The organism is Mycobacteriales bacterium (genome assembly GCA_035995165.1).
Classification (GTDB): Bacteria; Actinomycetota; Actinomycetes; order Mycobacteriales; family CADCTP01; genus CADCTP01.
In genome coordinates this window covers 115,344-170,705 of the sequence record DASYKU010000096.1, presented here as the reverse complement: position 1 = coordinate 170,705, position 55,362 = coordinate 115,344, and the positions used below count along the sequence as shown (strand labels likewise).

Sequence of the window (55,362 nt, the reverse complement as noted above, 5' to 3'; positions counted from 1 at the left end):
GGAGGCCGGGGGCTCCGTTGGGCCAGAACGCTAGAGCCGCCGGGTACGGCGGTCAACGCGGCGCACCCACAGCCTGTGGACAACCCTGTGGACAGCCTGGGGACGACACGGGGTGTCGTTGTGGACCGGCGGGGGACACGGTGTGGACACACCTCGTACGAACGGTTCACCCAACCGGCTGAGCTGCGGCGATGATGTGCACACCTGTGGAGCAGAAAAATCACAGAGCGAAACTGTCACTCAGGCCCGCTACCGTTCAGGAGTGGCTCGTACGCTTGCCGTCGACCGGGCCGCGCCCGCCGTCGAGGTGCGGCGGAGCGCGCGCCGGCGTCGGACCGTGTCCGCATACCGGGACGGCGACACGACTGTGGTACTGATCCCGGCCCGCTTCAGCAAGGCCGAGGAGCGACGATGGGTGGCCGAGATGGTCGCCCGGCTGCATGCCCGTGACGCGCGGCGGCAACGCGGACCCCGCCGCAGCGACGAGGCACTGCTGGCCCGGGCCCGGCAGCTGTCCACGACCGTGCTCGACGGCGAGGCCCGGCCCAGCAGCGTGCGCTGGGTGTCGAACATGGCCTCCCGCTGGGGCTCCTGCACGCCGACCGACGGCACCATCCGGGTCTCCAGCCGGCTGCGGGACATGCCGAGCTGGGTCCTGGACTATGTGCTCGTGCACGAGCTGGCCCACCTGCTGGTCACCGGGCACGGCGCCGACTTCTGGGAGCTGGTCGGCCGCTACCCGCGCACCGAGCGCGCCCGCGGCTACCTGGAGGGCGTCGCCGCGGCGGCCCACCTGGACCGGTCGGAGGAGGACGAGACGCCCGCCGCCGAAGTCGACCCGGGGACCGAGGGATGATCCGCCGGGCCGCCGCGCTGCTGCTGGCCGGACCACCGGCCGCCCGTGCCTGCCCACCGGGGATCGCGCCGGACGCGTTCGCCCGGGCGCTGGCCGAGGACGTCGCCGACCTGCTCGCGGACCTGCCCGGGCTCGATCCGGTGGTGGCGGCGGCCCCGGACCGGGTCGCGGACGCCGAGGACGTCGTCTGGCCCGGTACACCGGTGCTGGAGACGCGGCTCGGCCGTCCGGTCGAGGTGCTCGCCCTGCTCGCCGCCCGCGGCTACGACGAGGCCGCGGTCTTCGTCCCGGACGCGCCGGACCTGCCCGGGCTGCTGGTCGCGAAGCCGTTCTCGGCGCTGTCGACCGCGCTGGTCGCGGCCGCACCGGCCGAGGGCGGCGGTCTGGTCGCGCTGGCCGCACGCCTGCCCGTCCCGGCCTGGGTGCCGCTCGACCTCGACCTCGACGAGCCGTACGCGGTGGAGCGGCTCACGGCGGCCGCGCCGGAACCGGGCGCGCTGACGATCACCCCGTCCTGGCGTCGGCTCCGCGGTCGCGAGGACCTGGCCGGGCTCGACCTCGACCTGGAGGGCTGGGAAGCGACCCGCGCCCTCCTGACCGGCTGAGGCTCGGGCCCGGCCGAGGTCAGGAGGGGCGGGAAAGCAGCTCAGGCCTGGTTCGGGTCCAGGTCGTCGGTCTCGCCGCTGCGGCGGACGAACCCCTCGGGGTCGTCCAGGTCGTCCGCGGCCGGCAGCAGGTCCGGGTGCCGCCAGAGCTCGTCCCGGCCCTCCGGACCCTCCTGCTCGCGCAGGGTCCGCCAGAGCGTCGCGGCCTCGCGCAGCCGTCGCGGCCGCAGCTCCAGCCCGACCAGCGTGGCGAAGGTCTGCTCGGCCGGGCCGCCGGTCGCGCGGCGCCGGCGCAGGGTCTCCCGCAGCGCCTCCGCCTTGGGCAGCCGGTCGGCCGCAGCCGCGCCGACGACGTCGTCGACCCAGCCCTCGACGAGCGCGAGCAGGGTCTCCAGCCGAGCCAGCGCGGTCTGCTGCTCCGGCGTCACCGACGGCTCGAACATGCCGCCCTCCAGCGCCTTCTGCATGCTCTCCGGGTCCTGCGGATCGATCTCGGACATCGCGCGCTCGATCGCCTCGCGGTCGACCGTGATGCCCCGCGCGTACGCGTCGACGGCGTCGAACAGGCGCTGCCGCAGCCAGGGCACGTGCTTGAACAGCCGGTGGTACGCGGCCTCGCGCAGCGCCAGGAACAGCCGGACCTCGTCCGCGGGCAGCTCCAGCCCCTGCCCGAACGCGGCCACGTTGTCCGGCAGCAGCGCCGCGACCCCGGCCGGTCCCAACGGCAGCCCGACGTCGGTGCTGGCCAGGACTTCGCCGGCCAGCTTGGCCAGCGCCTGCCCGACCTGGGCGCCGAACATCAGGCCGCCCATCTGGCCGACCATGCCCAGCAGCGGGCCGGCCTCGGCCGCGGCCTCCTCGGGCACGATCGAGCCCATCGCGCCGACCACCCGGGACGCGACCGGGTCACACAGCTGGGCCCAGGCCGGCAGGGTCTTCTCGACCCACTCGACCCGGGACCAGGACTCGATCGCGGTCACCCCGGAGGGCAGCTGCGTGACCGGGTCCAGCCAGTGGTCGGCCAGCCGGATCGCCTCGGCGATCTGGGAGCGCTCGACCGGCGAGGGCGAGCGGTGCCCGGTGGCCAGCGCGGAGACGGCCATCTGCTTGGCCAGCTCCCAGTTCACCGGCCCGCTCTGGGCGGACAACATCTGCTGCAGCGCGGCGAACAGCGGGGCCTTTCCGGCCAGGTCGTCAGGGATGCCACCGGCTCCGGGCAGGCCGAAGCCCGCCCCGAAGGGCAGATCACCCGACCCGGAACCGGACCCGGACGAGCCGGACCCCGAGTCGTCTCGGTTCGGCCCGAAGCCGAACCCGAACGGGACGTCGGTCACCAGCGGCCTCCTCGCGCTGCCATGCTCCTCACGGTAGTCCTGACGAGCGAGGGGAGGGCGACGTGCCCGGGTCCGTACGCCCTCGGCGAACTGATCCCGTCGTGGCCGTCACCGGAGCCGGCTCCGGAGCCGGCGCGGCCGTCCTCGCCCACCTCACCGGCTCGGACCGGATCGGTACGGCGATCGGCATCGACGGCTGCCCGCAGCCGGCCGGGACCACCGCGGGCTGGCGCGAGGTCGACGTGCTCGACCCGGCCCTGACCGGCGCGTTCGCCGGGGTGACCGCGGTCGCCCATCTCGCCGTCGACCTCACCCCGGACGCGGACCGCGACGGCCAGCGGCTGCGCAACACCCGGGCCGCGCAGACGGTCATCACCGCCGCGTTCGCCGCCGGCGTGCGCCGGGTGGTGGTCGTCGGGAGCGCCCTGGTCTACGGCGCGTACGCGGACAACCCGGTGCCGTTGCCGGACGACGCGCCGCTGCGGGCGGTGCCGGAGGCCAGCGCGGTCGGCGACCTGCTGGAGATCGAGCGGATCGCGGCGGTGTCCCGGCGCACTCACCGCGGGCTGGCGGTGACCGTGCTGCGGCCGGCTGTGGTGCTCGGCGCCGGCGACCGGGAGCCGATGGCCGCGTTGCTCGGCGCACCCCGGCTGCTGCGGATCCGCGGCGCCGACACCCGCTGGCAGTTCTGCCACGTCTCCGACCTCGCCGCCGCGGTCGAGCTGGCCGCGCTGGCCCCGGCCGGGGTGCTGGACGGACCGGCCAACGTCGCCTGCGAGGGCTGGCTCGACCACGACGAGCTGGAACGGATCAGCGGCCGGCGCAGCCTCGAGCTGCCGGAGCGGGCCGCGGTCGGGATGGCCGAGCGGCTGCACCGGCTCGGGATCACGCCGGCGCCGCCGAGCGAGCTGGCCTATCTCATGCACCCCTGGGTGATCGACTGCGCGCGGTTGCGGGAGGTCGGCTGGCGACCGTCCCACAGCAACGCCGAGGCGGTGGCCGACCACCTGGGCGAGCGGTCCGAACGCCGGCGCGGGCCGGCCGTCGTCGGCGGGGCCGCGGCCGGTGCCGCCGTCGCCCTCGTCGGTACGGCGGCGTTGGTACGGCGCGCCCGCCGCCGCCGGTCCGGCTGACCCACGATCGCCTGTCCGTCCACTTCGGACGGTCACGACGCCGTCGCCCACGACACGCCGCGACACGGGCCGAATGGGGGGTCGGCGGCGTACCGTGAGGGTGTGTCCCCGTTGGTCTGGCTGCTGATCCCGCTGGTGGCGCTCGTCGCCGCCGTCGCGTGGGCGAGCTGGGCCGCCCGGCCACGCGGGCCGGCCGATCCGGTCGACAGCGTCGCCGCCCACCACCGTTTCGTCGAAGCGCTCGAGCGCAGCCGGCAGGACCAGCCGGACGAGCCGCGCTGACCTACCGCACGCGGGTCTTACAGCACACCTGCCTAAGCTGCGGGGCATGAGCCGACGGGTCCTCACGCTGATCACCGGCGCGGTGCTGCTGCTCGCGTTGCTGGTCGGCGGCTCCCAGCTCCCGGTGCCGTACGCGGAGCTGGGTCCGGGACCGACCCTGGACACCCTCGGCGTCGACCAGTCCGGCAACCAGATCATCCAGCTCACCGGCAGGACACCGGAGAAGACCAGCGGGCACCTCAACCTGACCACGGTCTCGGTCCGGGACCGGCTCGACCTGCTGGGGGCGCTGCGCGGCTGGCTCGACCCGGAGCGCGCGGTGGTGCCGCGGGAGGAGATCTTCCCGCCCGGCCAGACCCAGCAGCAGACCGACCAGAAGAACACCCAGGACTTCGTCACCTCGCAGAACTCGGCCGAGCTGGCCGTGCTGGCATACCTGAAGATGGCCAGGGTGATCGTGTCCGCGGTGGAGGACGACTCGCCCTCGCACGGCAAGCTCGCCGCCAAGGACGTCATCACGGCGGTGCAGGGAACGAAGGTCGCCAACATCGCGCAGCTCGGCTCGGTGCTGACGGCGACGAAGCCGGGGACCACGGTCACCGTCGCGTACGAGCGGGGCACCAGGCCCGGCACCGCCCAGATCACCACCACCTCGGGTACCGACGACAGCGGCAAGACCCGGGCGGTGCTCGGCGTCGGCGTGACGCTGCAGAGCACGGCCCCGTTCTCCGTCAAGATCGGGCTGGACGATCGCATCGGCGGGCCGTCGGCCGGGCTGATGTTCGCGCTCGGGATCCTGGAGAAGCTCGGCGCCGACGACCTCACCGGCGGCAAGTTCATCGCCGGCACCGGCACGATCAGCCTGGACGGCTCGGTCGGCCCGATCGGCGGCATCCCGCTGAAGCTGATCGCGGCCAAGGACAAGGGCGCGACGGACTTCCTGGTGCCGGCCGGCAACTGCGCCGAGGCCAGCCGGAAGCCGCCGTCGGGGCTGACACTGATCAAGGTCGACTCGCTGTCCGGCGCGATCAAGGCGCTGGACGCGCTGCGGGCAGGGCAGCCGACCCCGTCCTGCTGAGCTCAGTCCAGGGTCGCGGCCAGCGCGTCGGCCAGCGCCGGCGCCAGGTCGGGCCCGACCAGCAGCTCGTCCTCGTCCTCGCCGCGCATCCGGACGGTGCAGGCGCGGCTGCCGTTCCGCAGCACCGCCACCGCCAGCCGGGCCTCCCGCCGGGCCGGGTGCTCGGTCGCCCAGTCGAGGACGTCGGCGTGCCGCGGCATGCCCTCCTCGACCTCCGGCGGCAGCATCACGACCTCCTGGACCAGCGCGCAGCCGGCGACCTCACGGGGCCAGCCGACCTGAGCCAGCGACTCGTCCAGCGGACCGTCCGGCAGCGGGTCCTGCTCGACCGGGGTCAGCGCCTCGGCCGGCATGCGCTCCGGGTCCAGTCCCAGCTGGGCGGCGAACTCCGGCTCCCGTACGACCAGGTCAGCGGTGCGCGCGAGCGCGAACAGCTGCGGCCGCTGGTTCCATCCGGAGCCGGCGACGTGCCGCTCGATCTCGACCAGGGTCTCCTGCAGCAGCTCCGACACGGCCTCATCCTTACAGTTGTGCACCGACCCGCACGCCGGGGCGGGAACCACAGCGGTCCCCGGTAAGTTCCTCAGGCGTCCAGATCGCCCTCTCGTGGGGAGCACACCACCGTGGCCATGCGGCCGTCGCTACCGGTGCCGTCCTTGTCCCGGCGCGCCAAGATCATCATTGGCGTCGTCGTATTGCTGGTGCTCGTCCTGTCCGTGCTCGGGTCCCTGGTCCGGATGTACGTGGACTGGCTCTGGTTCGGCGAGGTCGGCTTCCGTCAGGTCTTCACCACCGGCCTGCGCATCCGAATCCTGCTCTTCTTCCTCTTCGGCGTGCTGATGGCTCTGGTCATCGCCGTCAACCTCTTCCTGGCGTACCGGTTCCGGCCGCCGTTCCGGCCCATGTCGCTGGAGCAGCAGAACCTGGAGCGCTACCGGTCCGCGCTCGAGCCGCGCCGCCGCCTGATCGTCATCGGCATCTCGGCGGTGCTGGGCCTGTTCACCGGCATCACCGCCCAGGCGCAGTGGCAGACCTGGCTGCAATGGCGCAACGGGACGCAGTTCGGGATCAAGGACCCGCAGTTCGGGATCGACCTCTCGTACTACACGTTCACGTACCCGTTCCAGCGGTTCATCCTCGGCCTGCTGTTCACCGCGATCGTGCTGTCGCTGCTGGCGGCGGTGGCGGTGCACTACCTCTTCGGCGGGGTGCGGCTGCAGACGCCGGGGGAGAAGGTCACCCCGGCCGCCCGCGTGCACCTGTCCGTGCTGCTCGGCATCTTCGTGCTGCTGAAGGCCGCGGCCTACTATCTCGACCGGTACGGGTTGCTCTTCAACGAGCGCGACGGCCGGACCGGTGCGTCGTACACGGACGTCAACGCGGTGCTGCCGGCCAAGACGATCCTCATGTTCGTCGCGCTGATCTGCGCGGTCGCGATCCTGGCGAACATCTTCCTGCGCTGGGTGCAGCTGCCGGCCATCGCGATCGTGCTGCTGCTGCTGACCTCGATCGTGGCCAGCGGGATCTACCCGGCGATCGTGCAGCAGTTCAGCGTCCGGCCGAACGCCAACGAGAAGGAAGCGCAGTACATCCAGCGCAACATCCAGGCCACGCGGGCGGCGTACGGGATCACGTCGACCAGCGAGGGCGGGAAGGTCAACCAGCAGCAGTACAACGCGAACACGGACGTCGCGTCCGCGCGCAACGCGCTCACCTCGGACAAGTCGACGATCCCGAACGCGCGGCTGCTGGACCCGAACATCCTCAGCCCGACCTTCCGGCAGTTCCAGCAGATCCGGAACGTGTACGACTTCCCGGAGAAGCTGGACATCGACCGCTACACGATCAACGACAAGGAATCCGACTACGTCGTCGCGGTCCGGGAGCTGAGCTCGGACAACCTGACCGGCAACCAGACCAACTGGATCAACCGGCACACGTTCTACACGCACGGCAACGGCTTCGTCGCCGCGGCCGCGAACGAGAACCTCACCTCGCAGGCCGACTTCACCGAGGGCGGGCTGCCGGCGACCGGGCCGATCAAGGTCAACCAGCCGCGGATCTACTACGGCGAGCTGATCTCGGACTACTCGATCGTCGACACCAACTCCCGCGGCGAGTTCGACCGGCCCAACAACAGCGGCGACGACCAGCTGTTCCGGTACAACGGCAGCGGCGGGGTGAGCCTCGGCAGCTTCTTCAACCGGCTGGCCTTCGCGGTCAACTACCGCGAGCGCAACATCCTGCTCTCCAGCGCGATCAACGGGAACTCCAAGATCCTGTTCGTCCGCGACCCGGCCGACCGGGTGGAGAAGGTGGCGCCGTTCCTCAAGGTCGACGGCGACCCGTACCCGGCTGTCATCAACGGGCAGGTCGAGTGGATCGTGGACGGCTACACCACGATCAACAACTACCCGTACTCGGAACGCCAGACGCTGGGCGAGGTCGCGGCCGACTCCCGGACCGGGCAGGGCACCCGGGCGCTGCCCCGGCAGGACGTCAACTACATCCGCAACTCGGTGAAGGCGACGGTCAACGCGTACACCGGCAAGGTCACGCTGTACGAGTTCGACGAGAACGACCCGGTGCTCAAGACCTGGATGAAGGCGTACCCGGGGATCATCCAGCCCAAGAGCCAGATCAGCGACGAGCTGGCCGAGCACCTGCGCTACCCCGAGGACCTGTTCAAGGTCCAGCGCGAGCTGCTCACGCGGTATCACGTGACCGACCCGCGGCAGTTCTTCAACACCCAGGACTTCTGGCGGGTGCCGGCCGACCCGACGACGGGGCAGGGCGCCGCCCAGCCGCCGTACTACATCGTGGCCCAGGCGCCCGGCCAGAAGGCCCCGGTCTTCCAGCTGACCAGCGCGCTGAACGCGCTGTCCCGGGACAACCTGGCCGCGTACGTCACGGTCTCCAGCGACCCGGCCGACTACGGCCAGATGCAGGTCCTGGAGTTACCCGGCAGCCAGGCCGTCCTCGGTCCTGGCCAGGTGCAGGGCCGCTTCGGGTCCCAACCCGAGATCGCCCAGACGATCACGCTGCTGAACTCACAAGGGTCCCAGGTCCGCTACGGCAACTTGTTAACCCTGCCCGTCGGCGGCGGGCTGCTGTACATCGAACCTCTGTACGTCGAGGCGGCTGGACTGCCGTACCCGATCCTGCAGCGTGTGCTGGTCGCCTTCGGTGACCGGGTGGCGTTCGCGTCGTCCCTGACCGGTGCGCTCGACACGCTGTTCGGAGCGGGCGCCGGTCAGCAGGCGCCGGATGCCAGCGGTGGGACCGGTACGTCGCCGAGCCCGAGCCCGTCCGCCTCCACCTCGACATCACCGACGCCGGCGCCTCCGAGCGGCACCGGTGGGGGAACGGTGTCACCGCAGCTGCAGGCCGCGCTGACCCAGTTGGGCACGGCGTACACGAACCTGCAGACGGCGTACCGCAGTGGGGACGTCACCCGCATCGGCCAGGCGCAGACCGCGCTGAACCAGGCCGCGGCGGCCGTGGCGACGGCCCGCGGCGGAGGCTAGGAACTGGACCGGACGCAGCCGGCGGGCGGATTTGCACCCGACCCGCCGGCTGCGTAAGGTAGATCAAGGCGACGCGGGGTGGAGCAGCTCGGTAGCTCGCTGGGCTCATAACCCAGAGGTCGTAGGTTCAAATCCTACCCCCGCTACCACTCTGACCAGGGCGTTCGATCTCCGGATCGAGCGCCCTGGTCGCATTTCCGGGCTCGTTGCTCACGGACCCGTGGGCCGAGCATGAGATCGGGACCTTCTTCGCCGCATCCTCGTCGCCGCTCGGGAGTACGTGCGAGTACGGCTGGAGCGTGAACGCGACCGAGGCGTGCCGGTCCGCACCCGGCCGGTCAGCGCCGCGGCGGAGGCGCGGCCAGAATCCACCCGGGCGAACAGGTTCAGTGGTCGCGGCGTTCACCCGCCGGCGGTGGCGGCCCGGCCGAAGATGGCCAGGACCCGGTCCTGCGCGTCCGGGGTGGCAAGGACGAGGACCCTGTCGCCGGCGCGCAGCCGCGTGTCGTCGCGGACGGGCAGCGGCCGGTCGTCACGGACGACGAGGCTGATCCAGCTGTCCTCGGGCAGCTCGTGCAGTTCGTCGATCCGGCGGCCGTCAGCAGGGGCGCCGGCGGCGACGGTGATCTGCTGCGCGCCGTCGGGTTCGCTGCGCAGGCGCAGGCCGAGCGCCCAGGGTTCCGGCTGGACCGCACGCATGGGTACGTGCAGGACCCGGGCGAGAGTGGGCACGAGGGTGCCCTGCACGGCGACCGAGAAGATCACCACCACGACGACGATCCCGTACAGGCGCTGGGCGTCGGGCAGCGCGGCGTCGAGGATGGAGCCGCCGAGCAGGATCGGGACCGCGCCCTTGAGCCCGGCCAGGAGCATGAACGCGTTCTCGCCGCGGCTGAGCCCCCACGGCGCCAGGCAGATGCCGACGAGGACCGGCCGGATCACGACCGCCAGCAGGAGGCCCAGCAGCAGGCCGGGAACCCACACGTCGGCACGGGCCAGCGTGCCGAGGTCGATGGTCAGGCCGAGGACGCCGAAGGCGACGACCTCGCCCAGACTGGCCAGCGCGGACTGGAACCGTTCGATCTCCCGCTTGTACGGCGCCCGCGCGTCGCCGAGCAGGATCCCGGCCACGAACACGGCCAGGAACCCGGAGCCGTGCAGCAGGGTCGCGGCTGCGAAGACGAGGAACGCGCTGACCGCCGTACGCAGCGGGTAGAGCGACTCGCTCGGCAGCGGCACCGCCCGCATGAACCACAGCAGGGCCCGGCCGCCGATGAGGCCGACGGCACCGCCGACCACCATCTGCAGCCCGAACTCCCCGGCCACCCGCCCGAACGGGCCCACGCCGACGCCGTGGGCGGCGATCAGGCCGGCCATGAGCGCGATCCCGACCGGGTCGTTGGCGCCGGATTCGCCCTCCAGGATCGTGCCGCTGCGCCCGGAGATCTCCCGCTGCCCCAGCACCGAGAACACCACCGCCGGGTCGGTCGGGCTCACCGCGGTCGCGACCAGCAGGGCGACGTACCAGTCGAGGCCGACGGCGGCGTGCAGGAAGACGGCCGCGCCGGCCGCGGTCAGGAAGGTCCCTGCGACGCCGACGACGGCGATCGGCTTGGCCGCCGCCCGGAACCGGCTCCAGCCGATGTGCATGCCGCCGTCGAACAGGATCAGGACGAGCGCGACCGTCACCAGCTGCTCCACGATCCGCTCCGGCGGCGCGTGCAGATCGGGTACGGCCTTGACCACGACGGCCGCGGCGACGAGCACGATCAGCGGGGCCGGGATCCTGGTCCGCTCGGTGAGCCGGTTGGACAGCAGGGCGAGCAGCCCGGCGGCCGACACCAGCAGCACGTCGACGGCGAAGGAGTAGGTCTCGGACAACGGCTTCCCGTCTGCTGGGCGGATCCGGTCGGTGCCGGGGTCAGGATGGCGCCGCTTCCGGCGGCGGCCGGTTCCCGCGCCGGGCGGCGATGGTGCCGGCGGTCGGCGATCCGCCGCACCTCATGCTGCGAGCCACGGCCGGACGGAACCTGCGAAGGACGGCGCACACGGTCTCCCGAGGGGTCGGTCAGCTCACTCTGCCGACCAGACTTCCCGGCGCACCGCAGGCGACGATACCGGACGGTCGACCGTCTGGCCTGGGGATTCGGACCGTCCGCCGGCCCCCTGGGACGCTGCCAGCCAGGCGAGCAGGCGGCCTTGGGGCCAGCAGCGGCCACGAGCCTCGGCGTGCAGGACAGCCAGGCCGGCGCGCAGCGCCTCGGCGACTCGCTCAGGGCGACCGCGACCCGCTCGTACAGTGGCGAGGTCCCGGCGGCGTCGACTTCACCGAAGCGCCGGTACACCTGTGCGAGAGTGCGGGCCCTACCCACGGCGGTCGGCGCCGGGCATCCGGGCATTCGCACGATCGGTACGGGGAAAGCAGGTCGGCGAGGGATGACGAGCCTGACGCAGCGGGGTTGGGATCGGTACCGATCCCAGGCGTACGAGGATGCGCTCGCTGACTTCACCCGTGCGCTGGCCGAGGACCCGGAGGACTACGGCGCCGTGCTCGGGGTCGGTCGTTGTCATCGGCTCCTGGGTCGGCTCGACGACGCTGTCGCCGCGTTCGGCCGGGCTCACGATCTTCGGCCGGGGGAGGCCCGGCCGCTGTGTGAGCGCGGGGCGATCCGGATCCTGCAGCACCGGTGGGCCGAATCGCTGGCCGACTACGAGGCCGCGGCTGCGCTGGATCCTGCGTATCCCGGGCTGCGTTCCTACTTCGCGGAGCTCTACCTGTTCACCGGCCGGGCCGCGGAGGCGCTGGAGATCAGCCGGCAGGCCGTTGCCGACGAACCGGACAACCTGATGAACCGCATCAACATCGGCCATGCCCACCTGCTGCTCGGCCAGCTCGACGAGGCGCGCCGCGACTACCGCGCGGTCGCGGAGGAGGTGCATCCGCTGAAACGGCGTACCGGGGCAGAGCTCGTCCGCGAGGACTGGCGACTGATGCGCGCGGCCGGAATCGACGTCCCCGCACTCTGATCAGTCGGTGTTGAGGACGAGACAGAACGGGTGGCCGGCCGGGTCGGTGAGGACGCGGACGTTGTCCTGCGGCTGGAACTCGGACAGCACGGCTCCCAGCGCCACCGCGTCGGCGACGGCCGTGTCGAGATCGCCGACCTGGAAGTCGAAGTGCATCATCGGGCGCTGCCGGCCGGCGGCGGGCGGCCAGACCGGCGGCTGATAACCGGTCGCCTGCTGGAACACCACGAAGATCGATCCCTCGACGGCGGACAGGACCACCGTCCCCGGCGACTCCTCCACCTGCGGCCACCCGAGCAGCCGGGAGTAGAAATGGGCCAGGGCGACGGGATCCGGGGCCTCGATGGTGGTTCCCCACCACATGCCCGGCACCCGGGAGCGCAGGGCCGGCGCGGTCACGTCGTTGCTCGTCATGCCGCGACACAGTATTCGACGGACCGGCTCAGCAGCAGGTGCAGGCCGCTGCCGGCGTCGGACAACAGACACGGCCCCGCCACGCGTTCCGGCCCTCGGAGTCGAGCCCGAACCCGATCAGCGCCGTCGTCGAGGCCCGCGTCCCGGCGCCGAGCGCGACGACCGCCTCCACGACGTTGTAGGTGATCGCGGCCGCCACGAGCAGCCGGATCCGGTGCGCCAGCGCGGCGCGTCCCGGGTCGAGCGTGGTCATCGGCAGCAGCCGCAGCGGCCGGGCGGCCGGTCCGGAACGTGATTCAGCGGGCAGGACTCGTTGCCGGCGCAGGTGGCCAGGTCGTCGCAGCCGGCGGCGACCGCGGCCCGCAGGGCGTCCCGGATGCCGTCCAGATCGGCGATCCTGGCCTCGATCTCGGCCAGCTTCGCGACGGTGCGTTCGCGCAGACCCAGTCCCTGATCCCGCTGGGGGCGCCGTCCGACCTCGATCAGGTCGGCGACGTCGTCCAGGGAGAAACCCAGCCGTTGCGCGGTTTTGATCGTTCGCAGCGTGATCACCGTCTCCGGCGGGTAGAGCCGGTGACCGCCGAGGGTCCGGGCCGGCTCGTCGAGCAGCCCGCGCCGTTCGTAGTACCGCAGCGTCTGGACGTTCACGCCGGCCGCCTCGGCGACCTGGCCGGTCCGCAGGTCGCCGGTCACGGCCTGGATCCGGCGCGCTCGGCCAGGGCGTCGAGGACGTCCACGTACGCGGGCGGCACCGCGATGTCCAGCAGCAGCGGATCCCCGTCGGTCAGCCGGAAGGTGAAGAACGAGCAGCAGGCGGTCTCCCGACGGGCCAGGTCCCGTACGCGGCCGGGGTCCGCCGCCAGCGTCAGCGTCAGCTGGGTCGGGCTGCGCCGGTCGACACCGCGGACCGCGGTCGCGAACAGGTCGTCGAACTCGGCCAGCCGTACGGGACGTTCCGCGGTGGGCAGCGTGCACGCCGCGGGTGCCCACCCGTCCGAGCTCTGCGGTGCCGTCATGACCCGACGGTAAACCTGTACCCGGGTACCGGATGCAACCTCAGTCGTGACACCGGCGCGGCCAGGCTGGTGACGTCCAGCTCCGCGGGCACGAATGCGAACATGTAGGTGGCGTCTGCGGGTGGAGGACCAGGTGGCGGAGCAGGTCGGTCACGGGCGTGAGCACGGGCACAGCCACGGGCTCGGGGCGCGGGCGCGGCACGCGGTGTCGGAGACGTTCGGCGGTCACTCCCACGACGCGGCCGACTCGATCGACGACGCGCTGGAGGCCGACAAGGCCGGCCGGCGGGCGCTGCTGACCAGCCTGGCCGTGCTCGGGGTGACCGCGGTCCTGCAGGCGATCGTGGTCGTGTTCACCGGGTCCATCGCGCTGCTCGGCGAAACGCTGCACAACGCCGCTGACGCGCTGACCGCCGTGCCGTTGCTGGTGGCGTTCGCGCTGGCGCGGCGGGCGGCGACGAAGCGGTTCACCTACGGGTACGGCCGGGCCGAGGACCTCGCCGGCCTGTTCGTCGTCGCCATGATCGCGCTGTCGTCGGTGCTCGCCGCGTACGAGGCGATCCGGCGGCTGATCGACCCGCAGGGCGTGGAGCGGGTGTGGGCGGTCGCGCTGGCCGGGCTGATCGGGTTCGTGGGCAACGAGTGGGTCGCGCGCTACCGGATCCGGGTCGGCCGGCAGATCGGGTCGGCCGCGCTGGTCGCCGACGGCCTGCACGCCCGGACCGACGGGTTCACCAGCCTCGCGGTCCTGCTCAGCGCCGGGGGCGTCGCCGTGGGTTGGCAGTGGGCCGATCCGGTGGTGGGTCTGCTGATCACCGTCGCGATCCTCGGCGTGCTGCGCTCGGCCGTCGTGCAGGTCGGCGCCCGGCTGATGGACGCCGTCGACCCGGCGCTCGTCGACTCGGCCACGAGGGCGGTCGCCGGTGTCGAGGGCGTCCGCGGCGTACGGGACCTGCGGGTCCGCTGGATCGGCCACACGCTCCGGGCCGAGGCCGACATCACCGTGGACGACAGCCTGACCCTGGCGCAGGCGCACGACCTCGCCCACCACGCCGAACGGCACCTGCTGGCCGACGTCCGCCGGCTCAACGCGGCCACCATCCACGTGAGCCCGGCCGGCGCCCATCCCTGAGCGCCGGTCCTAGAAGGCGGTGGCGTTGTCGGTCACCCAGTCGCGGAAGGAGCGGGCGGGTACGCCGAGGAGGTCGGCGATCGTGGTGGTGACGTAGGCCGGCGTCCCGATCGTGGCGGCCCAGGCGGTCAGGAGCATGTCCACGACCGGGGGTGGCCAGCTGCCCTGCGTCTCGCGCCGGAACTCGTCGGGGGACAGCTCCTGGAAGGTGACCGGGCGGCCGAGGACCTCGCCGATGATGCGGACCTGCTCGGCCTGGCTCAGGGCTTCGGGGCCGGTGAGGACGTGGTCGCCGGCGGACCCGTCGTGGGACAGGGCCCGGGCGGCGACGGCGGCGACGTCGCGCTCGTCGACGGGGGCCGTCTCGGCGCTGCCGTACGGCCAGCGGACGACGCCGTCGGCGCGGATCGCCGGACCCCACCAGACCGCGGTGTTCGAGGCGAACATCCCCGGCCGGAGGATCGTCGACTCGACGCCGGTGGCGGCGATGCGGCGCTCGATGTCGGCGTGCAGATCGGCCATCGGGTTCGGTTGCCGGAAGAACGGGTGCGGGGTCTGGTGCGGCGAGGAGAGGAAGACGACCCGCCGCGCGTGCCGGCCGAGACGCTCGACGACGGCCGGAACGGTGGCCGGCGGGGCGGTCCAGACGAGGAAGACCGCGCCGACCCCGTCCAGGGCCGCGTCGAGCGACCCGGGCTCGGTGAGGTCGCCGGTGACGACCTCGACGTCCGCCGGCAGCGGCGTCCCGGAACGGCGTGTGAGGGCGCGGACCGGCACGCCCGCGTCGACCAGGAGGTCGACGACGAGGCTCCCGACCCGTCCGGTCGCTCCGGTGACGAGCACCGGCGCGGTCATGGGGCGTTCCGGGGCTGGCGCACGGACCAGATCATGTCAGGACTGGCGGGCCGGCCGAACCCGCGGCGATGGTCGGTAGTTTGGGGAGGTGGTCGACGAGGGCGGGCGGGTCCGGGAGCTGCTGGCGGCTCAGGCCGATGCCGAGCGGTTGTTCGAGGAGGTCCGGAACGCAGGGCTGATCGCGGCGGGCGAGGGGGAGCAGGCGGTCAGCGACCGGATCCGGGACCTCGCGCACGAGATGTTCGGCGTGGACCGGTGGTGGCACAAGCGGATCGTGCGGTCGGGGCCGAACACGCTGCAGCCGTACCAGGAGAACCCGCCGGACCGGGTCATCGGAGCCGACGACATCGTGTTCTGCGACTTCGGGCCGATCTTCGCCGAGTGGGAGGCCGACTTCGGCCGGACGTACGTGCTGGGCGACGACCCGGTGAAGCACCGGCTGGCGGGCGACCTCCCGCGGGTGTTCGAGGCCGGCCGCCGGTACTTCGCCGGGGATCCCGGTGTCACCGGCGAGCAGCTCTTCGGCCGGGTCAGGGAGCTGGCCCGGGAGGCGGGCTGGGAGCATGGCGGCCAGCACGCCGGGCACCTGATCGGCGAGTTCCCGCACGAGCGGATCGCCGGCGACCAGATCGAGAACTACATCGCCACCGGCAGCACCCAGCCGATGCGCCGCCCGGACCGGACCGGCCGGCAGTGCCACTGGATCCTCGAGGTCCACCTCGTCGACCGGGCCCGCGGCTTCGGCGGCTTCTACGAACAACTGCTCGACCTGTAACGGTGACCCGGCCCGGAACGACGCGCAGCCGCGACGTCGCGTCGTTCCGGGCGGTGTAGGGATGCCGTTCCTGGTCGCGATCGTGGTGCTGGGTGCGAACCTGGCCGCGAACCGGCTCGCCCCGGGCGCGCATCTGCTCATCGGGATCGCGGTCGTGCCGGGACTGGCGCTGATCGCGCGCGCCGCCGGGCTGACCCGCGCCGAGCTCGGGCTCGGGCGGTGGCGGGACGGCCTGCGCTGGGGCGGGATCCCGGCCCTCGCGCTCGCCGCCGGGTACGGGCTGCTGCTGGTCGTCCCGCCCGCCCGGGACGTCCTCGAACGCGCCGACGGTCAGAGCTGGCCCGCGGTCGTGCTCGCGGTGCTGCTGGTGATCCCGGTCGGCACCGTGCTGGCCGAGGAGCTCGCCTTCCGCGGCGTGCTCTGGGCGCTGGTCCGCCGCCGGGCCGGAACGGCTGCGGCGACGGCGATCTCGTCCGTCCTGTTCGGACTGTGGCACGTGCTGCCGGCGCTGGGTGCCGGCCCGGCCAACGAGATCGTCGGCGGCGCGACCGCGGTCCGGGTGGCCGCCACGGTCGTGGTCACCGGGATCGCGGGCGTCGGCTTCTGCTGGCTGCGGGTCCGCAGCGGGAGCTTGCTCGCGCCCGCCCTGCTGCACTGGGCGGTCAACGGCCTGGGGCTGCTGGCCGTCCAGGTCGCGTGAGCGGTCAGGGCGAGCGGTAGTTGCGGGCGACCGACTGCTGGATCCGGCTGTAGTCCGCGGTCGGGTCGAGCCCGAGCACGCCGGCCCAGGCCGGCACCAGCTCGTCCTGGTAGCTGTGCCCGTGCCCGGCCGGCGTCGAGCCGGCCACCATCATGTCCGTGGTCAGCTGCCAGAAGGTCGCGAACGACGTCCAGTTCATCACGGTCACGTCCGAGCCGACGCCCTCGTGCATCCAGTCCGGCTGCTCGATGAGCAGGTTCGGCGACCAGCGCGCGATCGGGTCGGAGGCGTGCTGGACGTACGCGACCCGCGGCGCCTCCCAGGCCCCGTACGAGCGGCCGTAGAGGTCGCGGGTGAGCTCGGCCGGACGGCTGGCGAACCGGATGTGGGTGCCGTCGCCGACGACCGGGACGACCTCGGGGGAGCCGCCCTGCCGGTCGTCGGTGAGCGTGCGCAGCAGCGGCGTGAAGTTCGGCGTCCCGACCCAGACAGCGCCGTCGATGCGGGCGAGCATGTCGTCCCCGTCCCGGAACGGGGCCTGGCCGCCGTACGCGCCGAGCGACTCGCCGCCGAGCAGCAGCAGCGGCCGGGACGCGGCCGGCCGGGTGGCCAGCTCGGCCTCGACCCGGCCCAGCAACGCGCGCCCGGCCGTCGCCGGGGTCCTGCGGTCCGACAGCAGCGCGACCGGGCTCGGCAGGTACGAGTACTGCATTCCGGCGATCGCGCTGTCCCCGCCGGTGAGGTACTCGATCGAGGACGCGGTCCACTCGTCGACCCAGCCCCGGCCGGTCGTCGTCATCAGGGCGAGCACGGACCGGTCGAACCCGCCGGTGCGGCGCAGCTCGGCCACGACCGCGTCGGCGACCTGGTCGACCGTACGGCCGCCGGTCAGCCCGGCGTAGACGCGGATCGGCTCGATCGCGGGGGCGCCGGTGGCGGCGGTGATCGCGGCCGGGGACGAGCCGTCGGAGACGAACGCCTGGCCGTTGCGGCCGAGCGAGGACCAGGGCACCGGTGAGCCCGGGCCGCCGGTGCGCAGCGGCGAGGTCGGCGCGAGCCGGCCGTCCGGCGTACGGGAGTTGACGACGGCGGCCTGCTTGCCCGCGTAGTCCATCGCCCGGCGGTAGATCACCGAGTTCGTCAGCACCAGCAGCAGCCCGCCGACCAGCAGCACGGCCAGGGTGGTCGCGACCCAGGGCCGGAAGAAGCGCTGGCCGACCTTCGAGGAGCGCCGGGTCAGCCAGCGCAGGCCGCGCCCGGCCAGGATCACCAGCACGAAGACCAGGACCGTGGCGGCCAGGCTCAGCACCAGCGTGATCGGCCCCGGCACGGCCTTGCCGACCAGCCGGGCGGTGTCCCGCTGCCAGTGCAGGCTCCAGAGCCAGACCAGCGTCACGATCACCGCGAGCGCGATCCAGCCGGTCCGGCGCAGCCGCCGGGCCCACACCGGCGCCATCGTGATCCGCAGCTGCAGGCGGTTGCGGACCCGCCGCCAGCACCAGGAGATGACGAGCCCGAGGCCGTACCCGTACGCGGTGCTGAGGCCGGCCGCGATGCCCTGCATGTACCAGCTGCGCGGGATGAGGCTCGGGGTGATCGAGGCGAGGAAGAACCACGCCCCGACCAGGATCGCCGCCGTACGGCCGGGATGCGCGCGCTCGACCCGCTCCGGCACGGCGGGTGCGGCGGTGCTGTCCTCGACCACAGCGCTCATGCGGACACGCTCGCAGCGTGGGGCCCACCGGGTAAGGCGGCGAACCGGTCCAGCGGGGGGCGGGTTTCTGGTCGAGACGGCTCAGAGCGGGGTGCCGGGGAACTCGGCCCGCACGCAGGTTCCGCCGCCGACCGGCGTCCAGACCCGCAGTCGCCCGTCCAGCGCCTCGACCCGGTCGGCCAGCCCACGCAGCCCGGTCCCGCGGGCCAGGTCCGCGCCGCCGACGCCGTTGTCGCTGACCTGGACGACCAGCAGCCCGGCCGCCATCCGGACGTCGACCGCGGCCGCGCTGGCGCCCGCGTGCTTGGCCGTGTTGGCCAGGCTCTCGCAGACCACGTAGTACGCCGCGACCTCGATGTTCTCCGGCAGCCGCGGCACGTCGGCCATCTGCAGGTCCAGCGGCATCGCGGTGCGGCCCGCGACCGACTCCAGCGCCACGGCCAGACCGTGCCCGCTGACCACGGCCGGATGGATGCCCCGGGCGATGTCCCGCAGCTCCCGCAGGGAGACCGCGACTTCCTGCCGGGCCCGGCCGAGCCGCTCCCGGGTCTCCCGGTCGCCGTTCAGGGTGCCCTCCAGCAGCCCGAGCTCCAGCGACAGCGCGATCAGCCGCTGCTGGGCGCCGTCGTGCAGGTCGCGCTCCAGCCGGCGGCGCTCGTCCTGGGCCGCGTCGATCAGCCGGGACCGGGAGCCGTGCAGATCCTGCAGCCGGGCCCGCAGCTCGACCTGCAGCCGGTCGTTCTCCAGCGCGATCGCCGCGGCGGCGCTGACCGCGGCGACGAGCTCGGGTTCCTCCAGCAGCGACGGGTGGTGCAGCAGCGCCGCCAGCGGCTCGCCGCGCTGCTCGACCACCGTCACCGCCCGGTACGCGCCGGCGCCCGGCAGCGTCGCCGGCCGGCCGTGCCCGTCGGCCCAGTCGCCGTACTCGGGCAGCCAGTAGACGACGGTCAGCGAGTCGTCCCGCAGCGCCCGGGCGATCAGGTCGCGCAGGTCCGCCGGCGGTCCCGCGTTCAGGCGGACGACGAGCTCGCCCACGCCCGAGCGGGCCAGCCGCTGGTCGAGCAGCCCGAGCAGGAACGCCGGCGGTGCCAGCCCGACCACCGCGAACGTGACCAGCCGCAGGATCTCGAACCCGGGCAGCTGGAAGGTGCCGGCCGCCAGCAGCGCCGCGACCATCACCAGCCCGGCGCCGAAGGCGTCGACCAGCAGCGCGACCGGCCGCCGCAGCACCGGCCCGGTGGCCCGCTGCCGCTGCCAGAGCGCGACCGCGCCGATCAGCGACAACGACATCAGCGCCAGCAGCTGGACGTTCTGCACGGTCTCGGCGATGTCCGGGCGGACCGCGATCGCGAGCAGGTGCCGGTCGTCGAAGCCGCCCAGAACGAGCACGACGAGCTGCAGGAGGAGCGCCACGGCGTACCCGGCGGCGACGACGACCCGGCGGGCGCGGCCGGTGACCCGGCCGGTCGGGTAGGCCAGGAACACGTGCAGCCAGAGCGCCGGCAGCAGCAGGTCACAGAGCTGGCCGACGGTGTTGAGCACGGCCGTGTCCGACCACTGCAGCGTGCTCACCGGGGTGACCAGACCGGCCGCGATGAGCAGCGGGCCGAACCGGCTGTCCGGCCGGCGCCGCCAGGCGATCAGCCCGGCTCCGATGAACGGCAGCGTCGTCCAGGCCAGCAGCGCGACCCGCAGCCGCGGCTGGAACAGTTCGGTGTTGCCGGAGGCGAGCAAGACGGCCATGGTGCTCGCGCCCGCGGTGGCGAGCAGGACCGTCCACAGCACGACCGGCCCGGGCGGCGTACCGGTCGCGGGCGGGGCAGCGGCATGCGGTTGGAGGGCCATGCGGCCCCTCCCTGTACGGCTGGGAGCCGATGCCGTGGACGGTACGCGGCGGCGCCCGTCCCGGACACCGCCGCAGCGCCGCACCCCTGGATTCACCGCCGCGGCGGTGAGCTGAATTCCTATACCTGCCTCCGCCGGGTCGCCAGGGGGAGCGCCACCAGCAGCAGGCCGCCGAGCAGCAGCACTCCGCCGGCGACGAACAGGGCGACCGTGGCCCAGCGCAGACCCGGCACGGTGCCGCCGAGGTCGAGGTCGGCGTCCACGCCGGCCGAGCCGTCGGCGTTCATCACCACGACCGTCCAGTTGCCGGTGGCCAGCGTCCAGTCCAGCGTCCGGGTGCCGGTGCCGGAGTCGCTGCGGTCCCAGAACGTCTGGTCGCCGGGCGCGGACCCGGGAGGCCCACCGTCATGGGCCTCGTACTGGACCTCGACCGGGTCGACGTCGATGTCGCTGATGTCGTCGTGGCCGACGCCGTCGAGGTAGCGGGCGACCTCGGCGGTCGGCGCGATCCCGATGAACACGGCCTGGGCGGGGTCCTCCGCGGTCGCCCGGATGCGGACGTCGCCCAGCAGCGACCGCGCGTACGCCTTGTCCGGACCGTTGACGTCCACGCCGAGGCCCGGCACGGAGACCGCGTACGACCGGGTCGCGACCGAGGCCGGCCCGCTGGTGAGGAACCCGTCGTCGCCGCGGGAATGGCCGGCGGCGGCGACCGCGATGCCGCCGGCGACCAGGCTGAGGCCGACCAGCGCGACGACGCTGCCGATGACGATCATCGCGATCTGGCCGCCGCCGAGCGGCCGGCGACGACGTGCGGGCCGGGGGCCGGGAGTGCGGACCGGTGTCGTGCTCACGCGGATCAGCTCCTGTCCGAGAGGGGGGTCAGGCCCGTCGCAGCGCGGCCGCGGACCAGGCCGAGTTGAGCCCGCTCTGCATGTAGCCGATCAGCACGGGGGTGAGGAACACGCCGAGGACGAGGCCGAGCCAGCCGTCGATCGGCAGCCGGTGGTACAGCCGCTGCGCGGCCTGGATGCGCTGGAACGTCGTCACCGACGTCCAGACGGCCGGGACGACGACCAGCCCGCCGGGGAAGTAGGCCAGGGTCGAGGCGGCCGGGTCGGTGCCCAGGTCGTCCCGGCCCAGGGCCCGGCCGTGGTCGGCCAGCTCCCGGTTGACCAGGTACCACCAGACGATCGTGTGGATCCCGAGGGTGATGACGGTGAGGACACCGACCACGATCGGGTTGCGGTACCTCACCGTCGAGCCGGGCAGCAGCTGGTACTCGCCGCGCGGCGGCAGGCCGAGCTCCAGCGGCAGACCGGGTGCCTGCGACCGCTCGTCGTACCGGGGCGGCAGCCGTTCGTCGCCGGCCGGCAGTGGGATGGGGGGGTGGGTTTCGGGGGGCGCGGGTTCGGACATGGCCCCACCGTCGCAGCGACCGGTACGGCCGGACAGGCGGCTGACCCGTCGCCCCGGGGCCGGTTTTCTGGTGTCCGGGGCCGGTCCGGCGCGGTAGCGTCGGGTTTCGCCCGTCCTCGCTCGCAGCGACCGCGCCCGGTCCGTACGGCGGCGTGGTCGGGAACAGAGGCCCCGTTGGTCCACCGAACCCGGCGCCCGCCCGGCGCGGCGGTGCCCCGATGCGGGTAGCGATCGCGGAGGACAGCCTGCTGCTGCGGGAAGGTCTGGTCCGGCTGCTGGCCGGCGCCGACCTGGAGGTCTCGGCCGCCTGCGCCACCGCGGAGGAGCTGCTGGTCCGGGTGCGCGGCGACCCGCCCGACGTGGTGATCGTCGACATCCGGCTGCCGCCCACGCACACCGACGAGGGCATGCAGGCGGCGCTGCACATCCGCCGGCACCACCCCGGGGTCGGCGTGCTGGTGCTCTCCCAGTACCTGGAACTGGGGCTGGCGACCCAGCTGCTGGGCGACTCCGCCGACGGCGCCGGCTACCTGCTCAAGGACCGGATCAGCGACGTCGACGACTTCGTGGCCGCGGTCCGGCGGGTGGCCGCCGGCGGCTCGGCGATCGACCCGCAGATCGTCTCGACCCTGCTGCGCCGGCAGCGCCGGGACGACCCGCTGCAGCGGCTGACCCCGCGGGAGCGGGAGGTGCTGGCGCTGATGGCCTCCGGCAGCTCCAACCAGGGCATCGCCGACGCGCTGGTGATCACCCTGCGGGCGGTGGAGAAGTACGTCTCCAGCATCTTCGACAAGCTCGGCCTGCCGGCCACGCCGGCCGACTCCCGGCGGGTGCTGGCGGTCCTGCACGTGCTGCGGTCCTAGGCGAGCTCCGCGCGCAGTCGCGGTCCGGACAGGTCGGCCTTGTCGATGAAGCCGCGGGCGCCGCTGCGCTCGACCAGGCCGCCGTACTCGGCGCGGGACCGGCTGGAGACCATGACGACGATCGGCGCCGGCCGGGTGCCGGCCAGCGCTTGGGCGACCGCGAAGCCGTCCGCGTCCGGGAGCTGGACGTCCAGCAGCACCACGTCCGGGCACAGTTCGGCCGCCAGCCGCAGCGCCCCGGCGCCGTCGACCGCGTCGCTGACGACCTCGAAGCCGGAGGCGACCAGCACCCGCCGGGCCGCGTCCCGGAACAGGGCGTGGTCGTCCACGATCAGCACCCGCAGCGGCACCGGACCTACCTCCCGCCGGGCCCTGCCGGGACCGGTCCTGCCGAGGTCGTGCCGGCCCGGGGCTGGACCGGTCGGTTGGTTCATCTGCCCGCCGCGATGCGGATCAAGCGCTCGAGGTCGCGGCGGGACAGGCCGACGGCGGCGCCGGCCGGGGACACGCCGGGCGCGGAGGCGGGCAGCCGGACCCGCAGCGCGCCCGGCCGCGAGGTGAACCGCAGCGGCGGCGCCATCCGGACCGCCTCGCCGTCCAGGCCCAGCGCGACCAGCGGCTGGGCCGAGTCGATCACGAACTCCGTCGCCGACCACTGCCGGACCGGCCGCAACCGCCGGGCCAGCGGCAGCCGCCCCAGCCCGGTCGCGGTGGCCGAGAGGATGCCGAGCCGGCCGGCGTCCAGCCGCGGGCGGGTGCCGGCCACCCGCAGCCGCCGCAGCTCGTACGGGTTGTTGGAGACCAGGACCAGCGCCGCGCCCGGCGCCGGCGAGCCGTCCGGGGCGTCGTAGCGCAGGTCGGCCGGGGCCGCGTCCGGGCCGACCAGGTCCGGCAGCAGCCGCTGCCAGGTCCCGAGCTTCGCGTTCCGGTACGCCGCGGACTGGACCACGCTCGCGTACAGGCCCAGGGAGGCGTTGTTGACGAAGACCCGGCCGTTGACCGCGGCCAGGTCGATCCACCGCTCCACCCCGGCGGTGAACGCGTCCAGCGCGCCGACCGGGTCGTCCCGGTCGAGTCCGAGGTCGAGCGCGAAGTGGTTGCGGGTGCCGGAGGGGATGCAGACGTGGGCGACGCCGCGCTCGCTGGCGACGGCCGCGACGATGCCCTGGGAGCCGTCCCCGCCGGCCATCCCGACCACGTCGGCGCCGGCGTCGATCGCCTGCTCGACCACCGCCCGCAGGTCGTCGCCCGGGGCCAGGACCACGGTGGTGATGCCGCGCCGGGTCGCCTCCTCGACCAGCCCGACCCGGTCGGCCTTGCCGTCGCCGGAGCGCGGGTTGACGAACAGCACCGCCCGCTGCGCCGGCGGCACCGGCCGGACCCCGGTCGCCGTACGGCTGGTCCGGACCGCGGCCCGGGCGGCCAGCCCGAACAGCACCAGGCAGCCCGCGAACGCCACCAGCTCGACCCGGTGCCCGTACGCGGTCCAGCCCAGGCCGGTCAGCGCCAGCAGCACCACCGGCACCGCCAGCCAGCGGGCCCGGCGGCGCCGCGTGACGACCAGCCAGACGCCGTACGCGGCCACGGCGGCGCAGGCCAGCACGCCGATCGCAGCCGGGATGTTCACCGCCAGCACCAGGAACGGGACCACGGCCAGGACGAGCAGGACCAGCGCGGCCAGCGCCGCGAGCCGGGCCAGCAGGCGCCGGTGACCGACCTTCGCGGGCTCTTCCTGCACGTCGTCCACCCTGACAGCTGCGGGCCGTTCGAGGAGGGGGACCAGCCCCCGAGCCGCAGGGGCGGGTTTCTGGCGTGTTCACGCGGCTCACAGCTGGGGGTGAGGCGGGCGACCTACGCTGGCGCGAGCGGCCGGGACCCAACCCGGCCGGGTCGGGCGACGCGGGTCGGAGGCGGGGGAGTCATGTCGTTCATCTGGGCGATCATCGCGGGACTCATCATCGGGTTGATCGCGCAGGCGGTCACGCCGGGCAAGCAGAACCTCCCGATCTGGCTGACGATCATCATCGGGGTCGTCGGGGCGATCATCGGCAACATCCTGGCCAGCGCGATCGGCGTACGGCACACGGGCGGGATCGACTGGATCCGGCACCTCCTGCAGATCGTCGCCGCCGTCGGGCTCATCGCCGTGGTCGAGCCGGCCTGGTCCCGCCGCCGCCTCGGCAGCCGCTAGACGGCGATCGGGGCGCGTCCCGCAGGACGCGCCCCGAATCGGGACCGCATGGCGATCAGTCGTCGGCGCCGTGCCCGCCGGACCCGTGGTCGTCGCCCGGCTCCGCGGTCCGGCTGGTGCCGGTCCGGTCGTCGACGCCGGTGTGCCGGGTGCCGGTCCGGTCGTCGGTGCCGGTGTGCCGGGCGTGCGTCTCGCCCTCGGCCACCCGGCCGCGGGCCTCGTTCTCGTGCGACTGCGAGTGGGTCTGGGACGTGCTCGTCGTCGCGGGGGCCGGCGAGGACGAGCCCGCCGCCTGCGCCACGCCCACGCCGAGCCCGCCGAGAACCACCGCTGCGCCGAGGGCCACCGCCGACGTCTTCGCGAACCGCATCATCTGTCTGTCCTCCATCGTGTTCCTGCATCGTGTGCCGTGCTGACAGGGACCACTCTCGCTCCGGGCCCGACAACGCCGCCCCAGCCCGACCTCAAGGAACCGATAAACATGGACGACGGCCTCGCGGCCCGGCTGCTGACCGCCGCGGGCCCGCCGCCGGGCCCGTTCCGCACGACCCCCGTGTCCGGTCCGGACTCCGTGAACCGGTCCTGGGCCGTCCGGACCGGTGACGGCCGGTACGCCCTGCGCGAGTACCGCTGGCCCTACGCCGGGGCCGACGACCTGGACCGCCCGCTCAAGGAGGAGTGGCTGTCCGCGCCGGCTGCGGCCCGCCGTCCGCAGCACGCCCGCGCCGACCTGTGCGCGGGCCCGGGCGTACCTGGGCGAGGCGGACGCCGTGCTGGTCCGGCCGGAGCGGGAGGTCCGGTAAGTATGCTCGGGATATGGATCTTGGGTTGGTGGACAAGGTCGCGGTGGTGACCGGGGGGAGCAAGGGGATCGGGCTGGCGATCGCGCGGCAGCTGGCCGCCGAGGGCGCCCGGGTCGTGCTCGTCTCCCGGACCGAGGCGGACCTGGCCGCGGCCGCGGCGTCGATCGAGGCGGACACCGGCCGCCGTCCGGCGATCGCCACCGCGGACGTGGGCGACGACGCCTCGGTCACCGCGCTGGCCGAGCGGGTCGCCGCCGAGGTCGGCCCGGTGCAGGTCCTGGTCAACGCCGCCGCCACGCCCAACACGGCCGGCGGGTTCCCGGAGGACCAGCTCGAGGACCACATCAACGTCAAGGTCCGCGGCGCGCTGCGCACCGCCCGGGCGTTCGCGCCGGGCATGATCGCGGCCGGCTGGGGCCGGATCGTCAACATCAGCGGGCTCGCGGCCCGCCAGTCCGGCAGCGTCGTCGGGTCGGTCCGGAACGTCGCGGTCGTCGCGATGAGCAAGACCCTCGCCGACGAGCTCGGCCCGCAGGGCGTCAACGTGACCGTCGTGCATCCCGGCGCGACCGCGACCGAGCGGACCCCGGCGCTGGTGGCCCGCACGGCCGAGCGGCAGGGCACCGACGCCGCCACGGCGGAGAGGTCGATGGCCCGCGGCGTCACGATCGGCCGGCTGGTCACCGCGGCCGAGGTCGCCGACGTGGTGACGTTCCTGGCCAGCCCGCGCAGCGTCGCGATCAACGGCGACGTGATCGCGGCCGGCGGCGGCGTCACGGGCTCCGTCTACTACTGACGGTCCACAAAGCACCGTCCACAGTGTCCCGTCCCGACGGCGTGATGGGCTGACCCGTCGAGGAGGTCGGCCGTGTCCGACGCACCCACCGTCCGCAGGATGGACGAGGAGGACTGGCCCGCGGTGGCCGCGATCTACGGCGAGGGCATCGCCACCGGCAACGCGACGTACGAGACCGAGGTGCCGTCCTGGGCACAGTGGGACGCCAGGCACCTGCCCGGGCACCGGCTGGTGGCCGAGCTCGACGGCGTGCTGGCCGGCTGGGCCGCGGTCGGCCCGGTCTCGGGCCGGCCCGCGTACGCCGGGGTGGTCGAGCACTCCGTCTACGTCGCCGCGGCCGCCCGCGGGCGGGGCGTGGGCCGGGTCCTGCTGGCCGAGCTGGTCGGGTCGACCGAGCGGGCCGGCATCTGGACCGTCCAGAGTGGGATCTTCCCGGAGAACGAGGCCAGCCTGGCGCTGCACCGGGGCGCCGGGTTCCGGGTCGTCGGGGTCCGCGACCGCCCCGGCCGGCTGCGCGGCCGCTGGCGCGACGTCGTCATCGTGGAACGCCGCAGCAAGGTCGCCGGGACCGGGTGACCAGGCCACGGACCGAGTTGGTCCGTACCGGACTAATGTGGTCCGGGTGCGGCCGACCAAGCAGGAGATCGACGACGAGATCGTCGAGCGGGCCGCCGCGCTCTTCGCCCGGTACGGCTTCGAGCAGACCTCGGTCCAGCGCATCGCCGACGCCGTCGGCTACTCCAAGACCGGACTGCTGCACCGCTTCCCGACCAAGGAGGCGCTGCAGGACGCGGTGATCGACCGCTGGGCCGGCAAGGTCCGGGCCATCGCGGCCGGCGTCTCGGACCTGCCGCCGGGGCCGGAGCGGGACCTGGCCGTGATCACCGGCGTCGTCGACCTGGCGCTGCGCGGGCCGGGCGTCGTCTCGCTGCTGCTGGGCGCGCTCAGCTCGTTCGAGACGGGGGAGACCGCGATCCGGCTCAAGACCGTCGGCGCGGGGCTGTTCGACGCGTTCGCCGCCGACAAGGACGGTGACCCCGAGCGGGCGGTCCGGATCGGCGCCGCGCTCGGCGGGCTCGCCGTCATCTCGCTCGCCACCCGGGACGCCGCGCCACCGGGCATCCGTACGCACCTGATCGCCGCCGGCTACGACGCCCTGGGGCACCACCGCCCCGGGGCGCAGTGAGGACTTGCGATGGCCACGTTCCTGTACCGCCTCGGGCACGGCTCGTACCGGCACCGCGGCGCCGTCGCCGGTGTCTGGCTGCTGCTGCTCCTGCTGACCGGCGTCGGCGCGGCGACCCTGTCCGGCAAGACGGTGAACACGTTCCAGATCCCGGGGCAGGAGTCGACGACCGCGCTCACGCTGATCGGGCAGCGGTTCGGCGCCGGCGCCGACGGCGCCACCGCGCAGGTCGTGCTGGCGGCGCCGGCCGGCGCGACGATCACCACCGGCGCGGCCGCGACCGAGGTGGCCGGCACGGTCGCCGCGCTGCGGAAGCTGCCCGGCGTGGTCGGCGCGACCGACCCGCTGGACCCGAAGGCGCCCGCGGTGTCGCAGGACAAGCGGGCGGCGTACAGCACGGTGACGTACGGGGTGCAGGCGCCGGACATCACCGACGCCCAGCGGGAGGCGCTGCTGGCGGCCGTGCAGGGCGCCCGCGACTCCGGGCTGACCGCGGAGGTGACCGGGCAGGCGTCCCAGCCGACCTCCGGCGTCGGCGGCCTCGCCGAGCTGATCGGCGTGGTCGCGGCGCTGGTGGTGCTGGCCCTGACGTACGGGTCGCTGGTGGCGGCCGGGATGAACCTGCTGACCGCGATCGTCGGCGTCGGCATCGGCGCGCTCGGCATCACCACGCTGACCGGCTTCGTCGACCTGAACTCGACCACGCCGATCCTCGCGCTGATGCTCGGCCTCGCCGTCGGGATCGACTACGCGTTGTTCATCTTCACCCGGTTCCGGCAGGAGCTGGCCCGGGGCCGGGACGTCGGGGACGCGATCGCGACGGCGACCGCGACGGCCGGCTCGGCCGTGGTCACCGCCGGCATCACCGTGGTCATCGCGCTGGCCGGGCTGGTGGTCGCGGGCATCCCGTTCCTCACCGAGATGGGGCTGGCCGCGGCCGGCACGGTGGTGGTCTCGGTGCTGCTGGCGGTGACGCTGGTGCCGGCCGTGCTCGGGTTCCTCGGGGCCCGGGTCAGGCGGCGCAAGCCCCGCCGGGACCGGGGTTTCTGGACCGGCTGGGCCTCGACCGTGACCCGGCGGCGCGGGCTCAGCCTGGCCGCGGCCGTGGTCGCGCTCGCGGTGATCGCGATCCCGGTGGCCTCGATGCGCACGACGCTGGTGCAGCCGGACGTGCCCGGTACGACCCAGGCCCGGGCCACCCAGATCCTGTCCGACCGGTTCGGGCCGGGCGTGACCGGTCCGCTGATCGTCCTGGTCGACGGGCCCGGGGCGGCGGCCCGGGCGGCCGCGGTCAGCCAGCAGGCCGCGACGCTGCCGGGCGTGGCCCTGGCGACCCCGCCGCAGCCGAACCAGGACGGGTCCGCGGCGCTGGTCACGGTCGTCCCGTCCTCGGCCCCGGACAGCGAGGCGACCGTCAGCCTCGTGCACGCGCTGCGGGACCGGGTCGGCGGCGACACCGCCCCGCGCGCGTACGTCACCGGCAACACCGCGGTCAGCGTCGACGTCTCCCAGCAGCTCGGCCACGCGCTGCCGATCTACCTCCTGCTCGTGGTGGGGCTGGCGCTCGTGCTGCTGATCCTGGTCTTCCGGTCGATCCTGGTGCCGGTCGTCGGCGTGCTGGGCTTCCTGCTCACGATCGGGTCGGCGCTCGGCGCGACCGTCGCGGTCTTCCAGTGGGGCTGGCTCAAGCAGGTGTTCGGGGCCGACTCGACCGGGCCGCTGCTCTCGCTGACCCCGATCCTGGTCATCGGCGTGCTGTTCGGGCTGGCCATGGACTACCAGGTCTTCCTGGTCTCGCGCATCCACGAGGCGCACGCGCACGGGACCCCGCCGCGGGAGGCGATCCGGACCGGGTTCCGGCAGGCGGCGCCGGTGGTCGTCGCGGCCGCGGCGATCATGTTCTCGGTGTTCGCCGGGTTCGTCGGGCCCGGCGACGCGACGATCAAGCCGATCGCGTCGGCACTCGCGCTCGGCATCGTGTTCGACGCGATCGTGGTCCGGATGATCCTGATGCCGTCGGCGATGGCGCTGCTCGGCGCGAAGGCCTGGTGGGTGCCGCGCTGGCTGAACTGGCTGCCCCGCCTCGACATCGAGGGCCTCGCCCTGCAGCAGGCCCCGCCCGAGGAGCGCACCAGGGAGCCGGTCGCCGGCTGAGTCAGGGGCCGGCGCGCCCGTCCCGGGGACCGAAGGCGAGGTGGTCGCGCAGCGGGCCGGTCAGCTGCGCCGCGGCCCAGGGCACGACCGGGTCCGGCGGGTCCGGGGTCGCCTCGACCAGCTCCCGATCGCCGTTGCCGCGGACCCAGACCACCCGCTCGCCGAGACCGAGCAGCCGCTCCAGGACCGGCACCGGCAGGGGCCCGGCGGCGACGTCGCCGGTGACCACGATCCGGTCGACCGCGCACCCCGCGACCTCGGTGAGGACCGCCTCCAGGGCGGGCAGGTGGCCGTGGACGTCGGAGAGCACCGCGACTCTCATAACCTTCATCCTTGACCAGGTAAAACCCCGCCGATTAGGCGTGTTCGCGCTCGGCGCAGGATGCAGACTGGTCACGTGACTGACTTGGGTTGGCCGGAACTGCTCATCGTGTGCGTGATCGCCATGATGCTGTTCGGCACGAAGAAGATGCCGGAGATCGCCCGCTCGATGGGCCGGTCGATGCGGATCGTGAAATCGGAGCTGCGCGGTTTGCGCGAGGACGACATCGCGGCCCCCGCCCCCGCGCCCGCACCGGCTCCGGCCCCGGCCGCCGCGGTGCAGCCGATCGTGATCGAGCCGGTCGCGCCGGCCGGCCCGATCGCCGCGCCCTCCTCGGTCCGGGACGACACCCCCACGCGCTGACCCGGGTCCCGTACGGGCCGGCTGGGTCCGATGGGACCGGCTCAGGCCCGGCGGGTGGCGTCGGTGACCTCGCCGACCAGCTCCTCCAGCGCGTCCTCGAGCATGACCACGCCGGTCAGCCGGCCCGCGCCGTCCACTACCTGGGTCAGGTGGGCCCCGGTCGTCTGCATCTGCCGCAGCGCCGCCCGCAGCGGTGAGCCCGCCCCGACCTGGGGCAGCGACCGGATCACCGTGGCCGGGATCGGCGACTCCCGGCCGGGCGCGTCGAGCAGGTCCTTGACGTGGACGTACCCGCGCAGCAGCGGGCCGTCGGCGATCGGGAAGCGGGAGTAGCCGGTCGCCGCGACCAGCTCCTCGACCTCGGCCGGCGTCACCGTCGCCGGCACCGTGACCAGCGACGAGACCCCCACGACGATCGCGGCCACGGTGCGTTCCTCGAACGCCAGCGCCTCGGCCAGCAGCCGCTCCCGGCGCGGCTCCAGCAGCCCCTCCCGGCGGGACTCGGCCAGCAGCCCGGCCACCTCCTCCCGGGTGAACGCGCTGGTCACCTCGCCCTTGGGCTCGACCCGCAGGATCCGCAGGCCCAGGTTGGCCAGCGCGTTGAGGACCACGATCACCGGCCGGAGCACGAGCACCAGCCCGGCCAGCGGCGGCCCGAGCAGCAGCGCGGCCCGGTCCGGCCCGGCCAGCGTGAGGTTCTTCGGCACCATCTCGCCGATCACCACGTGCAGGAACACCACCACGGCCAGCGCGACCGCGAACGCCACCGGGTGCCGCAGCGACCCGGGTAGCCGCAGCCAGCCGAAGACCGGCGCCAGCAGGTGCGCGACGGCCGGCTCCCCGAGCGCGCCGAGGCCGAGCGAGCAGACCGTGATGCCGAGCTGGGCGCCGGCCATCATCAGCGAGACCCGCTCCACCGCGTGCAGCGTGATCCGCCCGGCCCGGGTGCCGGCCCGCTGCTCCAGCGCCGACCGGCGGGCCGAGATCAGCGCGAACTCGGCCCCGACGAAGAACGCGTTCGCCGCCAGCAGCAGGATCGCGACCAGGATCGCGGTGCCGTCGCTCACGCCGACACCTGCACCTGGTCGACCCGGAAGCCGTCCATCGCCAGCACGCTCAGCCGGACGCCGGGCAGCTCCAGCAGGTCGCCCGCGGCCGGGATCCGGTCCAGGTGCGTGGTGACCAGGCCGCCGAGCGTCTCGTACCGGCGGACGTCGCGGGGCAGCTCGATCCCGGTCAGCTCGGCCACCTCGTCCGGGCGCAGCAGGCCGGAGAGCACCCACTCGCCGCCGGGCAGCTGCCGGGCCGGCCGCTCGGCCGGGTCGTGCTCGTCCTGGACCGGGCCGACGAGCTCCTCGACCAGGTCCTCCAGGGTGACCACGCCGGCCGTCCCGCCGTACTCGTCGACGACGACCGCGAGCTGCAGCCCGCGCCGGCGCAGCTGGGTCAGCAGCGCGTCCAGCTCCAGCGTCTCCGGGACGAACAGCGGCGGCTGCATCACCGCCCGGACCGGGGTCTGCGCCCGCAGCGGGAACGGGACCAGCGGAACGTGCTTGGCGTGCACGACGCCGACCACGTCGTCCAGGCCGTCCTCGCCGAGCACCGGGAACCGGGACCGGCCGGTGTCCCGGGACGCCGCCACGACCGCGGTCAGCGGGTCGTCCGCCTGGACCGTGGCCAGCCGGAACCGCGGGGTCAGCACGTCCCGGGCCCGCTTGTCCGGGAACGACGCCGAGCGCAGGAACAGCGTCGCGGTGTCCTGGCCGAGCGTCCCCCGGTCGGCCGAGCGGCGGACCAGCGAGACCAGCTCCTCCGGCGACCGGGCAGAGGCCAGTTCCTCGGCCGGCTCCACCCCGACCGCCCGGACCAGCCGGTTCGCAGTCCCGTTGAGGACGGTGATCACCGGCTTGAACGCGGCCGTGAACGCGCGCATGAAGCGCTGCACGGCCCGCGCGGTCGGGATCGGCCGGGCGATGGCGACGTTCTTCGGGATCAGCTCGCCGACCACCATCGTGGCCGCGGTCGCCAGCACCAGCGACACCGTCACCGCGACACCCCCGGCGGCGCCCGCGGAGATCCCGAGCGCGGTCACCGGCCCCTGCAGCAGGGACGCGACGGCCGGCTCGGCCAGGAAGCCGACCAGCAGGTTGGTGATCGTGATGCCGAGCTGGGCCCCGGACAGCTGGGTCGACAGCCGGTGCAGCGCGGTGAGCACGCCTTCGGCGCCCCGGTCGCCCTGCTCGGCGGCCCGCTCGATCGACGCCCGGTCGACGGTCACGAACGCGAACTCGGCCGCGACGAACACCCCGCAGGCGACGATCAGCCCGATGCTGAGCAGGACCAGCAGCCACTCGATCAGCACGGGGCGCCGCTGTGGCAGGGGTCGTCGGTCACCCCGCGGAGTTTAGCGAGTGGTCGTCATGACGCTCCGTCACTACGCCGGGGGCGGTGTCAGCTCGGTCAGCCGCCAGTGGTTGCCGAACGGGTCCCGGAAGCCGGCGTCGATGCCGTAGAAGCGGTCCTCCGGCTCGTCGACGAACTCGACCCCCAGGGCCTTGAGCTCGGCGGTGGTCCCGCGGCAGTCGCGGGTGACCAGGCTGCCGGGGCCGAGGAAGCCCTTGGCCACCAGGTTGCGGAGCTCGTCCGCGGTGGCCTGGTCCATCGCCGGCGGCCCCGGTACGGCCAGCATCAGCGGCACCTCCGGCTGCAGCGGCGCGGTCACCAGCACGAACCGGACGCCGTCCTCCCGCACGTCGGTCTGCAGCGCGAAGCCGAGCTTGCCGACGTAGAAGTCCAGGGCCTCGTCCTGGTCGTAGACCCAGATGCAGACCAGCCCGATGCGGTCGATCATCGTGTTCTCCTCCGGTGGGGTGCCCAGAACCTAGGGCGCGGCCGGTGCGGGTGGCTTCTCCGTTCGCGCTCGGACGGCGGCGTCGAGGGCCTGCCGCATCGCCTCCACCGGAGCTGTCCGGCCGGTCATCAGGTCGACCTGGGCCGCGGCCTGGTGCAGCAGCATGGTCAGCCCGCTCACCACCGTGGCGCCGCCGGCCGCGGCGGTGGCGGCGAACCGGGTCGGCCAGGGCGCGTAGACCACGTCCAGCACGACTCCTCCGACCGGCACCAGCTCGTCGGCGGCGCCGGCCGGCAGCGTGGAGATCACCAGGTCCACGGCGGGAACGGGGCCGGGCAGTCCGGCCCGCAGGTCGAGCTCGGCGCCGAGGCGGTCCGCGGTCGCCCGCAGCTCGCCGGTCCGGCCCACGTCCCGGACCAGCACGACCGGGTTCGTGATCCCCAGCGTGACCAGGGCGGCCAGCGCCGCCTGGGCGGTCCCGCCGGCGCCGAGCAGCACGGCCGAGCGCGGCGACTGCGTGCCCGCCTCCCGCAGCGCGGCCGCGATCCCGGCCACGTCGGTGTTGTACGCCGTCCGCCGCTCCCCGAGCAGCAGCGTGTTCGCCGCCCCGACCGCGTCCGCGAGCGGGTCGACCTCGTCCGCGGCGGCCAGCCCGACGCGCTTGAGCGGCATGGTCAGCGACAGCCCGGCCCACTCCGGCCCGAGCCCGGCCAGGAACCCGGCCAGCTCGTCCTCGCCGCAGTCGACGGCCGTGTACGCCCAGTCCGCCAGCCCCAGCGCCGCGTACGCCGCCGAGTGCAGCACGGGCGAGAGCGAGTGGCCGACCGGCCGGCCCAGCACCGCCGCGCGCATCAGCTGTAGTCGAAGAAGCCGCGGCCGCTCTTGCGTCCGAGCCGGCCGGCCTCGACCATCCGGCGCAGCAGCGGCGGGGCCGCGTACAGCGGCTCCTTGAACTCCTCGTACATCGAGACCGCGACGGCGGCGGTGGTGTCCAGGCCGATCAGGTCGGTGAGCGCGAGCGGTCCCATCGGGTGGTTGGCGCCGCCGACCATCGCCGCGTCCACGTCCTCGGCGGTGGCGACCCCGGCCTCGACCATCCGGATCGCGGCGAGCAGGTAGGGCACCAGCAGCGCGTTGACCACGAACCCGGCCCGGTCCTGACAGAGCACGGTCCGCTTGCCCAGCCGGTCCTCCGCGAAGGCCCGGGCGGTGTCCACACTCGACTGTCCGGTGAGGAGGGAGGGGACCAGCTCGACCAGCGGCAGCACCGGCACCGGGTTGAAGAAGTGCATGCCCAGCACCCGCTCCGGGTGCTCGGACGCGGCCGCCAGCCGGGAGATCGGGATCGAGGAGGTGTTGCTGGCCAGCAGGCAGTCCGGCCGGACCAGTCCGGACAGCTCGCGGTAGAGCGCGGTCTTGGTCGGCTCGTCCTCGACGATCGCCTCGATCACCAGGTCCCGGTCGGCGAGATCCGGGAGCGAGGTGGTGGTCCGGACCCGGGCCAGCGTCGCGTCCCGATCGGCCTCGGACAGCGTGCCGCGGGACACCGCGCGCTCCAGCGAGGCCGCGATGCGGGAGCGGCCCTTCTCGGCCAGCTCCGCGGTCACCTCCCGGATCAGCACGTCGCAGCCGCTGCGGGCGGCCACCTCCGCGATGCCCGCACCCATGATCCCGGACCCGACGACCCCGACCGCCTCCATGGCCGACAGTCTGCCGCAGCCGTCACCGGCCGCCGGCTCGGGTACACCGCCTTGGGTACGCTGCCGCCGCGTGAGCACTGTGTTCGTCCTCAACGGCCCGAACCTCAACCTGCTCGGCGCGCGGAGCCCGCTCATCTACGGCAGCTCCACCCTCGCCGACGTCGAGCGGCTGTGCCGGGAGACCGCGGCCGGGCTCGGCCTGGACGTCGACTTCCGGCAGACCAACCGGGAGGGCGAGCTGGTCGACTGGCTGCAGGAGGCCGGGGCCGCGGTGGCCGCGGGCAGCGCCATCGGCGCGGTGCTCAACCCGGCCGCGTACAGCCACACGTCGATCGCATTGCCGGACGCCATCGAGGGGGCGAGCCTGCCGCTGATCGAGGTGCACATCTCCAACGTGCACCAGCGGGAGTCCTTCCGGCACCACTCGTACGTGTCCCCGGTGGCGGCCGGGGTGATCGTCGGGATGGGCGTGACCGGCTACCAGCTCGCCATCCGCGGACTGCACGCGCTGCACGGCTAGACCATGATCCCCGATACCGCCGTCGGCCTGCTGCTGCTCGTGGTGGCGGTGCTGCCCGGGCTCACCTACACGCTGGCCTTCGAGCGCCAGGCCGGGTCGTACGGGGTGACGCTGGCGGACCGGACCCTGCGCTTCATCGCGGTCTCGGCGGTCTTCCACCTGATCGCGGCCTGGCCCGAGTACTGGGTCTGGCGGATGACGCTGGGGGAGGACCACAAGATCCTCTCCGGCGAGTTCGCCGTCCTCTGGGTCGCCGCGGTGCTGCTGCTGGTGGTGCCCGCGGTCACCGGCAGCCTGGTCGGGCTGGTCTACGTGCACCGCGACGAGCGGCCGCGCTGGCAGCAGGAGGTGCTGCGCTGGACGATCGGCCCGGAGCTGGCCCCGCGGGCCTGGGACGACTTCTTCTCCGAGCGGCCGGCCACCTACCTGCGGGTCCGGACCGTCGACGGCACCACCCACGCGGGCCTGTTCGCCTCCCAGTCGTACGCGGCCGGCTTCCCGCAGGCGCCCGATCTGCTGCTGGAGGAGGCCTGGAGCCTGGACGCCGAGAGCGGGGAGCTGCTGGACTCGCTCGGGTATCCTCTGTACATAGCGCCGGGTCAGATCGCCTGGATGGAGATCGTCCCTCCGCAGCGCTCAGGGAGTGACCATGGCTCGTCGGAGGCCGTACGCGGCGAACCCCGAGAAGGATCCGGGGCTGAGTGACAAGCGCGGTGGCTACACCGGGGGAGCCGAGGCCCGGGACGTGCCGCCGCCGGCGAAGGTCCCCTCGGCGTACCAGCCGGTCGTGAAGGACACCGACCGCTAGTCGCCATCCGCCTGACGGCGGGACGCATGCCCTCCACCCGACCGGGTACGGCATTGCCCATCCCGACGACAGGAGCGGCGATGGACAGCACCCGCTACAGCGGTGCAGGACTTGGCAAGACGCTGGGCTGGGCGAGCTTCGCACTCGGAGCCCCCTTGCTGGCGGTCCCGGGCGGGGTGGCCCGGGCGATCGGCCTGGACGACACGCCCGGCACCCGGGCACTGGCCCGGGGCGTCGGCGCCCGCGAGCTCGCGGCCGGCGCGGGCATCCTCGCGCAGTCGCGCCCGGTGCCGGGGCTCTGGGCACGGGTCGCCGGCGACGGGATGGACTTGGCCCTGCTGGTCAGTGGCCTGCGCTCGGCGCGCGACCGGCGCCGGCTCGGCGTCGCGCTGGGCGCGGTGGCCGGCATCGCGGCGCTGGACGTGCTGGCCGCGACGAAGCTGAGCCGCCGGACGCACCCGAGCCGGACCAGCGACGGCGGCGAGTTCACGGTGCGGGCCGGGGTGACGGTCAACCACCCGGCCGAGGAGGCGTACGCGCTGTGGCGTGATTTCGCCCGGCTGCCCGAGTTCATGACCCATCTGCGCTCGGTCTCCGCCGACGGCACCCACTGGGTGGCCGAGGCGCCGGTCAAGGACGCGGTCGAGTGGGACGCGACGATCACCGCCGACGAGCCCGGCCGGCTGCTGGCCTGGCGCTCGGCGCCGGGCGCGGACGTGCCCAACTCCGGGTCGGTCCGGTTCGCCCCGGCCCCCGGCGGCCGCGGCACCGAGGTCCGGGTCGAGCTGACCTACGAGCCACCGGCGGGCCGGGTCGGCAACGCGGTCGCCCGGCTGCTGGGCCAGGAGCCCCGTCAGCAGGTGACCGACGACCTGCGCCGCTTCAAACAGATCCTGGAGACCGGTGAGGTGGTCCGGTCCGACGCTAGCCCGCAGGGCGCGAAGGCCGGCCGGCTGGCGAAGCAGCGGCCCGGACAGCCGGTCGGCGAGGGGAGCAGGGCATGAGGGCGAACTGCTGGATGGGCCGCAACAAGCTCGAGGTCCGTACGGTCCCGGACCCGGAGATCGTCAACGCCAGGGATGCGATCGTGAAGATCACCTCCACCGCGATCTGCGGCTCCGACCTGCACCTCTACGACGGCTACATCCCGACCATGCGCAAGGGTGACGTGCTCGGGCACGAGTTCATGGGCGAGGTCGTCGAGCTCGGCTCCGGCGTCGCGAACCTGGCCGTCGGCGACCGGGTGGTCGTGCCGTTCCCGATCGCCTGCGGGTCCTGTTACAACTGCGAGCGCGAGCTCTACTCGGTCTGCGAGAACTCCAACCCCAACGCGGCGATCGCCGAGAAGCTGATGGGGCACTCGCCGGCCGGGATCTACGGCTACTCGCACATGCTCGGCGGCTACGCCGGCGGCCAGGCCGAGTACGCGCGGGTCCCGTTCGCCGACGTCGGCCCGATCAAGATCGAGTCGAACCTGACCGACGAGCAGGTGCTGTTCCTGTCCGACATCTTCCCGACCGCGTACATGGGCGCGGACATGGCGGTCAGCCCGGGTGACGTGGTCGCGGTCTGGGGCGCCGGGCCGGTCGGGATGTTCGCGGCGGCCAGCGCGAGGCTGCTCGGGGCCGAGCGGGTCATCGTCATCGACCGGTTCGACTACCGGCTGGACCGGGTGGCCAAGAACACCGGCGCGGAGACGATCAACTACGCCGACGTCGCCGTGCTGGACGCGCTGAACGAGCTGACGGCCGGCCGGGGTCCGGACGCCTGCATCGAGGCGGTCGGGCTGGAGGCGCACGTCGGCAACCCGTTCGTGCACGCCTACGACCGGGTCAAGCAGGCCGCCCGGCAGCAGACCGAGCGGCCGGAGGCGGTGCGGGAGGCGATCCTGGCCTGCCGGACCGGCGGCACCGTCTCGATCATGGGCGCGTACGGCGGCTTCGCCGACAAGTTCCCGCTCGGGCAGCTGATGAACAAGTCGCTCACCATCCGGACCGGGCAGTGCCACGTGCAGCGCTACCTGCGCCCGCTGCTGACCCGGATCGAGGCCGGCGAGATCGACCCGAGCTTCGTGGTCAGCCACCGGATGTCGCTGGAGCAGGCGCCGGAGGCGTACGAGATGTTCAAGAACAAGACGGATGACTGCACCAAGGTCGTGCTGGCTCCGTAGGCCGGCTGGCCGGACCGCCGGAAACCCCCCGGCGGTCCGGCCAGCTCCCACCCTGACGCGTCCTCGTACACCGTGAGGTGTACGTTCGCTCCCGTGACCCGGACGAACATCGACATCAACGACGATCTGGTCGCTCGGGTGATGCGCCGGTTCAATCTCCCCTCGAAGCGCGCGGCGGTCGACCTGGCCCTGCGCCGGCTGCTCGGCGAGCCGATGACCCGCGACGAGATCCTCGCCCTGCAGGGCGTCGGCTGGAGCGGTGACTCCGAGGCGGTCCGGCGGGCCGAGGCGGACGAGCTCGGGTGATCCTCGTCGACACGTCCGCGTGGACGGAGTACCTGCGCGGCACCGGGTCCGGGGCGCACTTCCGGCTGCGGGAGCTGCTCGCCGCGGACGCCGTCCTCGGCACCACCGACGTGATCCACATGGAGCTGCTGGCCGGCTCCCGGACCGAGACCGACGACCTGCAGCTGCGCCGGATGCTGGCCGCGATGGACCACGTCCCGGTCGACCCGGTGGACTGGGAGACCGCGGCCCGGCTGCACCGGACCTGCCAGCGCAACGGCGAGGCCGTGTGGGCGCTGACCGACTGCCTGGTCGCCGCGGTGGCGATCCGGATCGGCGCGCCGGTGCTCGCGCACGATCGCGACTTCGTGCTCCTCGCCCGCTACACCGATCTCGAGCTCGCCTGACGGTCAGGAACCGGAGAGGATCCGCAGGATCGTCCCGTGCAGGGCGCCGTTGCTGGCCAGGGCCGACCCGCCGGCCGGCCCGCGCCGCCCGCGCAGGTCGGTGAACGCCCCGCCCGCCTCCTCGACCAGCACGGCCAGCGCGGCGAGGTCCCAGAGCGACACCTCCGGCTCGGCCGCGGCGTCGACCACCCCCTCGGCGACCATCGCGTGCTGCCAGAAGTCGCCGTACCCGCGGCTGCGCCAGACCTGGCTGTCCAGCGCCAGCAGCCCGGCCTCGCCGCCGGGCCCGTGCGCGTCCCAGCCGTGCAGCGAGGAGTACGCGAAGCTGGCGTCGGCCAGCTCGGCCACGCCGGAGACGTGCAGGTGCCGGGGCTCGCCGCCGAACACCGACAGCCAGGCGCCCTGCCCGCGCGAGGCCCACCAGCGGCGGCCGAGCGCGGGCGCGCTGACCACGCCGACGTACACCTCGTCCGCCTCCATCAGCGCGATCAGCGTCGCCCAGACCGGGACGCCGCGGACGAAGTTCTTGGTGCCGTCGATCGGGTCCACGATCCAGCGCCGGGCCCCGCCGCCGCTCTCGCCGTACTCCTCGCCGACGATCGAGTCGCCGGGCCGGCGTTCCTGGAGCTCCGCCCGGATCGCCCGCTCGACCGCGCGGTCGGCATCGGTCACCGGCGTCCGGTCCGGTTTGGTCTCCACGTGCAGGTCGAGCGCGCCGAACCGGCTCGTGCTGAGCGCGTCGGCGGCGTCGGCCAGGGCCAGCGCGAGGGTGAGATCGTCGTCCGGGGCCGGGAAGTCCTGGGACTCGGTCACGGGCGGCAGGTTACCGTCGCGCCCGTGAGCAGCTCGTCCAGTGGTGTCGTCGGCCTCCTCGCCGAGCCGGAGCGGTTGCGGGTGGTCTCCGCGCTGGCCCTCGGGGCGACGACCATCCCCGAAGTCGCCGCCGCGAGCGGCCTGGATCCCCGCGCGGTCGTCCGCGCGTTGCGCCGGCTGGAGCGCGGCGGCCTGGTGAGCCGGGAGAAGGACCAGCTCACCCTGCACGCCGACCGGTTCAGGGAATCGGCCCGGGAGGCCGCCCCGGCCGAGCCCGGACCGCCGCTGTCGGACGACCCCGCCACCGACGCGGTGCTGCGGGCATTCACCCGGGACGGGCAGATCACCTCGTTCCCGGGGCAGCGGACCCGGCGCCGGCTGCTGCTGGAGCACGTCGCCGCGATCTTCGAGCCGGGCGTGCGCTACCCCGAGAAGGACGTCAACGCGATCCTGCGGTCCTGGTACGGGGACTACGCCGCGCTGCGCCGCTACCTCGTCGACGAGCTGCTGCTGGACCGGGCCGACGGGCTCTACTGGCGCATCGGCGGCCCGGTCGCGGTCGACCCGCCGGCCCCGGACCTGGCCGGCGAGCCGGTCGAGCGGTTCCAGCGCATCGCGGCGTACGCGCTGCTGCGGGACGAGGACCGGGTGCTGCTGACCCGGCTGTCCCGCAACGCGTACAAGGGCCGGTGGACACTGCCCGGCGGCGGCCTCGACTTCGGCGAGCGGCCCACCGAGGCCGTCCTCCGGGAGGTGTACGAGGAGACCGGGCTGACCGTCCGGGTCGAGGAGCTGCTCGACGCCGACGCCGAGCGCTTCCGCCAGATCGGCCGGGTCGGCCTGTACGAGGCCCACGCCGTGCGCTTCCTCTACCGGGCCACGGTCCTCGGCGGCACGCTGCGGGTGGTCGAGGTCGGCGGCACCACCGACGACGCCCGCTGGTGGCCGCTGTCGCAGCTGCCGGAGCTGACCCCGTTCGTGCACCGGGTGCTGACCACCGGCCGGCTCAACCCGTAGCGCTCTTCGCGTCCAGGAGGCGGCGGAAGGACTCCAGCCGGCCCAGGGTCGAGTTGCCCTCGGCGACGTACTGGTCGAGATGGCAGCCCTCGGCGGCGGAGCGGTGGGCGCAGTTGGGCGGGCACTCCTCGGCCCCCTCGGCCAGGTCCGGGAACGCGGCCAGCAGATCGGCCGCGGTGATGTGACCGAGCCCGAACGAGCGGATGCCGGGGGTGTCGATCACCCAGCCGCCCTGCGGCAGCGGCAGCGCGACCACCGAGGACGAGGTGTGCCGGCCGCGGCCGATCGCGCTGACCACGCCGGTGGCCCGCTGCGCGTCCGGGATCAGCGCGTTGATCAGCGTCGACTTGCCCACCCCGGAGTGCCCGACCAGCACGCTGGTCCGGCCGACCAGCCGGTCCCGCAGCTCGGCCAGGTCGCCGCTGCGCTCGGTCGCGACCGCCGGCGTGCCCAGGTCCGCGTACGCGGCCAGCAGCTCGTCCGGGGAGGCCAGGTCGGCCTTGGTCAGGCAGAGCAGCGGGTCGAGCCCGCCGACGTACGCGGCGACCAGGAAGCGGTCGATCAGGCCCACCCGCGGCGGCGGGTCGGCCAGTGCGGTGACGACGACGAGCTGGTCGGCGTTGGCGACCACGATCCGCTCGTACGGGTCGGTGTCGTCGGCGCTGCGGCGCAGGACGGTCCGCCGCTCCTCGACCCGCACGATGCGGGCCAGCGAGTCCGGGCCGCCGGACAGGTCGCCGACCACCGCGACCCGGTCGCCGACGACGACCGAGCCCCGGCCGAGCTCGCGGGCCTGGATCGCGGTCAGCCGGGTGTCGCCGACGATCACGGTGTAGCGGCCGCGGTCGACCGCGACGACCAGCCCGGGCTGGGCGTCCTCGTGCTTGGGCCGGGTCCGGGTCCGCGGCCGGGACCCGCGGCCGGGGCGGACCCGGACGTCGTCCTCGTCCAGCCGGCTGGAGTCCGTATGCCGGTACGCGCGCTCCCAGCCCGGTGCCGCCGGGCCCGGCCGCCGCCGCCGACTCAGTGCGGCGCCCCGGCCGGGGCGGTGCCGAGCATGCCGGTCCACCGGTCCACGAAGTCGGGCACGGTCTTGCCGGTGGTCGCGACGTTCTCGACCAGCACGCCGTCGACGGCCAGCCCGAGCACGGCCGCGAACATCGCCATCCGGTGGTCCTCGTACGTGTGGACGAGGCCGCCGTGCAGCGGCCTCGGCACGACCCGCAGCCCGTCCGGGGTCTCGTGGCACTCGCCGCCGAGCCGGGTCAGCTCGGCCGAGAGCGCCCGCAGCCGGTCGGTCTCCTGCCCCCGCATGTGCGCGATCCCGTAGAAGGTCGACTCGGTGCCGGCCAGCGCGGCCAGCGCGGCCAGCGCCGGCACCAGCTCGGTGCAGTCGGCCAGGTCGGCGTCCAGCCCGAGCAGCGCGGTCCCGGCGGTGGTGGTCAGGCCGTCGTCGTCCACCACGCAGGACGCACCCATCGCCCGCAGCAGCTCCGGCAGCCGGCCGCCGGGCTGGTCCGAGCGGCGGGGCCAGCCCGGGATCCGCACCCGCCCGCCGGTCGCGACCGCGGCCACCACGAACGGCGCCGCGCTGGACAGGTCCGGCGGCACCACGAGCTCGCCGCCGCGCAGCGGTCCCGGCGCGACCGTCCACTCGCGACCGTCCGGGCTCGCGGTGACGGTGGCGCCGGCGTCGGCCAGCATGTGCGTGGTCATCGCGATCTGCAGCGCGCTCGGGGCCGGGCGGGCGCCGGTGTGCCGCAGCACCAGGCCCTCCTCGTACCGCGGGGCGGCCAGCAGCAGGCCGGAGATGAACTGGCTGGACTCGGTGCTGTCGATCTCGGCCGTGCCGCCCTTGACCGAGCCCCGGCCGTACACGGTCAGGGGGAGGGTGACGTCGTCGACCTCGGCGCCGAGCTGGCGCAGTCCCTCGACCAGCGGGGCGAGCGGGCGGTGCCGGGCCCGCGGGTCGCCGTCGAAGCGCACCGGCGCGTCGGCCAGCGCGGCCAGCGGTGGCACGAACCGCTGCACGGTGCCGGCCAGGCCGACGTCGACGCTACCGCCGCCGCGCAGCCGGCCCGGCGTCACCAGCCAGTCGGCGCCGTCGTCGGCGATCCCGACGCCGAGCGCGCGCAGCGCCCCGGCCATGAGCAGGGTGTCCCGGGCCCGCAACGGGGTGCGGACCCGCGACGGCTCGGTGGCCAGGGCGGCCAGGACGAGCGCGCGGTTCGTGACCGACTTCGAGCCGGGAACGCTGACCACCGCGTCGACGGGAGCGGTGGCGCGCGGGGCGGGCCAGGGTGCCGTCATGGCCCACATCCTGCCGCACCGCCTCAGTACGGTGGAGCACATGTGCGGTCGTTACGTGGCCAAGCGCGGTCTGGACGACCTGGCCGCCGAGTTCGAGGCCGAGGACGCGCTCGGCTCGGCGCTGCGTCCGGACTACAACATCGCGCCGACCGACCTGGTCCCGGTCGTGGTGCTGCGGCACCGCTCGGGCGACCGGGAGGGGCCGCGGGTCCGGCAGCTGCGGGCGGCCAAGTGGGGGCTGGTGCCGTCCTGGGCCACCGACACGAAGCGCGCGGCGAAGCTGATCAACGCCCGGGCCGAGACCGTGACCGAGCTGCTGGCGTTCCGCTCGGCCGTGCGGCGGCGGCGTTGCCTGGTCCCGGCCGACGGCTGGTACGAGTGGGCGCCGCTCGCCGACGGCCCCGGCAAGCAGCCGACGTACCTGACCCCGGCCTCCGGCGACGTCATCGCCTTCGCCGGCCTGTACGAGATCTGGGGCCCGGACCGGCTGCTGACCAGCTCGATCGTGACGACCGCGGCGGCCGGGCCGCTGGCCGCCGTGCACCACCGGATGCCGCTGATGCTGCCGCGGGCGTCCTGGCCGGCCTGGCTGGACCCGGACCGGGAGGAGGTCGGCGACCTGCTCATGCCCGACCTGTCGCTGGTCGAGGGGATTGAGCTGCGCCCGGTCGGCCCCGCGGTCGGCACCGTCGCCAACGACGGGCCCGGCCTGATCGAGCGCGCGACGACGGCCGAGGCGACAGCGCCGACGCTGTTCTGAGGCCACTACGTCGCTGTTCGTCGTGCTGCACCGGCTGGGGCCGCGGCGGACCTCGGCCGCCGGCCTGCTCGCGTACGTGGGCGGGACGGCGGCCTCCGCGCTCGCGACCGGGCCCTGGGCGTACGCGGCCGGGCGGCGGGATCGGCAGCGGGCTGCTGGCCGTGTACGGGGTCAGCGCGGTGATCCGGGAGCTGCACGAGGCGACCCGGGCCCGGGTGGTCGCCGCGGCCTCGGCGATGTGGATCCTGCTCACCGACGGCTACGGTACGAGCGTGGCCAGGGCGGCGGTCGTGCTCAGCGCCGCGCCGCTGGCGTGGGCGGTGACCACCCTGGCCGGCCTCACCCCGGCGTACGCGGCCTTCGCCGTGGTCCTGGCCGCCGGCGCCCGCACCGCCACCCGCGCCCGGACGCCGGTCCCGGCATGACCCGCGCCCGCCGCCCCCGCCTGACCGGGGGTACTGCGACCGTGCCGACGCCGCAGGGGGACGCGACGGTGACGCTGGACGTCCCGGCCGGGACGCCGCGGGCGCTGTTCCTGCTCGGGCACGGCGCGGGTGGCTCGATCGAGTCCCCGGACCTCGTCGCGGTGACGAGGGCCGGCGTGGCGATGGGCCTCGCCGTCGCCCGGGTGACCCAGCCGTACCGGGTGGCCGGGAAGAAGAGCACCCCGCGCCCGCCGGTCCTGGACGAGGCCTGGCTCGCGGTCGCCGCCGCGATCCGCGTCGACGGCCTGCCGCTGGTGGCCGGCGGACGCTCCAGCGGCGCCCGGGTCGCCTGCCGGACGGCGACCGAGCTCGGCGCCGCCGCGGTCGTCGCGCTGGCGTTCCCGACCGCGCCGCCGCGGACACCGGAGAAGGACCGGCTGGCCGAGCTGGCCGCGCCCGTCGTCCCGGTGCTGGTCGTGCAGGGCGGGCAGGACCCGTTCGGCGTCCCGCCGGAGGCCCCGGGCCGGACCGTGGTCACGATCGCCGCGACCCACACCATCCGCGGCGCGGCGGCGAGCGCGGCGGCGACCGCGGTGACCGACTGGCTGGCTACCGTGCTCGGGTGATCTACCCGATCGCCCGGGACCTGCCCGGCACCCTCAGCACGATGCCGGCCCCGCTCGGCGGTGCCGGCCTGGACGACGCGCTGGCCGAGCTGCGCGCGCAGGGCGTCGACATGGTCGTCAGCCTGCTGCCCCCGGGCCAGGCCGCCGCACTGGAGCTGGACGGGGAGGCGGCGGCCGCGGCCCGGGCCGGCCTGGGGTTCCGGTCGCTGCCGATCGACGACTTCGGCGTCCCGGACCGGGACGCGTTCGCCGCGCCGCTGCGGGCGCTGGGCGCGGCCCTCGACGACGGCCAGCACCTGGCGATCCACTGCTGGGCCGGGATCGGCCGGTCCTCGCTGGTCGCCGCCGCGCTCCTGGTGCTGCGCGGCGACGACCCGGCGACGGCCTGGGACCGGGTGGCCGCCGGCCGCGGCGTACCGGTCCCCGAGACCGAGGCCCAGCGCCGGTGGGTCTACGGGCTAACCCCGTAGCCCCGGGAAGTCCTCTTCGCGGAACTCGGCCGGCCGCCGCCCGGCCGCCCCGTTCCCGGCCGCCTCGTTCTCGGCCCCGCGCAGCTCGACCCGGCGGATCTTGCCCGAGATCGTCTTCGGCAGCTCGGTGAACTCGATCCGCCGCACCCGCTTGTACGGTGCGAGCTGCTCCCGGCAGTGCCGCAGGATCGCCTCGGCCGTCGCCGCGTTCGGCTCGTAGCCGGCCGCCAGCGTCACGTACGCCTTGGGCACCGCCAGCCGGACCGGGTCCGGCGCCGGCACCACCGCCGCCTCCGCCACCGCCTCGTGCTCGACCAGCACGCTCTCCAGCTCGAACGGCGAGATCCGGTAGTCCGAGGCCTTGAACACGTCGTCGGTGCGGCCCACGTACGTGATGGTGCCGTCGTCGTTGGCCCGGGCCACGTCGCCGGTGTGGTACCAGGCGTCGTCCGAGACCGGCGCCAGGTGCCCGTGCTCGTCCCGGTAGCCGGTCATCAGCGCGACCGGGGCCGGGTCCAGCCGCAGGCAGACCTCGCCCTCGACGCCGACCTCGCCGCTGACCGGGTCGACCAGGTCGACGACGTAACCGGGCAGCGGCCGGCCCATCGCGCCGATCGTGATCTCCACGCCGGGCGGGTTGCCGATCTGGGCGGTCGTCTCGGTCTGCCCGTACCCGTCCCGGACGGTGAGGCCCCAGACCCGGCGGACGTGCTCGATGACCTCGGGGTTCAGCGGCTCGCCGGCGCTGACCAGCTCCCGCATCGGGACGTCCCACTGGGCCAGGTCCTGCTGCACGAGCATCCGCCAGACCGTCGGCGGCGCGCAGAGCGTGGTCGCGCCGCACCGGACCAGCGTGTCCAGCAGCGCCGGGGCCGAGAACCGGCCGGTGTCGTGCACCAGGACGGTGGCGCCCGCGTTCCAGGGGGCGAACAGGCAGGACCAGGCGTGCTTGGCCCAGCCCGGCGAGGACACGTTGAGGTGCACGTCGCCCGGCTGCAGCCCGATCCAGAACATCGTGGACAGGTGCCCGACCGGGTAGCTGGTGTGGGTGTGCTCGACCAGCTTGGCCCGCGCGGTCGTGCCGGAGGTGAAGTAGAGCAGCAGCGGGTCCGCGCCCCGGGTCGGCTCGTCCGGGTCGAAGTGCTCCAGCGAGGTCTCGGTGTCCGAGTACCGCAGCCAGCCCTCGACCGGCTCGCCGACCGCGATCTTGGTGTAGCCGCCGTGGATGTCCGCGAACAGGCCGGTGTCGGCGCTGGCCGAGACGACCACGTCGACGTGACCGCGGTCGATCCGGTCGGCCAGGTCGGCCGGGCGCAGCAGCGTGCTGGCCGGGATGACCACGGCGCCGATCTTGGCCGCGGCCAGCATCAGCTCCCACAGCGGCACGGTGTTGCCGAGGAACAGCAGCACCCGGTCGCTCTTGCGGACGCGCTGCTCGCGCAGCCAGCCGGCCACCTGGGTGGACCGCCGGGACATCTCGGCGAAGCTGACCTGGGTCTCGCCCTCGGCCGTGACCAGCCACAACGCGGTCTGGTGGGGCCGCTCGACCGCGAGCACGCCGTCGAACCAGTCGATCGCCCAGTTGAACTCGTCCAGCTCCGGCCAGCGGAACTCCCCGTACGCCTTCGCGGGGTCGTCGCGGTGCTCGAGCAGGAAGTCGCGCGCGGTGCGGAACGCCTCTGTCGCCGTCACCCGGTCACCCAATCACGACCCGGCGATCGGCGCGACGGTGGCCGCCGCGACCCGGACCAGGTCGGCCGGGGCGAGCGAGACCTGCAGGCCACGACGGCCGGCGCTCACGTAGACCGTTTCCCACTGCGTGGCCGAGGCGTCCACCACCACCGGCAGCCGGGACCGGTGCCCGAGCGGGGAGATGCCGCCGGTGACGTACCCGGTGGCCCGCTCGGCCGCGGCCGGCTCCGCCATCGCCGCCTTCTTCCCGCCCAGGGCCGCCGCGATCGCCTTCAGGTCGAGCGAGCCGGTGACCGGGACGACGCCGACGGCGAGCCTCCCGTCGAGGGTCACGACCAGCGTCTTGAACAGCCGCCCGGGCTCGACCCCGAGCGCCTGCGCCGCCTCCGAACCGTACGAGGACGCTCTCGGATCGCGCTCGTACGGATGCAGCTCGTGCGGCACCTTCTGCCTACTCAGCAGTGCCGTCGCGGGTGTGCCCTGCCCTGCCACGGCGCTGACCATACGGAATGCGTGGCCGGAAGAGGACGTTCGAGAATTCGTGACACTGTCCGAGACGACCGAGCGCCGGGATGACCCCCGGGCCTGGCCCGAATGGAACCCCGGGGCGACCACGCCGGGCTGGCCGGCGACCACCCGCGTATCCTCGCGGTCCGGGGGAACTGCCCCCGTGACGACGGGAGGTCCGGTGGCGGAGGAGACCGCGGAGGCGCACGAGACCGCTGAACAGCGGCGTGCGCGCTTCGAGCGGGACGCGCTTCCGTTCCTGGACCAGCTCTACGCGGCCGCGATGCGGATGACCCGCAACCCGGCCGACGCCGAGGACCTGGTGCAGGAGACCTTCGTCAAGGCCTTCGCCGCCTTCCACCAGTTCCAGGAGGGCACCAACCTCAAGGCCTGGCTCTACCGGATCCTGACCAACACGTTCATCAACTCCTATCGCAAGCGGCAACGCCAGCCCCAGCAGTCCAGCTCCGAGAACATCGAGGACTGGCAGCTCGCGGCGGCCGAGTCGCACCAGTCGACCGGGCTGCGCTCGGCGGAGATGGACGCGCTGGACCACCTGCCCGACTCCGACGTCAAGGACGCGTTGCAGCGGCTGCCGGAGGACTTCCGGCTCGCGGTCTACCTGGCCGACGTGGAGGGTTTCTCCTACAAGGAGATCGCCGAGATCATGGGCACGCCGATCGGGACCGTGATGTCCCGCCTGCACCGGGGCCGGCGGGGCCTGCAGCGGCTGCTCGGGGACTACGCTCGGGACCGCGGCCTGGTCCGCGCGAACGCGACGGAGGAGGAAGCGTCGTGAGCTGCGGCGACCCTCACGAGACCGACTGCGGTGAAGTGCTGGCCGAGGTCTTTCTCTACCTCGACGGGGAGATGACCACCGAGCGCACCGAGCGGATCCGTGTGCACCTGGACGAGTGCTCCCCCTGCCTGCGCAAGTACGGCGTGGAGCAGGAGGTCAGGGCCCTCGTCGCCCGCTGCTGCGGCGGCGACCGCGCACCCGACACGCTGCGCGACCGGGTCCGGATCCGGCTCCGCGAGGCCGTCGTCGTCGAGTCGACGACCGTGGTGGAGTACCGGATCGACTGAGCGGCTCCACTGAGCGGAGGCCCGGCGCGGCGGTGTCTGGACCGGAGCGCCTGCCGGCCCGCCGCTGCGCCAACGGTAGGGCGCGGAGGGAAGACGCCGCCGGGGGGCGCCGGGCCGGGAGGACGCCGCCGGGGGCGCCGGGCCGGGAGCGAAGCATCAGCACAGTAGGGTTCCGGAACCGACGTTCCCGACATCGCGGAGGTTCCGGCCGTGTTCGAGTCCGTGCTGGTCGCCAACCGCGGCGAGATCGCGGTCCGGGTGATCCGCACCTGCCAGCGCCTCGGGGTCAAGGCCGTCGCGGTCCACTCCGAGGCCGACGCGGGCGCGCTGCACGTGCGGCTGGCCGACGAGTCGGTCGAGCTCGGACCGGCGCCCGCCGCGCAGTCGTACCTGGACATGACCCGGGTGCTGGAGGCGGCCCGGGTCAGCGGCGCCCAGGCCGTCCACCCCGGGTACGGGTTCCTGGCCGAGAGCGCCGAGTTCGCCCGCCGGGTCACCGACGCCGGGCTGGTCTGGGTCGGGCCCGCGCCGGAGGCGATCGAGGCCATGGGCGACAAGGTCGCCGCGCGCAAGGCCATGCAGGCGGCCGGGGTGCCGGTGGCCGCGGGCACCGACCCGCTGCCGGACGCGGACGCCGCCGCCCGGGCCGCGGCCGAGATCGGCTACCCGGTGATGGTCAAGGCCGCCGGCGGCGGGGGCGGGATCGGCATGGCCGCGGTCGCGGACGAGACCGAGCTGCGGACCGCGTACGAGACCGCGCGGACCCGGGCCGAGCGTTTCTTCGGCTCGCCCGCGGTGTTCCTGGAGCGCTACCTGGCGCACGCGCGGCACGTCGAGGTGCAGGTCCTCGGGCTGGCCGACGGCCGGGTGCTGGCGCTGGGGGAGCGGGACTGCTCGGTCCAGCGGCGGCACCAGAAGGTGGCCGAGGAGACGCCCTCGCCCGGGGTGTCCGACGCGCTGCGGGCCGACATGCTGGCCGCCGCCGTCCGGGCCGCCGAGGCCGTCGACTACCGCGGCGCCGGCACCGTCGAGTGCCTGGTCCCGGCGGACTCGACGGGCGAGTTCTTCTTCCTGGAGATGAACACCCGGCTGCAGGTCGAGCACCCGGTGACCGAGCTGGTCACCGGCGTCGACCTGGTCGAGGAGCAGCTCCGGGTGGCCGCCGGCGACCCGCCGGCACTGGACCCGGACGACCTGCCCGCGCCCCGCGGCCACGCGATCGAGCTGCGGGTCTACGCCGAGGACCCGAAGCGGTTCCTGCCCGGGCCGGGAAAGATCACCCGCTGGGAGGAGCCGTCCGGCGAGGGCGTCCGGGTCGACTCCGGATACGCGGAGGGTGACACGGTCACGCCGTACTACGACCCGCTGATGGCCAAGCTCTGCGTCTGGGGGCCGGACCGCACGGCCGCGCTGGCCCGGGCCCGGATCGCGGTCGCCGGTTTCGTGGTCGAGGGGCCCAAGTGCAACCTGCCGTTCTTCACCGAGCTGCTGGAGTCCCCGGACTTCGTCTCGGGCTCGTACGACACCGGGCTGATCGCGAGGATGCGCGCGTAAGGCTGGGTAGTCTCAATCCGACGACACAGGAGGGTTCCGTGGCCGACGAGATCCGCGCCGAGATGGTGGCGAACGTGTGGAAGGTCGTCGCCTCCGCCGGCGACACCGTCGACGACGGGGACACGCTGGTGATCCTGGAGTCGATGAAGATGGAGATCCCGGTGCTGGCCGAGTCGGCCGGGACCGTGGCCGAGATCGCCGTCAACGAGGGCGACGTGGTCCAGGAGGGCGACCTCATCGCCCGGGTGGAGTGAGCTCCCGCGCGTAGGTGACCAGGGAGACGTCCGGTTCCGGGCTCCAGTCCAGGTCCGGGGTACGGGCGAAGCCCAGCCGCAGGTAGAGCCGCCCCGCCGTGGCCATGCCGGTCTGGGTCGACAGTCGCAGGATCCGGACGCCGTCGCGCTCGGCCCGCTCGACGCACCAGCGCACCAGCGTCTCGCCGACGCCCTGCCCGCGGGCGTCCGGATCGACCACGAGCATCCGGAAGTCGGCCTCGTCCGGTGCCGTCGCGGTCTCCGCGTACGGAGTGCCGTGGCCGGCGTACGTCACCGTGCCGAGGATCCGGTCGCCGTTGCCGACCGCGACCATCAGCTCGGCCTTCTCGGCCCGGGCGGCGGAGTCGCGCAGCAGCGGCAGGTAGTGCGAGCCGGTCCGGATGTACCCCTCCGCGAGGTACACCCGGACCGTGAGCTCGCCGATCTGCTCGTACTCGTCCGGTCGGGCGGCCCTGATCAGCACCGCCCGAGCCTAACTAGGTGGTGGCGCGGGGGCCGTCCGAGGTCAGCTCCGCCAACGGCTCGACCCGGGGGTCGCCCGCGTCGGCGTGGTAGTCCGAGGGCTCGGTCTCGTCCAGGCCCTCGGTGCCCTTCATGGTCCGGAACACGAACGTGAGCAGGACCGCGACGACCAGGTTGAGCACGAACGCGGTCATCCCGATGTAGCCGAGCTTCTCGAACACCGGCACGTTCGCGATCGAGGCGCCGAAGTGCGCCAGGGTCGGGCTGCTCTGGTTGTAGGCGACGACCGTGCCGTAGATCATGCCGACGGCCCAGCCGATCAGCAGCGCGTACCGGTGCAGCCAGCGGGTGTAGAGGCCGACCACGATCGCCGGGAACGTCTGCAGGATCCAGATCCCGCCGAGCAACTGGAAGTTGATCGCGTTCTGCCGGTCCAGCGTGAGCACGAAGACCAGCGCGCCCAGCTTGACCACCAGCGAGACGATCTTGGAGACCGAGGCCTGCTTCGCCGGTGACGCGTCCCGCTCGAAGTACGCCCGGTAGATGTTGCGGGTGAACAGGTTGGCCGCCGCGATCGACATGATCGCCGCCGGCACCAGCGCCCCGATCGCCACCGCCGCGAACGCGATCCCCGCGAACCAGCTCGGGAAGCTGTCCTCGAAGAACTGCGGCACGACCAGCTGCGCGTTCGGCTTGCCGTCCAGCCCGATCGGCTTGGTCCCGGCCGCGATCGCCGCGAACCCGATCAGCGCCAGCAACCCCAGCACCAGCGAGTACGCCGGGAGGATCGCCGCGTTGCGCCGGATCACGTTGCGGCCCTTGGAGGACAGCACCGCGGTGATCGAGTGCGGGTACATGAACAGCGCCATCGCCGAGCCCAGCGCCAGCGACCCGTACGCCAGGTATTGCGCGGAGGACGGGATGAACGAGCCGGTCGGTTTCCCGGTGGCCGGGCTGAGCGTCGCCATCTTCTTCTGCGCCGCGTCGAAGGACGTCCCGAAGCCGATCTTCACCGCGATGTAGACGACCGCGACGATGACCACCAGGTAGATGAGGAAGTCCTTGACGAACGCGATCAGCGCCGGCGCCCGCAGCCCCGACGAGTACGTGTACGCGGCCAGCACCGCGAACGCGATGAACAGCGGCAGGTCCCGGGCGACCACGTTGTCCGAGCCGCCGATGCCCATCACCTCGAGCACGGCCTGGATGCCGACCAGCTGCAGCGCGATGTACGGCATCGTGGCGAGGATGCCGGTGACCGCGACCGCCAGCCCGAGCCCGCGGGAGCCGAACCGGCCCTGCACGAAGTCGGCCGGCGTCACGTACCCGTGCCGGTGCGAGACCGACCAGAGCCGCGGCATGAACACGAAGATGATCGGATAGACCACGATCGTGTACGGCACCGCGAAGAAGCCGCTGACCGCACCCGTCGCGTACATGGCCGCGGGGACCGCGACGAACGTGTACGCGGTGTAGAGGTCCCCGCCGAGCAGGAACCAGGTCACGAACGTGCCGAAGCCGCGGCCGCCCAGACCCCACTCGTCCAGGCTGGACATGCTGGCCGCGCGCCGCCACCGGGCCGCGGCGAAGCCGACCCCGGTGACGAACACGAACAGCACCAGCACGATGGTCAGCGCGACCCAGTTGACGCCGGTCACCGGTCACCACCCCCACGCCGGGCGTTGTTGATCAGGAAGTACGCCACCGTGGTGCAGCCGGAGGCGATGAACACCCAGAGCAGCTGGTACCAGTAGAAGAACGGGAAGCCCCACAGCCGGGGCCCGTCCTTCGCGTAGCTGCCCACCCAGAGCAGCGCGACGACCGGTGCGAGCACCAGGATCGTCACCGCGACTTTCACACCCGTCGGGAGATGTGCCCGATCGGTCCGGTCAGGTTCGGCCACCTGGACCTCCTGCATGCGACGTTGAGACCCCACCCCGTGCGGCCGGGACGTTACTACTGCGCATCGCCGATTTCGGGAGGTCACGCGCCCGCCGGTGCCGGTCCTGCGCCGGACGGCGGGAGCTATGCGCACCAGTGTCGCCGTTCGTACAAATGGCGGGCAAAAGGTGCTGCTCCGGGCGGCGTACTGGTTGCGGTTGTATACCAAAGCCTCTTCTGGATCGAGTAGGCCCACATTGGGTCTGCCCCAACGGACATCCGATCACTAAGGTCCGTCTCGCGCCCCCCGGTCGGGTGTGGTCGCCGGGGCACGCGGCCGTACTGCGTGGTCAGGGGGGTCAACCTGATGCGTCCATTCCGTCCACTAGTCCTGGTGGCGGCGGCGGCGACGAGCCTTGGGCTCGCGCTGCCGGCGACCGCCGCACCACCTACCGCCGCGGCAACAGGGGGTCTGTCCGCGAACACGGTGGCCCAGATCGATGCACTCGCCCAGGCGAAGCTCGCTCGCACCGCCACCCAGAAGAAGGTCGACTCGCGGCTGCTCGCCGCGGCCGCCCAGAGCAGCGGCCGCGCCGTCGCCAGCGGGGTCGGCATCCTCGCGACCGGCGTCAGCACCGACAAGCAGGGCCGCACCGCGGTCGACGTGCTCGGTGACAGGAAGGCCGTCGCCACCGCGGTCGCCGCCGTCGGCGGCCAGATCGTCGCGACGTCGAAGGCCAACTCCACCCGCGCGGCCGTGCCACTGGCCGCGGTCGAGTCGCTGGCCGGCAAGGCCGGCGTCACCCGGGTCGAGGTCGCCTCGCAGGCCATGCTGGCCAACGAGGGCGGCCGGGTCGCCCCGGCGACGAAGGAGCAGCTGGCGACCGCGCTGCAGAAGCGTCTCTCCGACGCCCGGACCAGCGCGAAGCCGGTCGCCAAGGCCGCGGTCACCGCGGTCGTGAACCAGGGCTCGGTCGTCTCCGAGGGCGACAAGGCGCACGCGGCCGACGCGGCCCGGACCCGCTTCCGGGTCACCGGCACCGGCGTCAAGGTCGGCGTGCTCTCCGACGGCGTCGACTCGCTCGCCGCCTCGATCGCCTCCGGCGACCTGCCCGCGGACACCCAGGTGCTGCCGGGCCAGGAGGGCTCCGGCGACGAGGGCACCGCGATGATGGAGATCGTCCACGACCTCGCGCCGAACGCGCAGATCACCTTCGCGACCGCGTTCACCAGCGAGGAGAGCTTCGCCGACAACATCCGGGCGCTGCGCGCGGCCGGGGCGGACATCATCGTGGACGACGTCGTCTACTTCGACGAGTCGCCGTTCCAGGACAGCGGCCCGGCGCAGGCGGTCATCGACGTCACCAACGACGGCGCGCTCTACTTCAGCTCCGCCGGCAACGAGAACAACGTCGACGACAACGACGCCGGCAACTGGGAGGGCGACTACCAGCCCGCCGGCGCCACCATCGGCAAGTTCGCCGGCGAGGCGCACGACTGGGATCCGGGCCCGGGCATCCAGACGCTCGACCCGGTCTCCGACAACTCCGCGGGCGTGCCCACGATCCTGCAGTGGAACGACCTCCAGGGCCACTCCGGCAACGACTACGACCTCTACGCGGTCGACGGCGCCGGCAACGTCCTCGCGGCGTCCAACGACACCCAGGACGGCGACGACCTGCCGTTCGAGGGCTTCAACCTGCCGAGCGGCACCGTCGGTCTGGCCGTGGTGAAGTTCAGCGGCGCGAACCGGTACTTCCAGCTCAGCCCGTTCCGCGGCCACTTCGTCGACCGGCCCGGACTGAAGGCGTTCAGCACCCCGGGCGTCACCCGCGGCCACTCGGCCGTGCCGGCGGCGTTCAGCGTCGCGGCGGTGCCGGCGGCGGTGGCCTTCGGGCGGGAGCTCCTGCCGGGGCTCACCAACCCGACCGGGCCGTTCCCGAACGCGTACACCCGGACGCAGACCACGGAGCGCTTCACCTCCGACGGCCCGCGCCGCGTGTTCTACAACCCGGACGGCACCCTGATCACGCCGGGCAACCTCACCTCGACCGGCGGCACCGTCCGGCTCAAGCCGGACATCACCGCCGCGGACGGCGTGAGCACCTCGGTGCCGGGCTTCTCGCCGTTCTTCGGCACCTCCGCGGCCGCTCCGCACGCCGCGGCGATCGCGGCGCTGATCGTCTCGGGCAACCCGGGCATCAGCCCGGCCGAGGTCCGCTCGGCGCTGACCGGCACGGCGATCGACATCGAGGCCCGCGGCTACGACCGCGACACCGGCTTCGGCATCGTGATGCCGCAGCGGGCACTGGCGAGGACCGGTGCCACCCCGCAGCCGCTCGCGGTCGCGGGT

At 73.8% G+C, this 55,362-nt stretch carries 61 protein-coding genes, 1 tRNA gene and 1 pseudogene (1 of these 63 cut by a window edge); 34 read left to right on the top strand and 29 right to left on the bottom strand.

From position 1 onward, the window contains the following. Positions 1-262: 262 nt before the first annotated feature. Together VGP36_16780 and VGP36_16775 are read left to right on the top strand one after the other, a co-directional pair. Positions 263-856: a M48 family metallopeptidase gene (locus tag VGP36_16780; GenBank protein ID HEV7656370.1), complete on the top strand. Its 594-nt coding sequence runs from the start codon at positions 263-265 to the stop codon at positions 854-856. Then, the gene (locus tag VGP36_16775; protein HEV7656369.1) at positions 853-1,461 is read left to right on the top strand and encodes a hypothetical protein; all 609 of its coding nucleotides are present in this window, start codon (positions 853-855) and stop codon (positions 1,459-1,461) included. Before VGP36_16780 ends, VGP36_16775 begins: the two co-directional genes overlap by 4 nt. Before the next feature lie 41 nt (positions 1,462-1,502). Here VGP36_16775 and VGP36_16770 read toward each other — a convergent pair whose 3' ends face one another. Next, positions 1,503-2,795, bottom strand: coding sequence for a zinc-dependent metalloprotease (locus VGP36_16770; GenBank protein ID HEV7656368.1), 1,293 nt, complete (start codon positions 2,793-2,795; stop codon positions 1,503-1,505). Between the two features lie 101 nt (positions 2,796-2,896). On the opposite strand from VGP36_16770, the gene VGP36_16765 reads away from it, so the two are divergent. The 3 genes from VGP36_16765 (at position 2,897) to VGP36_16755 (ending at position 5,288) form a co-directional block, all read left to right on the top strand. After that, positions 2,897-3,928: an NAD-dependent epimerase/dehydratase family protein gene (locus VGP36_16765; protein ID HEV7656367.1), complete on the top strand. Its 1,032-nt coding sequence runs from the start codon at positions 2,897-2,899 to the stop codon at positions 3,926-3,928. Positions 3,929-4,030: 102 nt separating this feature from the next. Next, complete coding sequence (locus VGP36_16760; protein HEV7656366.1) at positions 4,031-4,210, top strand: hypothetical protein; 180 nt, start codon at positions 4,031-4,033, stop codon at positions 4,208-4,210. 46 nt (positions 4,211-4,256) lie between these two features. Further along, positions 4,257-5,288 carry a PDZ domain-containing protein gene (locus VGP36_16755; GenBank protein ID HEV7656365.1) on the top strand — a complete coding sequence of 344 codons (1,032 nt, stop codon included), beginning with the start codon at positions 4,257-4,259 and terminating at the stop codon, positions 5,286-5,288. Between the two features lie 2 nt (positions 5,289-5,290). Here VGP36_16755 and VGP36_16750 read toward each other — a convergent pair whose 3' ends face one another. Then, positions 5,291-5,800, bottom strand: coding sequence for a PPA1309 family protein (locus VGP36_16750; protein ID HEV7656364.1), 510 nt, complete (start codon positions 5,798-5,800; stop codon positions 5,291-5,293). Between the two features lie 117 nt (positions 5,801-5,917). Here VGP36_16750 and VGP36_16745 point away from each other — a divergent pair, with 117 nt between their 5' ends. Together VGP36_16745 and VGP36_16740 are read left to right on the top strand one after the other, a co-directional pair. After that, entirely contained in the window at positions 5,918-8,815 is a 2,898-nt protein-coding gene (locus VGP36_16745; GenBank protein HEV7656363.1) for a UPF0182 family protein, read from the top strand. A 72-nt stretch (positions 8,816-8,887) separates the two neighbouring features. Continuing rightward, positions 8,888-8,964: transfer RNA gene (locus VGP36_16740), tRNA-Met, on the top strand. 253 nt (positions 8,965-9,217) lie between these two features. On the opposite strand, the gene VGP36_16735 is transcribed toward VGP36_16740, so the two are convergent. Then, on the bottom strand, positions 9,218-10,696 hold the full coding sequence (locus VGP36_16735; protein ID HEV7656362.1) for a cation:proton antiporter: 1,479 nt from the start codon (positions 10,694-10,696) through the stop codon (positions 9,218-9,220). Between the two features lie 348 nt (positions 10,697-11,044). Here VGP36_16735 and VGP36_16730 point away from each other — a divergent pair, with 348 nt between their 5' ends. Next, complete coding sequence (locus VGP36_16730; GenBank protein ID HEV7656361.1) at positions 11,045-11,842, top strand: tetratricopeptide repeat protein; 798 nt, start codon at positions 11,045-11,047, stop codon at positions 11,840-11,842. On the opposite strand, the gene VGP36_16725 is transcribed toward VGP36_16730, so the two are convergent. From VGP36_16725 to VGP36_16710, 4 genes and pseudogenes are all read right to left on the bottom strand, one after another. After that, positions 11,843-12,256 (bottom strand): VOC family protein, encoded by a 414-nt coding sequence (locus VGP36_16725; protein HEV7656360.1) that lies wholly within the window; start codon positions 12,254-12,256, stop codon positions 11,843-11,845. A gap of 97 nt (positions 12,257-12,353) precedes the next feature. After that, positions 12,354-12,509 (bottom strand): annotated as a pseudogene (locus VGP36_16720) (cobalt transporter). Further along, positions 12,506-12,949, bottom strand: a complete 444-nt coding sequence (locus VGP36_16715) for a MerR family transcriptional regulator (protein HEV7656359.1) — start codon at positions 12,947-12,949, stop codon at positions 12,506-12,508. Before VGP36_16715 ends, VGP36_16720 begins: the two are co-directional and overlap by 4 nt. Continuing rightward, positions 12,946-13,272 carry a hypothetical protein gene (locus VGP36_16710; GenBank protein ID HEV7656358.1) on the bottom strand — a complete coding sequence of 109 codons (327 nt, stop codon included), beginning with the start codon at positions 13,270-13,272 and terminating at the stop codon, positions 12,946-12,948. Before VGP36_16710 ends, VGP36_16715 begins: the two co-directional genes overlap by 4 nt. A 205-nt stretch (positions 13,273-13,477) precedes the next feature. Here VGP36_16710 and VGP36_16705 point away from each other — a divergent pair, with 205 nt between their 5' ends. Continuing rightward, positions 13,478-14,404 carry a cation diffusion facilitator family transporter gene (locus VGP36_16705; GenBank protein HEV7656357.1) on the top strand — a complete coding sequence of 309 codons (927 nt, stop codon included), beginning with the start codon at positions 13,478-13,480 and terminating at the stop codon, positions 14,402-14,404. A 9-nt stretch (positions 14,405-14,413) separates the two neighbouring features. Here VGP36_16705 and VGP36_16700 read toward each other — a convergent pair whose 3' ends face one another. Next, positions 14,414-15,259, bottom strand: a complete 846-nt coding sequence (locus VGP36_16700) for an NmrA family NAD(P)-binding protein (GenBank protein ID HEV7656356.1) — start codon at positions 15,257-15,259, stop codon at positions 14,414-14,416. Positions 15,260-15,347: 88 nt separating this feature from the next. Between VGP36_16700 and VGP36_16695 the strand changes: the two genes are divergently transcribed. After that, complete coding sequence (locus VGP36_16695; protein HEV7656355.1) at positions 15,348-16,034, top strand: M24 family metallopeptidase; 687 nt, start codon at positions 15,348-15,350, stop codon at positions 16,032-16,034. A gap of 61 nt (positions 16,035-16,095) precedes the next feature. Continuing rightward, positions 16,096-16,734 (top strand): CPBP family intramembrane glutamic endopeptidase, encoded by a 639-nt coding sequence (locus VGP36_16690; protein HEV7656354.1) that lies wholly within the window; start codon positions 16,096-16,098, stop codon positions 16,732-16,734. A gap of 4 nt (positions 16,735-16,738) precedes the next feature. Here VGP36_16690 and VGP36_16685 read toward each other — a convergent pair whose 3' ends face one another. The 4 genes from VGP36_16685 to VGP36_16670 form a co-directional block, all read right to left on the bottom strand. Next, complete coding sequence (locus VGP36_16685) at positions 16,739-18,448, bottom strand: alpha/beta-hydrolase family protein (GenBank protein HEV7656353.1); 1,710 nt, start codon at positions 18,446-18,448, stop codon at positions 16,739-16,741. A gap of 81 nt (positions 18,449-18,529) precedes the next feature. Next, a complete protein-coding gene (locus tag VGP36_16680; GenBank protein HEV7656352.1) occupies positions 18,530-20,293 on the bottom strand; it encodes a histidine kinase in 1,764 nt (587 codons plus the stop codon). A 119-nt stretch (positions 20,294-20,412) separates the two neighbouring features. Next, positions 20,413-21,147 carry a hypothetical protein gene (locus tag VGP36_16675; protein HEV7656351.1) on the bottom strand — a complete coding sequence of 245 codons (735 nt, stop codon included), beginning with the start codon at positions 21,145-21,147 and terminating at the stop codon, positions 20,413-20,415. 28 nt (positions 21,148-21,175) lie between these two features. After that, on the bottom strand, positions 21,176-21,712 hold the full coding sequence (locus VGP36_16670) for a DUF4234 domain-containing protein (protein ID HEV7656350.1): 537 nt from the start codon (positions 21,710-21,712) through the stop codon (positions 21,176-21,178). Positions 21,713-21,930: 218 nt separating this feature from the next. On the opposite strand from VGP36_16670, the gene VGP36_16665 reads away from it, so the two are divergent. Beyond that, on the top strand, positions 21,931-22,575 hold the full coding sequence (locus VGP36_16665; GenBank protein HEV7656349.1) for a response regulator transcription factor: 645 nt from the start codon (positions 21,931-21,933) through the stop codon (positions 22,573-22,575). On the opposite strand, the gene VGP36_16660 is transcribed toward VGP36_16665, so the two are convergent. Beyond that, positions 22,572-22,925 carry a response regulator transcription factor gene (locus VGP36_16660; protein HEV7656348.1) on the bottom strand — a complete coding sequence of 118 codons (354 nt, stop codon included), beginning with the start codon at positions 22,923-22,925 and terminating at the stop codon, positions 22,572-22,574. The genes VGP36_16665 and VGP36_16660 overlap by 4 nt on opposite strands. An 80-nt stretch (positions 22,926-23,005) precedes the next feature. Next, positions 23,006-24,313 (bottom strand): diacylglycerol kinase family protein, encoded by a 1,308-nt coding sequence (locus VGP36_16655; GenBank protein ID HEV7656347.1) that lies wholly within the window; start codon positions 24,311-24,313, stop codon positions 23,006-23,008. Between the two features lie 183 nt (positions 24,314-24,496). Here VGP36_16655 and VGP36_16650 point away from each other — a divergent pair, with 183 nt between their 5' ends. Then, positions 24,497-24,766 (top strand): GlsB/YeaQ/YmgE family stress response membrane protein, encoded by a 270-nt coding sequence (locus VGP36_16650; GenBank protein HEV7656346.1) that lies wholly within the window; start codon positions 24,497-24,499, stop codon positions 24,764-24,766. Positions 24,767-24,821: 55 nt separating this feature from the next. Here VGP36_16650 and VGP36_16645 read toward each other — a convergent pair whose 3' ends face one another. Then, positions 24,822-25,154, bottom strand: coding sequence for a hypothetical protein (locus VGP36_16645; GenBank protein ID HEV7656345.1), 333 nt, complete (start codon positions 25,152-25,154; stop codon positions 24,822-24,824). Positions 25,155-25,582: 428 nt separating this feature from the next. On the opposite strand from VGP36_16645, the gene VGP36_16640 reads away from it, so the two are divergent. From VGP36_16640 to VGP36_16625, 4 genes are all read left to right on the top strand, one after another. Continuing rightward, positions 25,583-26,365, top strand: a complete 783-nt coding sequence (locus VGP36_16640; GenBank protein HEV7656344.1) for an SDR family NAD(P)-dependent oxidoreductase — start codon at positions 25,583-25,585, stop codon at positions 26,363-26,365. A 72-nt stretch (positions 26,366-26,437) separates the two neighbouring features. Continuing rightward, entirely contained in the window at positions 26,438-26,941 is a 504-nt protein-coding gene (locus VGP36_16635; GenBank protein ID HEV7656343.1) for a GNAT family N-acetyltransferase, read from the top strand. Positions 26,942-26,987: 46 nt separating this feature from the next. Then, on the top strand, positions 26,988-27,551 hold the full coding sequence (locus VGP36_16630; protein ID HEV7656342.1) for a TetR/AcrR family transcriptional regulator: 564 nt from the start codon (positions 26,988-26,990) through the stop codon (positions 27,549-27,551). 9 nt (positions 27,552-27,560) lie between these two features. Further along, positions 27,561-29,705, top strand: coding sequence for an MMPL family transporter (locus VGP36_16625; GenBank protein HEV7656341.1), 2,145 nt, complete (start codon positions 27,561-27,563; stop codon positions 29,703-29,705). 1 nt (position 29,706) lies between these two features. Here the strand turns inward: VGP36_16625 and VGP36_16620 are convergent, their stop codons facing one another. Further along, complete coding sequence (locus VGP36_16620; protein HEV7656340.1) at positions 29,707-30,027, bottom strand: metallophosphoesterase family protein; 321 nt, start codon at positions 30,025-30,027, stop codon at positions 29,707-29,709. A gap of 75 nt (positions 30,028-30,102) precedes the next feature. Here VGP36_16620 and tatA point away from each other — a divergent pair, with 75 nt between their 5' ends. After that, positions 30,103-30,390 carry a twin-arginine translocase TatA/TatE family subunit gene (tatA, locus tag VGP36_16615; GenBank protein ID HEV7656339.1) on the top strand — a complete coding sequence of 96 codons (288 nt, stop codon included), beginning with the start codon at positions 30,103-30,105 and terminating at the stop codon, positions 30,388-30,390. A 41-nt stretch (positions 30,391-30,431) separates the two neighbouring features. On the opposite strand, the gene VGP36_16610 is transcribed toward tatA, so the two are convergent. From VGP36_16610 to VGP36_16590, 5 genes are all read right to left on the bottom strand, one after another. Beyond that, positions 30,432-31,457 (bottom strand): hemolysin family protein, encoded by a 1,026-nt coding sequence (locus tag VGP36_16610; protein HEV7656338.1) that lies wholly within the window; start codon positions 31,455-31,457, stop codon positions 30,432-30,434. Continuing rightward, positions 31,454-32,752 (bottom strand): hemolysin family protein, encoded by a 1,299-nt coding sequence (locus VGP36_16605; protein HEV7656337.1) that lies wholly within the window; start codon positions 32,750-32,752, stop codon positions 31,454-31,456. The genes VGP36_16610 and VGP36_16605 overlap by 4 nt, the downstream gene beginning before the upstream one ends. Positions 32,753-32,824: 72 nt before the next feature. Next, positions 32,825-33,241 (bottom strand): VOC family protein, encoded by a 417-nt coding sequence (locus tag VGP36_16600; GenBank protein ID HEV7656336.1) that lies wholly within the window; start codon positions 33,239-33,241, stop codon positions 32,825-32,827. Between the two features lie 30 nt (positions 33,242-33,271). After that, positions 33,272-34,093, bottom strand: coding sequence for a shikimate dehydrogenase (locus VGP36_16595; protein ID HEV7656335.1), 822 nt, complete (start codon positions 34,091-34,093; stop codon positions 33,272-33,274). Beyond that, positions 34,093-34,941: a 3-hydroxybutyryl-CoA dehydrogenase gene (locus VGP36_16590; GenBank protein HEV7656334.1), complete on the bottom strand. Its 849-nt coding sequence runs from the start codon at positions 34,939-34,941 to the stop codon at positions 34,093-34,095. The genes VGP36_16595 and VGP36_16590 overlap by 1 nt, the downstream gene beginning before the upstream one ends. A 70-nt stretch (positions 34,942-35,011) precedes the next feature. Between VGP36_16590 and aroQ the strand changes: the two genes are divergently transcribed. From aroQ to VGP36_16560, 6 genes are all read left to right on the top strand, one after another. Continuing rightward, entirely contained in the window at positions 35,012-35,461 is a 450-nt protein-coding gene (aroQ, locus tag VGP36_16585; protein ID HEV7656333.1) for a type II 3-dehydroquinate dehydratase, read from the top strand. 3 nt (positions 35,462-35,464) lie between these two features. Beyond that, complete coding sequence (locus VGP36_16580; GenBank protein ID HEV7656332.1) at positions 35,465-36,166, top strand: DUF6338 family protein; 702 nt, start codon at positions 35,465-35,467, stop codon at positions 36,164-36,166. Between the two features lie 183 nt (positions 36,167-36,349). Further along, positions 36,350-37,273, top strand: coding sequence for an SRPBCC family protein (locus VGP36_16575; protein HEV7656331.1), 924 nt, complete (start codon positions 36,350-36,352; stop codon positions 37,271-37,273). Next, complete coding sequence (locus VGP36_16570) at positions 37,270-38,439, top strand: zinc-dependent alcohol dehydrogenase (protein ID HEV7656330.1); 1,170 nt, start codon at positions 37,270-37,272, stop codon at positions 38,437-38,439. Before VGP36_16575 ends, VGP36_16570 begins: the two co-directional genes overlap by 4 nt. A 93-nt stretch (positions 38,440-38,532) precedes the next feature. Beyond that, positions 38,533-38,745, top strand: a complete 213-nt coding sequence (locus VGP36_16565; protein ID HEV7656329.1) for a type II toxin-antitoxin system VapB family antitoxin — start codon at positions 38,533-38,535, stop codon at positions 38,743-38,745. Further along, positions 38,742-39,131, top strand: a complete 390-nt coding sequence (locus tag VGP36_16560; protein HEV7656328.1) for a PIN domain nuclease — start codon at positions 38,742-38,744, stop codon at positions 39,129-39,131. Before VGP36_16565 ends, VGP36_16560 begins: the two co-directional genes overlap by 4 nt. A 3-nt stretch (positions 39,132-39,134) precedes the next feature. Here VGP36_16560 and hisN read toward each other — a convergent pair whose 3' ends face one another. Next, a complete protein-coding gene (hisN, locus tag VGP36_16555; protein ID HEV7656327.1) occupies positions 39,135-39,944 on the bottom strand; it encodes a histidinol-phosphatase in 810 nt (269 codons plus the stop codon). A gap of 24 nt (positions 39,945-39,968) precedes the next feature. Between hisN and VGP36_16550 the strand changes: the two genes are divergently transcribed. After that, positions 39,969-40,961, top strand: a complete 993-nt coding sequence (locus VGP36_16550; GenBank protein HEV7656326.1) for a DUF2087 domain-containing protein — start codon at positions 39,969-39,971, stop codon at positions 40,959-40,961. Here the strand turns inward: VGP36_16550 and rsgA are convergent. After that, positions 40,951-41,913, bottom strand: coding sequence for a ribosome small subunit-dependent GTPase A (gene rsgA, locus VGP36_16545; GenBank protein ID HEV7656325.1), 963 nt, complete (start codon positions 41,911-41,913; stop codon positions 40,951-40,953). The two genes, VGP36_16550 and rsgA, sit on opposite strands and share 11 nt — an antisense overlap. 71 nt (positions 41,914-41,984) lie before the next feature. Continuing rightward, positions 41,985-43,271 (bottom strand): 3-phosphoshikimate 1-carboxyvinyltransferase, encoded by a 1,287-nt coding sequence (gene aroA, locus VGP36_16540; GenBank protein ID HEV7656324.1) that lies wholly within the window; start codon positions 43,269-43,271, stop codon positions 41,985-41,987. On the opposite strand from aroA, the gene VGP36_16535 reads away from it, so the two are divergent. The 4 genes from VGP36_16535 (at position 43,270) to VGP36_16520 (ending at position 45,552) form a co-directional block, all read left to right on the top strand. Then, on the top strand, positions 43,270-44,031 hold the full coding sequence (locus tag VGP36_16535) for an SOS response-associated peptidase (protein ID HEV7656323.1): 762 nt from the start codon (positions 43,270-43,272) through the stop codon (positions 44,029-44,031). The genes aroA and VGP36_16535 overlap by 2 nt on opposite strands. A 161-nt stretch (positions 44,032-44,192) precedes the next feature. Further along, positions 44,193-44,456: a hypothetical protein gene (locus VGP36_16530; GenBank protein HEV7656322.1), complete on the top strand. Its 264-nt coding sequence runs from the start codon at positions 44,193-44,195 to the stop codon at positions 44,454-44,456. 41 nt (positions 44,457-44,497) lie between these two features. Continuing rightward, the gene (locus tag VGP36_16525) at positions 44,498-45,082 is read left to right on the top strand and encodes an alpha/beta family hydrolase (GenBank protein ID HEV7656321.1); all 585 of its coding nucleotides are present in this window, start codon (positions 44,498-44,500) and stop codon (positions 45,080-45,082) included. Next, entirely contained in the window at positions 45,079-45,552 is a 474-nt protein-coding gene (locus VGP36_16520) for a hypothetical protein (GenBank protein HEV7656320.1), read from the top strand. The genes VGP36_16525 and VGP36_16520 overlap by 4 nt, the downstream gene beginning before the upstream one ends. Here VGP36_16520 and VGP36_16515 read toward each other — a convergent pair. Then, positions 45,541-47,244 (bottom strand): AMP-binding protein, encoded by a 1,704-nt coding sequence (locus VGP36_16515; protein HEV7656319.1) that lies wholly within the window; start codon positions 47,242-47,244, stop codon positions 45,541-45,543. The two genes, VGP36_16520 and VGP36_16515, sit on opposite strands and share 12 nt — an antisense overlap. Before the next feature lie 12 nt (positions 47,245-47,256). Then, positions 47,257-47,736 carry a Cys-tRNA(Pro) deacylase gene (ybaK, locus tag VGP36_16510; GenBank protein ID HEV7656318.1) on the bottom strand — a complete coding sequence of 160 codons (480 nt, stop codon included), beginning with the start codon at positions 47,734-47,736 and terminating at the stop codon, positions 47,257-47,259. A gap of 178 nt (positions 47,737-47,914) precedes the next feature. On the opposite strand from ybaK, the gene VGP36_16505 reads away from it, so the two are divergent. The 4 genes from VGP36_16505 to VGP36_16490 all read left to right on the top strand — a co-directional run bounded on the left by VGP36_16505 (position 47,915) and on the right by VGP36_16490 (position 50,645). Further along, positions 47,915-48,550 (top strand): sigma-70 family RNA polymerase sigma factor, encoded by a 636-nt coding sequence (locus VGP36_16505; GenBank protein ID HEV7656317.1) that lies wholly within the window; start codon positions 47,915-47,917, stop codon positions 48,548-48,550. Continuing rightward, positions 48,547-48,837, top strand: coding sequence for a mycothiol system anti-sigma-R factor (gene rsrA, locus VGP36_16500; GenBank protein ID HEV7656316.1), 291 nt, complete (start codon positions 48,547-48,549; stop codon positions 48,835-48,837). Before VGP36_16505 ends, rsrA begins: the two co-directional genes overlap by 4 nt. 210 nt (positions 48,838-49,047) lie before the next feature. Beyond that, on the top strand, positions 49,048-50,391 hold the full coding sequence (locus VGP36_16495) for a biotin carboxylase N-terminal domain-containing protein (GenBank protein ID HEV7656315.1): 1,344 nt from the start codon (positions 49,048-49,050) through the stop codon (positions 50,389-50,391). Positions 50,392-50,453: 62 nt separating this feature from the next. Continuing rightward, positions 50,454-50,645: a biotin/lipoyl-binding carrier protein gene (locus VGP36_16490; GenBank protein HEV7656314.1), complete on the top strand. Its 192-nt coding sequence runs from the start codon at positions 50,454-50,456 to the stop codon at positions 50,643-50,645. On the opposite strand, the gene VGP36_16485 is transcribed toward VGP36_16490, so the two are convergent. The 3 genes from VGP36_16485 to VGP36_16475 are packed head-to-tail and all read right to left on the bottom strand — an operon-like array spanning position 50,626 to position 52,986. Beyond that, entirely contained in the window at positions 50,626-51,129 is a 504-nt protein-coding gene (locus VGP36_16485) for a GNAT family N-acetyltransferase (GenBank protein ID HEV7656313.1), read from the bottom strand. The genes VGP36_16490 and VGP36_16485 overlap by 20 nt on opposite strands. A 13-nt stretch (positions 51,130-51,142) precedes the next feature. Then, the gene (locus tag VGP36_16480; GenBank protein ID HEV7656312.1) at positions 51,143-52,786 is read right to left on the bottom strand and encodes a sodium:solute symporter; all 1,644 of its coding nucleotides are present in this window, start codon (positions 52,784-52,786) and stop codon (positions 51,143-51,145) included. Next, the gene (locus VGP36_16475; protein ID HEV7656311.1) at positions 52,783-52,986 is read right to left on the bottom strand and encodes a DUF3311 domain-containing protein; all 204 of its coding nucleotides are present in this window, start codon (positions 52,984-52,986) and stop codon (positions 52,783-52,785) included. The genes VGP36_16480 and VGP36_16475 overlap by 4 nt, the downstream gene beginning before the upstream one ends. 417 nt (positions 52,987-53,403) lie before the next feature. Between VGP36_16475 and VGP36_16470 the strand changes: the two genes are divergently transcribed. Next, positions 53,404-55,362, top strand: partial view of a S8 family serine peptidase gene (locus VGP36_16470; protein HEV7656310.1) — the 5' portion only. 816 nt of this gene lie beyond the right edge of the window; only the first 1,959 of its 2,775 coding nucleotides appear in the window; it begins with the start codon at positions 53,404-53,406; its stop codon lies beyond the right edge, outside the window.

What these genes read in the sequence shown, in the direction of transcription:
- VGP36_16575 (HEV7656331.1), top strand. Translation starts at nt 36,350, where the DNA reads ATGGACAGCACCCGCTACAGCGGTGCAGGACTTGGCAAGACGCTGGGC.
- VGP36_16490 (HEV7656314.1), top strand. Translation starts at nt 50,454, where the DNA reads ATGGTGGCGAACGTGTGGAAGGTCGTCGCCTCCGCCGGCGACACCGTC.
- VGP36_16670 (HEV7656350.1), bottom strand. Translation starts at nt 21,712, where the DNA reads ATGTCCGAACCCGCGCCCCCCGAAACCCACCCCCCCATCCCACTGCCG.
- VGP36_16620 (HEV7656340.1), bottom strand. Translation starts at nt 30,027, where the DNA reads ATGAGAGTCGCGGTGCTCTCCGACGTCCACGGCCACCTGCCCGCCCTG.
- VGP36_16645 (HEV7656345.1), bottom strand. Translation starts at nt 25,154, where the DNA reads ATGGAGGACAGACAGATGATGCGGTTCGCGAAGACGTCGGCGGTGGCC.
- aroA (HEV7656324.1), bottom strand. Translation starts at nt 43,271, where the DNA reads ATGACGGCACCCTGGCCCGCCCCGCGCGCCACCGCTCCCGTCGACGCG.
- VGP36_16590 (HEV7656334.1), bottom strand. Translation starts at nt 34,941, where the DNA reads ATGGAGGCGGTCGGGGTCGTCGGGTCCGGGATCATGGGTGCGGGCATC.
- VGP36_16690 (HEV7656354.1), top strand. Translation starts at nt 16,096, where the DNA reads ATGCCGTTCCTGGTCGCGATCGTGGTGCTGGGTGCGAACCTGGCCGCG.
- VGP36_16685 (HEV7656353.1), bottom strand. Translation starts at nt 18,448, where the DNA reads ATGAGCGCTGTGGTCGAGGACAGCACCGCCGCACCCGCCGTGCCGGAG.
- VGP36_16535 (HEV7656323.1), top strand. Translation starts at nt 43,270, where the DNA reads ATGGCCCACATCCTGCCGCACCGCCTCAGTACGGTGGAGCACATGTGC.
- VGP36_16700 (HEV7656356.1), bottom strand. Translation starts at nt 15,259, where the DNA reads ATGACCGCGCCGGTGCTCGTCACCGGAGCGACCGGACGGGTCGGGAGC.
- VGP36_16570 (HEV7656330.1), top strand. Translation starts at nt 37,270, where the DNA reads ATGAGGGCGAACTGCTGGATGGGCCGCAACAAGCTCGAGGTCCGTACG.
- VGP36_16725 (HEV7656360.1), bottom strand. Translation starts at nt 12,256, where the DNA reads ATGACGAGCAACGACGTGACCGCGCCGGCCCTGCGCTCCCGGGTGCCG.
- VGP36_16625 (HEV7656341.1), top strand. Translation starts at nt 27,561, where the DNA reads ATGGCCACGTTCCTGTACCGCCTCGGGCACGGCTCGTACCGGCACCGC.
- VGP36_16595 (HEV7656335.1), bottom strand. Translation starts at nt 34,093, where the DNA reads ATGCGCGCGGCGGTGCTGGGCCGGCCGGTCGGCCACTCGCTCTCGCCC.
- VGP36_16710 (HEV7656358.1), bottom strand. Translation starts at nt 13,272, where the DNA reads ATGACGGCACCGCAGAGCTCGGACGGGTGGGCACCCGCGGCGTGCACG.
- VGP36_16640 (HEV7656344.1), top strand. Translation starts at nt 25,583, where the DNA reads ATGGATCTTGGGTTGGTGGACAAGGTCGCGGTGGTGACCGGGGGGAGC.
- VGP36_16650 (HEV7656346.1), top strand. Translation starts at nt 24,497, where the DNA reads ATGTCGTTCATCTGGGCGATCATCGCGGGACTCATCATCGGGTTGATC.
- VGP36_16665 (HEV7656349.1), top strand. Translation starts at nt 21,931, where the DNA reads ATGCGGGTAGCGATCGCGGAGGACAGCCTGCTGCTGCGGGAAGGTCTG.
- VGP36_16680 (HEV7656352.1), bottom strand. Translation starts at nt 20,293, where the DNA reads ATGGCCCTCCAACCGCATGCCGCTGCCCCGCCCGCGACCGGTACGCCG.
- VGP36_16755 (HEV7656365.1), top strand. Translation starts at nt 4,257, where the DNA reads ATGAGCCGACGGGTCCTCACGCTGATCACCGGCGCGGTGCTGCTGCTC.
- VGP36_16580 (HEV7656332.1), top strand. Translation starts at nt 35,465, where the DNA reads ATGATCCCCGATACCGCCGTCGGCCTGCTGCTGCTCGTGGTGGCGGTG.
- VGP36_16775 (HEV7656369.1), top strand. Translation starts at nt 853, where the DNA reads ATGATCCGCCGGGCCGCCGCGCTGCTGCTGGCCGGACCACCGGCCGCC.
- VGP36_16745 (HEV7656363.1), top strand. Translation starts at nt 5,918, where the DNA reads ATGCGGCCGTCGCTACCGGTGCCGTCCTTGTCCCGGCGCGCCAAGATC.
- VGP36_16600 (HEV7656336.1), bottom strand. Translation starts at nt 33,241, where the DNA reads ATGATCGACCGCATCGGGCTGGTCTGCATCTGGGTCTACGACCAGGAC.